This is a genomic window from Enterobacter sp. H2G27, from assembly GCF_054403075.1.
In genome coordinates, this window is record NZ_JBSVSI010000001.1 from 1,549,046 (window position 1) to 1,604,938 (window position 55,893).

Below are 55,893 nucleotides of genomic sequence, written 5' to 3' on the forward strand. Positions count from 1 at the left end.
CTAATGGCCCCCAGACCGGAGAGGAGCCGGGCGTGGTGCGCCTCAATGCTCTCTTTCCCACAGCAGGCACCGGCGCAGCGCTTCAGCGCGGATCGGAAACAGGCGCGTCCGCGGGTGGTTGCCTCCAGACCTAAAAGGCTGTAGCAAAGCTGCAGCTCGTCCGCCAGCGTCTGCAGCGCCCGGAGCGCGGCGCGTTTATTGGCGAACAGCCCATAGAGATTGGGGGCATGTGAAAAATCGACCTCGCGCGCGTAGACGACCTGCGGCTTGCCATCGTTGATCTGCAGGGAGCAGAGCTGACGGTTGCGGCGCAGGCGCTTGTTGAACAGCGGCTGCTGCTCTTTAATCAAACGCGCTTCCAGCAATAGCGCGCCCATTTCTCCGGCCGTCTGGAACCAGGTAATGCGTCGCGACTGGCGCAGCATGGCGGCCTCGTCCGGGGTACGCAGATGGGATAACACCCGACTGCGAATGTTAACGCTCTTGCCAATGTAGAGCGGCAGGGTGTCGCTTTCGCCGTGAAAGATGTACACGCCCGGCTGTTTAGGCAATGCTTCAAGCCAGGGGCGAAGGTGCTCGGGATATTCGTAGATAGCCGCCGCTTCAAACTCAAGACGCGGGGCGGATTGACGCCTGCTCACATACTGCTCCATATACTGTTCAGGTATACAGTGTAGCAGGAGTGTGGTGGTTAAAAAAGAGCCGGGTGGCGGCGACGCCTTACCCGGCCTACAAAACGGGGTTACCGTTTTGCTTTATTTTTTCCAGAAGTCGTCAAACACCGTAATGGGCGTGTGGCGCTTGTGCTCGGTTTTCAGATACCAGCCTTCGATGATTTTCGCGGTACGTTCATCCAGCTTTTTGCCTTCCAGATAATCATCAATGTTGTCATAGGTGACGCCAAGCGCTGCTTCATCCGGCAGGGAAGGGCGATCGTCCTCCAGATCGGCTGTCGGCGCTTTCTTATACAGATGCTCAGGACAGCCCAGCGCGGCAAGCAGCTGCTTGCCCTGACGCTTGTTGAGACGAAAGATAGGGTTAATGTCGGTGCCGCCGTCGCCGTATTTGGTGAAGAAACCGGTGATCGCTTCTGCCGCATGGTCGGTGCCGACCACGACGCCTTTGGTCATCCCGGCGATGCTGTACTGTGCTTTCATACGTTCGCGTGCCTTTTCATTGCCGCGAACGAAATCGCTCAGCTCAATGCCCGCTTCGCGAAGCGCCTGCTCGCTTGCCAGCACCGAGCCCTTAATATTCACGGTGAGCACGCGGTCAGGCTGAATGAAGGCAATGGCATCCTGGCAATCCTGCTCGTCCGCCTGTACGCCGTAAGGAAGGCGCACAGCGATAAACTGCAGCGTCTCATCGCCCGTCTCTTCGCGAAGCTCTGAAATCGCCATCTGGCAGAGTTTACCGGTCAGGGTAGAGTCCTGGCCGCCGCTGATGCCCAGCACCAGGGATTTCAGGAAAGCGTTCTTTTTTAAGTACGATTTTAAAAAATCCACGCTGCGGCGGATCTCTTCATGTGCATCTACCGTAGGCTTCGCGCCCAGTGCCTGAATAATCTCTTGTTGCAGAGCCATCACGCCCTCCATATGCAGTACATAAACAGAATGTGTTAGCTGTTAAAACTAACCCTTTGGGCGAGAAACGACAAGGATCACAGTTTCGAGTGCGCTAATTTGCGCCGATTTAGCAGCTTATCGTTGTTTTATTAGAATTTTCCGAAATTCGTCTGGCGTAACTCACAAAGTTGAACAATAGTACTTTTTATCCCATGCTTAGATAACACGCTGATAAACAAGAGGACGGAATATGAACAAGAACGTAGCAGGAATTCTTAGCGCAGCGGCGGTACTGACTATGCTGGCAGGGTGTACGGCTTACGATCGCACTAAGGATCAGTTTACGCAGCCCGTAGTAAAAGACGTTAAAAAAGGGATGACCCGTTCGCAGGTGGCTGCGATTGCCGGTAAACCTTCTTCTGAAGTGACCATGATTCATGCGAAAGGGACCTGCCAGACCTATATCCTGGGTCAACGTGATGGTAAGGCAGAAACCTACTTTGTCGCCCTGGATGATACCGGCCATGTGATTAACTCCGGCTATCAGACCTGTGCTGAATACGATACCGATCCGCAGGCACCTAAGGCGCAGTAACCCTGCTTGCCTGAGGATGTAAAAAACCGGCCCCCAGGGCCGGTTTTTTTATGCATCAGAAAATCTTATTTCTTTGCGCGAATTATTTGCCCGAAATGTGAAGGGAGTCAACAAGCCAGGTCAATGAGAGACAATTTGAGTCTATCCAGAATTATCCCCTGTCTGTACCATTGCGTATACTCACTCCAACGATAAACAACAGTACGCGAGCTACCTGTCTGCTGGGACAGCGAGTCGAGTGATAGCGCGATGGCAGGTAGTCATACAAGAGGGAAATCACGATGGAAAAGAAACATATCTACCTGTTCTGCTCAGCGGGCATGTCAACCTCGCTTCTGGTTTCAAAGATGCGTGCGCAGGCTGAAAAGTATGAAGTCCCTGTGGTGATTGAAGCGTTCCCCGAGACGCTGGCGGGCGAAAAAGGTCAGACAGCCGATGTCGTTTTACTGGGACCGCAAATTGCCTATATGTTGCCCGAAATTCAACGACTGTTACCGAATAAACCGGTCGAAGTGATCGACTCGGGGCTGTACGGCAAAATTGATGGTTTAGGTGTTCTTAAAGCTGCTGTGGCAGCCATTAAAAAAGCTGCTAATTAATTTTTATTTTTCCCGTCAAAGAGTTATTTCACACACAATACGCCGTAACATGCGTTACGGCATTTAAGGGTATTTTCCTATGAGTAAAGTCATCGCTTCACTTGAAAAGGTACTCCTTCCTTTTGCTGTTAAAATAGGAAAGCAGCCTCACGTTAATGCCATCAAAAACGGCTTTATTAAATTAATGCCGTTGACGCTGGCCGGGGCCATGTTCGTTTTAATTAACAACGTTTTTCTGAGCTTTGGTGAAGGTTCCTTCTTTTATTCATTAGGAATTCGGTTAGACGCTTCTACTATTGAAACCCTTAATGGTTTTAAAGCCATCGGCGGCAACGTCTATAACGGTACGTTGGGGATTATGTCGCTGATGGCGCCTTTCTTTATTGGGATGGCACTGGCAGAAGAGCGTAAGGTGGATCCGCTGGCCGCCGGGTTATTATCTGTCGCCGCCTTTATGACCGTAACGCCATACAGCGTGGGTGAAGCCTATGCCGTCGGTGCCAACTGGCTGGGCGGGGCCAACATCATCTCCGGTATTGTTATCGGTCTGGTGGTGGCAGAGATGTTCACCTTTATTATCCGCCGCAACTGGGTTATCCGCCTGCCGGATAGCGTACCGGCTTCTGTTTCTCGTTCATTTTCCGCGTTGATTCCGGGCTTCATTATTCTCTCCATCATGGGGATTATCGCCTGGGCGCTCTCCCACTGGGGCACAAACTTCCACCAGATCATCATGGACTCTATCTCTACGCCGCTGGCGTCGATGGGTGGCGTAGTCGGTTGGGCGTATGTGATTTTCACCTCTCTGCTGTGGTTCTTTGGCGTGCATGGTTCACTGGCACTGGCCGCGCTGGACAGCGGAATTATGACCCCATGGGCACTGGAAAACGTTGCGCTTTACCAACAGTACGGCTCCGTTGACGCGGCGCTGGCAGCGGGTAAAACCTTCCATGTGTGGGCGAAGCCGATGCTTGACTCCTATATCTTCCTGGGCGGTACCGGGGCGACCTTGGGTCTGATCATCGCGGTCTTTATTGTCTCTCGCCGTGCTGACTACCGTCAGGTCGCGAAGCTGGCGCTGCCATCAGGCATCTTCCAGATTAACGAACCGATTCTGTTCGGTCTGCCAATCATCATGAACCCGGTAATGTTCATTCCGTTCATCCTGATTCAGCCGCTGCTGGCCGCTATCACCCTGACGGCGTATTACATGGGCATCATACCACCGGTCACCAACATTGCGCCGTGGACCATGCCGGCGGGTCTGGGCGCCTTCTTCAACACCAACGGCAGCGTCGCGGCCTTCCTGCTGGCGATATTCAACCTCGGGGTTGCCACCCTGCTGTACATGCCGTTCGTGGCGATTGCGAACAAAGCCGCCACCATCATTGATGAAGAAGAGAGCGAAGAGGATATTGCCCTCTCACTGAAATTTTAAGATTGACCGGCGCGGGGAAACCCGCGCCAGCCACAAGGAGCTTAAACATGTTAGATTTGGATAGTATTGTCGCAGACGAAGCCGCCGAGAACGATCTGGAAGAAGTGGTGATGGGGCTTATCATCAACTCCGGGCAGGCCCGCAGCCTGGCCTATGGCGCACTGAAGCAGGCCAAGCAGGGGGATTTCGCCGCGGCAAAAACCATGATGGAACAGTCCCGCACGGCGCTTAACGAAGCGCATCTGGTGCAAACAAAGCTGATTGAAAGCGATCAGGGCGAAGGAAAGATGAAGGTCAGCCTGGTGCTGGTCCACGCGCAGGATCACCTGATGACCTCGATGCTGGCGCGCGAGCTGGTGGCGGAGCTCATTGAGCTTCACGAGAAGATGCAGTAAGTCAGACTGAGTAGCAGGAGGTCAGCACGATGGAAATCAAAACCGCGCTTGAACAGCAGCTGTTTAACGGCAAAAATTTTCACGTGGTTATCTACAACAAAACGGAGAGCGCCAGCGGTCTGCACCAGCATGACTACTACGAGTTCACGATTGTTCTGACCGGTCGCTACTATCAGGAGATCAACGGTAAGCGCGTCCTGCTTGAACGAGGGGATTTCGTCTTCCTGCCGATGGGGTCTTACCACCAGAGCTTTTACGAATTTGGTGCCACCCGCATTCTGAACGTGGGCGTCAGCAGACGTTTCTTCGAGAAGCACTATCTGCCGCTGGTGCCGTTCTGCTTTGTGGCCTCTCAGGTCTATCGGGTCAAAAACGAGTTCATGACGTGGATTGAAACGGTTATCGCCTCGCTTAACTTCCGCGACAATGAATTTGATGAGTTTATTGAAACGGTGACCTTCTACGTGATGAACCGGCTGCGCCACCATCGGGAAGAGCAGCAGGTAACGGATGATATTCCACAGTGGCTGCGCAGCACCGTTGAGCTGATGCACGATAAAGGCCAGTTCAGCGAAAATGCGCTGGAAAATATGGTCTCCCTGTCGGGGAAATCCCAGGAATATCTGACCCGCGCGACGCAGCGTTATTATCGTAAAACGCCCGTGCAAATTATTAATGAAATCCGCATTAATTTTGCTAAAAAACAGCTGGAAATCACCAACTATTCTGTCACCGATATTGCATACGAGTCAGGATACAGCAGTCCCAGCCTGTTTATTAAAACCTTTAAGAAATTGACGTCATTTACCCCGAACAGTTACCGGAAAAATTTAACGGTAATTAATTAACTGTCGGCGGATTATCCGCCACGAATATTGCTTTAATGGCTTGCCCAAATAGCGGGAAGAGCACGCTATACCTTGCAGGCGATTAACCTGATACGCTAAGGGAGATATTATGCAGAAGAAATTAAAAGTCGTAACCATTGGTGGCGGCAGCAGCTATACCCCGGAATTACTGGAAGGCTTTCTGAAACGTTATCATGAATTACCAGTCAGCGAATTATGGCTGGTGGACGTTGAGGAAGGTCAGGAAAAGCTGAATATTATTTTCGACCTGTGCAAGCGCATGGTGGAAAAAGCCGGCGTGCCTTTGACCGTGCATAAAACCCTGGACCGTCGTCTGGCGCTGAAAGATGCGGATTTCGTGACCACCCAGCTGCGCGTCGGCCAGCTGAAAGCGCGTGAGCTGGACGAACGTATTCCCCTGAGCCATGGCTATCTGGGGCAGGAGACCAACGGCGCGGGCGGCCTTTTTAAAGGCCTGCGTACCATCCCGGTCATTTTCGACATCGTCAAAGACGTGCAGGAGATCTGCCCGAACGCGTGGGTGATTAACTTCACCAACCCGGCCGGGATGGTGACCGAGGCGGTCTATCGGCATACGAACTTCAAACGTTTTATCGGCGTCTGTAATATTCCGATCGGCATGAAGATGTTCATCCGCGACGTGCTGGAGCTGACCGACAGCGACGACCTCTCAATCGACCTGTTCGGCCTGAACCACATGGTGTTCATTAAAGACGTTATCGTGAACGGTAAATCACGGTTTGCCGAACTGCTGGACGGCGTTGCTTCCGGTCGCCTGACGGCGGCATCGGTGAAAAACATCTTTGACCTGCCGTTTAGCGAAGGGTTGATCCGCTCGCTGAATCTGCTGCCTTGCTCGTATTTGCTTTACTACTTCAAGCAGAAAGAGATGCTGGCCATCGAAATGGGCGAGTACTATAAGGGCGGCGCGCGTGCGCAGATCGTTCAGAAGGTCGAGAAGCAGCTGTTCGATTTGTATAAAGATCCGAACCTGAACGTCAAACCGAAAGAGCTGGAGCAGCGCGGCGGGGCCTACTACTCCGATGCGGCGTGCGAAGTGATCAACGCCATCTACAACGACAAGCAGGCGGAGCACTATGTGAATGTGCCGCATCATGGACATATCGACAATATTCCGGCTGACTGGGCGGTTGAGATGACCTGCATCCTGGGGCGCGAGGGGGCTAAACCGCATCCTCGTATCACCCACTTCGATGACAAGGTCATGGGCCTGATTCATACCATCAAAGGCTTTGAAGTGGCGGCAAGCAATGCGGCGCTAAGCGGCGAACTCAATGACGTGCTGCTGGCGTTGAACCTTAGCCCGCTGGTGCATTCCGACCGCGACGCGGAGCAGCTGGCCAGCGAGATGATCCTGGCGCATGAGAAATGGTTGCCAAACTTTGCCGCTACGATCGAGAAGCTGAAGTTCAAACAGCAATAAGAGGACGCACAATGGAAAACCTGCTGATCGTTAATGCTGATGATTTTGGCCTCTCGAAAGGCCAGAACTACGGCATTATTGAAGCCTGTCGCCGGGGTGTGGTGACCTCTACCACGGCGCTGGTTAATGGTGAGGCGGTTGAACACGCGGCGCAGCTGAGCCGCGAGGTGCCTGAGCTGGGCGTCGGCATGCATTTTGTACTGACGCTCGGGATGCCGCTTTCTCCAATGCCGGGCCTGACGCGCGACGGCCAGCTGGGCAAATGGATTTGGGAACTGGCGGAGCAGGGTGCTCTGCCGCTCGAAGAGATTGCCCGCGAGCTGGAGAGTCAGTTCAACCGCTTTGTTGATGTGTTTGGTAGGGCGCCGACGCACATCGATAGCCATCACCACGTGCATATGATCCCGGCGATTTTCCCAATTGTCGCTGATTTCGCAAAGCGCAACGGCGTCGCGATGCGCGTGGATCGGGAGGTGCGCGGATTGCCGGACTGCGCTGTCACCACCACTGAGGGATTCAGCTGCGCATTTTACGGAGAAGAGATCAGCGACGCGCTGTTCCTGACGGTGCTGGATGATTCCGCCGCGCGAGGGGAACGGTCGCTGGAGGTCATGGCGCATCCTGCCTTTGTCGATAACACCGTGCATAAAAGCGCCTACTGCTGGCCGCGCCTGGCGGAGCTGGATGTCCTGACGTCGCCGTCGTTGAAATACGCGATTGCCGAGCGAGGGTATCGTTTGGGGACGTTCGGGGATCTTTGAAATAAAGCCCGGTGGCGGCTTTGCCTTATCGGGCCTACAAAACCAATCGAATGTAGGCCGGGTAAGCGCAAGCGCCACCCGGCTTTTTTTACGCCGGTATCTGGTCAATCTTGCTGCTTCGCGACCAGACGCGGTGCGCGGCGAGCAAATCAAACAGCTTCGTCATAAAGGCATCGTCAACGTTATCGCCCTCGACAATCCCGTCCTCACCCTGATCGGCTACCTTCAGCTGCGCCTTAAACTGTCGCGCGTCGCCGGACAGCGCGATCGGCTTCAGGTGCTTATAGGCTTCCAGCAGATAATAGACGGCGTCGCCGTTGGTCAGCAGGCTGGCAAGATCTCCGCCCGGAACAATTACCGCATCGACTGTGAGCGATGGCGCACCGGCAAAGGTCGCCGCGACCGGCAGCACAGAACCATCGTCGGCCGTCACTTCACCCATGCGGGAATAGAGCAGTTTGGCATGCACGCCCTGGGTTTTAAGCGCCTGCATAATTCCCAGCACGTCGCTGGCGCGGGTTCTGTCGTTCAGCAGAATGGCGACCACGCGGCCTTTTATCGAGCCGCTCGGCACCGCATACAGGCTCAGAGACGGATCTTTCTTCACCCCGTTAACCTCTTTCGGCGGGGCAAGATTGCGCTGCTCGTCGGTCAGCGTAATGCCCAGGTTGTCCGCAACGCTCTGGGCTAGCTGAATATCAATATGCGCCAGCTGATCGACTACCCGCTCGCGGATGTAGGTGCGCACCACTTTGCTCAGCTCAAAGCTGAAGCCGCCGATGATGTGCTGTTGCTCAATCGGCGTCTGGCTGTTCCAGAACAGGCGAGGGTGGGCGTAATATTCGCCGAACGAGGGGCTACGCTCGCGAATTTTGTTGCCATCGATACGCTCCTGGTACGATTCGAAGCCACCGCGTTTCGGCCCGGGAGGGGTTTCACGCGGCCAGTTATCGTTGATGGAGTTCGGCTCATAGTTAGCCGGGTTGGTATCAATATCCTGACGGTGCATCCCGTCGCGCTGGAAGTTATGGTACGGGCAGGTTGGGCGGTTAATCGGAATTTCGTGGAAGTTCGGCCCGCCGAGTCGGCTGATCTGCGTATCGGTATAGGAGAACAGGCGTCCCTGCAGGAGCGGATCGTTGGTGAAGTCCAGCCCCGGCACGATATGCCCCGGGTGGAACGCGGCCTGCTCGTTTTCGGCAAAGAAATTATCCGGGTTGCGGTTGAGCACCATTTTACCTACCAGCTGCACCGGTACCAGCTCTTCCGGGATCAGCTTCGTCGGGTCAAGCAGGTCGAAATCGAACCTAAATTCGTCCTCTTCCGGAATGAGCTGCAGACCCAGCTCGTACTCCGGGAAGTCGCCCGCTTCAATGGACTCCCACAGCTCGCGGCGATGGAAGTCCGGATCGCGCCCGGTTAGCTTCTGCGCCTCGTCCCACACCAGCGAGGCTTTACCCGCAACCGGCTTCCAGTGGAAACGGACCAACGTGGCTTTCCCCTCGGCGTTGATCATCCGGAAGGTGTGGATGCCAAACCCTTCCATAGTGCGGTAGCTGCGGGGGATGCCGCGATCTGACATCGCCCACATCACGTTGTGTAAGGTTTCAGGCTGCAGGGAGACATAGTCCCAGAAGGTGTCGTGCGCGCTTTGTCCCTGCGGTATGGCCCAGTGGGGCTCCGGTTTTACCGCATGGACAAAGTCAGGAAATTTATGCGCGTCCTGAATGAAAAACACCGGCGTATTATTGCCGACCAGATCGAAAATCCCCTCTTCGGTATAAAACTTGGTGGCAAAGCCGCGGATATCCCGGACGGTATCTGCCGACCCCGCACCGCCCTGCACGGTGGAGAAACGCACAAACACCGGGGTGATTTTATCCGGGTCGGAGAGGAAATCCGCTTTGGTGATCGCTTTCAGGCTCTTGTAGGGCTGGAAGTAGCCGTGCGCAGCGGAACCGCGCGCGTGGACGATACGTTCCGGTATCCGCTCGTGGTCGAAGTGGGTAATTTTTTCCCGCAGGATAAAGTCTTCCAGCAGGGTAGGCCCGCGCGCGCCTGCGCGAAGGGAGTTCTGATCGTCAGTAATGCGTACGCCCTGATTGGTGGTGAGCGCAAAACCTTCGCCGCCTTTACGGTGTGGCTCAAGAGATTTCAGCTTCTCGTTTCCCGTATCCGGCGATTTCATGCTTCCCGGTGCGGTAGGCTCTTCTCCCGGCGCGGAAGGGCCAGGGGAGGGGCGGTGAGAGCCGTCAGCAGGGGCGAGAGAGTCCATACCCGGTTGAGATTCTTCAGTGCCATGAATCGGTGATTGATGTGTTTTATCTTTGTTCGACATTGCACGCTTCTCCTTTATCCATTGCTAAAAACCCTATTAAGGATAGAACAATGTCGCGACATGGTTCGCGAACTAAGAGTTTTCACATGACGTGATTAACGAAAGGAGCCCTCTCACCCACTCGGGGCGCGACGGAAGGCAGCAGGATCGGCTATCATAGAGTTTTCCTGCTTCAAGAATTTGCTTTAGTGAACCAGTCGCTTATGAAACCTCTTCGTCAACAAAACCGCCAGGTTATTAGCTATGTGCCCCGCGTTGAGCCCGCGCCGCCTGACCATGCCCTGAAAGTGGAGGGTTTTCGCGATGTCTGGCTGCTGCGGGGGAAATACGTGGCCTTTGTGCTGATCGGCGAACATTTCCGTCGCTCACCCACCTTTACGGTGCCGGAGTCAGCGCAGCGGTGGGCGATGCAGATCCGCCAGGATGAAGAGGTTGAGGAATAACAGCCATAAAAAAACCGCCATCAGGCGGTTTTTTTATTTCAGACGGTGATTAACGGTGCGCCAGCTCGGCGTCGTCTTCACTTTCCAGAATCGTTTTGTCGGTCTGCTTCAGCCACTGGCTGGTCAGCGTGCCGGCGGTCATGGAGCCGCTCACGTTCAGCGCGGTACGACCCATGTCGATCAGCGGTTCAACGGAGATCAGCAGGGCGACCAGCGTCACGGGCAGACCCAGCGCAGGCAGCACAATCAGCGCGGCGAAGGTTGCGCCACCGCCAACACCCGCAACGCCTGCGGAGCTTACGGTAACAATCCCGACCAGCGTGGCGATCCAGACCGGATCAAGTGGGTTGATGCCGACTGTAGGAGCAACCATCACCGCCAGCATCGCCGGGTAAAGACCCGCACAGCCGTTCTGACCAATGGTAGCACCAAAGGAGGCAGAGAAGCTGGCGATGGATTCAGGCACGCCCAGACGACGGGTCTGCGCTTCCACGTTCAGCGGGATAGACGCGGCGCTGGAGCGGCTGGTGAAGGCAAAGGTCAGTACCGGCCAGACTTTACGGAAGTACTTCAGCGGGCTGACGCCGTTCACGCCCAGCAGGATGCCGTGCACCACGAACATAATGCCCAGGCCCAGATAAGAGGCGACAACGAAGCTGCCCAGCTTGATGATGTCCTGCAGGTTAGAGCCTGCAACCACTTTGGTCATCAGCGCCAGCACGCCGTACGGGGTCAGCTGCATCACCAGACGTACCAGCTTCATCACCCAGCTTTGCAGGGTATCAATCGCGGTCAGCACGCGTTCGCCTTTAGGCGCGTCGTCTTTCAGCAGCTTCAGCGCCGCTACGCCCAGGAACGCGGCGAAAATAACCACGCTGATGATCGAGGTTGGGCTCGCACCGGTCAGGTCAGCAAACGGGTTCTTCGGAATGAAGGAGAGCACCATCTGCGGCACGGTCAGATCAGCCACTTTACCAACGTAGTTGGTCTGAATCGCGGTCAGACGCGCCGTTTCAGCGGTACCCTGAACCAGGCCTTCTGCGGTCAGGCCAAACAGGTTGGTGACCAGCACACCCACCAGCGCGGCAATCAGCGTGGTGAACAGCAGCGTACCAATGGTCAGGAAGCTGATTTTTCCCAGCTGAGTCGCGTTATGCAGGCGGGCAACGGCGCTCAGAATAGAGGCGAACACCAGCGGCATAACGATCATCTGCAGCAGCTGGACATAGCCGTTACCGACGATGTTGAACCACTGAATGGAATCTTTAAGAACTGGATTATCGGAGCCATAAATTGCCTGTAATGCCAGACCAAATACGACACCCATGGCCAGACCAACCAGCACCTTTTTCGCCAGGCTCCACTGTTTGTGGCGCGCCTGCGCGAGAAGCAATAGCAATACAGCGAACACAACGACGTTCGCGATGAGTGGAAAATTCATCCCCGTTCTCCTGATTTATTATCGGGTCGGTTTTTACCGATCCTGTTGGCGGAAGGTTAGCAGAAGTGTGATGTAGCGCTTATATCCAAATGGAATGGGTTATGACAAATGGGATAATTTTGTTGGTTTATTGTTCAATCTGGTGATGAATAAAGCGATTGAACTGAAATTGCAGCGAATTAATCATCTGGGAAGACCAGCGGACTGCACTGTTTTCGGGCAACGTTTGCGGCATCCAGACGGCGTAAGCAAACAGCGCCATGCACAATACCCGCTCAAGCTGGTTACCTTTTTGCGGCGCAAGGATGGGAAAACGGAAACGCCAGCGGCAGGGCCAAAGTAGCGGCACGCCCGCAGGCGTCAGCATATCGGCAAGGATATGGCTTAAATAGCCCAGCACCATCCCCTGGATAGCGTCAGCGGGGACGATCCAGCTTTCGGGCACTTTTAAATAGAACAGCGTCAGCAGGCCAAACACGGCCAGCAGGCTGTGCGTAAACCCCCGGTGGCCGAACGCGCGGGCGATGGGTTTAGACACCCACTTCAGGCGCTGTCCGAGGAAGGACTTGGGGTGGTCGATGTCGGGCAGCAGACAGGTCAATACGGCGGAAGGAACAATATGCCACCAGTCCCCCTGTGCCAGCACGGGGGTAAGTTCAGCGTTTTTGGCAAATACTGCGCACGCGATTGAAAAAAGCAGGTGGCCTTCCGCCGTCATGATAAAACCCACAAAACTGTCAATTCATACAGTATAGGGTTTTTATACAGTAGGCGGAAGAGGTGACGGTGTAACTGTTTGTCACAAACCGGAGGAGAGAGTTAACCGCCCTGCAGATGATGCGCCGTGAGTTCTGCCAGTGAATTTAGCTTCACATCGGCGAGGGCAAACCGGGGATCGTGGCGGCCTTCTTCCGCAGGCACCACAATGGAGCGCATCCGCGCGGCTTTAGAGGCGACCATGCCGTTAACGGAGTCTTCCAGCGCAACGCAGTTGAGGGGATCCAGGCCGAGCTTAGCGGCGCAGTCCAGATAGACCTGCGGGTGCGGCTTGCTGTAAGGCAATTTTTCAGCGGACGCCAGCGCGTCGAAACTGTCGCGCAGTTCAAACATGACGAGCACTTTTTCCAGCATATGCAGCGGTGAAGCCGAGGCCAGTCCGACCTTCAGCCCCTGGGCTTTACACAGCGTGACGGCCTCACGTACGCCGGGCAGCAGCGGCTTGTTCTCTTCCACCAGCGAAATGGCACGGCTGATAATGCGCGCGGTTACCTCGTCTCGACCCGGTCCAGTCCACGGCTGTTGGGCAAACCATAGGTCAACCACCATATCGATGCGCAGGCCCAGCGTATCGGGTAGTTCATTACGGCGGCTGATATCCACGCCCAGGCTGGCCATAACGTCCAGTTCGGCGCGATCCCACAGCGGTTCGGAATCGATCAGTAATCCATCCATGTCAAAAATTGCGGCAAGTATTTGGCGCGGTGTCGACATCACAACGTCTCCTTATCCAGGGTGTACGACAGACGATAAGTGCTAAGCACAATCTGCAATTTAGCATATTGCTTTTAAAGAGCGGGCGAAATTGATGACCAGCAGGTAGACTTAGGCACAAATAACGCGTCTTTATGAAGAGGAACTGATGACGTATCAACAAGCTGGACGCATTGCGGTCTTAAAACGTATTGCAGGCTGGGTGATTTTTATTCCTGCCGTCATTTCTACGCTGATTTCTGTACTCAAATTTATGTACGACCACAGCGAAAAACAGCCGGGTATCAATGCGGTAATGCTTGATTTTGCGCATGTCATGATTGAGATGATGCGTTTTAATACGCCATTTTTGAATGTTTTCTGGTTTAACTCACCCACCCCGGATTTTCATCAACAGCTGAATATCGGCTTTTGGGTGATATACGCCCTGATCTTTGTCGCGCTGGCACTGCAGGCCTCTGGGGCGCGAATGAGCCGTCAGACGCGCTTTTTACGCGAAGGCGTTGAGGATCAGTTGATTCTGGAGCAGGCCAAAGGCCCGGAAGGCATGAGTCGGGAGCAGATTGAATCCCGCATTGTTGTGCCGCGTCACACCATTTTCCTGCAAATTTTCCCGCTCTATATTCTTCCCGTGATTATCATTGTGGCGGGATATTTCTTCTTCTCACTGCTCGGTTTTCTGTAAGCGACACGGGTGGCTGCATAGCCACCCGTTCGCGTCTCAGGCGGCAAGCATACGCTCAAGTGCCCGCTGCGCGTTAACAAGGTGTTCTCCGCCAAAAAGAATGGCTCGGTTCATCAGGGTATAAAGCTGATACACCGGCTGGCGGTCGAGGAAACCGGGCGGCAGGGGAGAAACCGACTGATAACCATCATATATTTGCGGCGGCTGTTCAGGATGCAGCGGCAGCATGGCAAGATCGCACTCTCTGTCACCCCAGTAGCAGGCCGGGTCGAAGATGTAGGGGCCGTTTGGACCCAGCGCGCAGTTATCGGACCATAAGTCGCCGTGAAGCAGAGACGCCTGAGGCTGGTGGGAGGCCAGACGCTGCTGAACATGCTCGACGATGGCATCAATATTGCCAAATTCCAGCCCTTTCTCGGCGGCAAGTTCAAGCTGCCAGCCAATGCGCTGCTCGGCAAAAAAAGTCGACCAGCGACGCTGCCAGGCATTGGGTTGTGGCGTGGTGGAGAGGTCGTTGTCAAAATCGAGCCCAAACTGCGGCTGGTCGCTCCACTGATGGAGGCGCGCTAGCTGCTGGCCAAGAATGAATGCATTATGCGCGTCCAGCGGACGGGCGGGGAGGTACTCCATCACCAGGAAACTGTAATCGCGGTCGCTACCTACGGCCAGAACCTGTGGGACCGTCACCGTTTTACTGCGCGACAACAGCTCCAGCTGATCGGCTTCGGCGGTAAATATCGGAAGCAGCTCTCGTTCATCGCATTTAACGAAAAGATCGCGCCCTGCGTAGCGTAAATGCCACGCGGCGTGGATCTCACCGCCTGGCAGTTCGTTACGCAGTTCAATTTCACCTTCACCCAGCTGCTCACGTAAAAGATGACTGATAGCCTGCCACATGTTCACTCTCCCATGTTGTCTGCCAGATCATAAAGTTAGCGCATAATTGCGGTAAAAAAATACGAACTAACGCACACCTGAGCGGTTTAAATTCATGCAGCGCACTTATTGTTCTTTTTTTCGCCAGCTTTCCCAGGTTTCCACGTTAATTTCGCCAGGCTTGTCGGTCACGCTCTCCACCAGACTGGCGGCCAGCGCTTGAACCTCTTCCTGGCTCAGGGCGCCGATCAGACCAAATGTCAGGGTGCCTAAATCATGAATATTGCCTTCGTCATCCGTCAGCGTGAGGAGAAAATTAGCCCGGGTAAACGCATTGTTGAGCTCATTCAGCTCGGTCAGCGATGCCTCATGAAGGTTGATGGTCACGACGTAGCGTGTGATGTCACCACTGCTCATAATTCACCTCATTGTTATCATGGAAGTTTTCTTAGCATAGTCGATAGTTTGCGTTTGGCGACTCGGTGATGACATTCCCCTCCGTAAAGACGAAGGGGAACAGGCGTTAATTTCGGGACAGGTAATCGACGATTTTTTGCGTATCGGCAAGTGAACAGAGACGCGTGCCCTGGTTGATGGTGGCGGCGCTACCCGCCGCCACGCCGTAGCGTGTCATTTCGAGCAGAGACGCGCCCTGCGCCAGTTTGAGCGTCATCGCGCCCACCATGCTGTCACCCGCGCCAACCGTGCTCTGACTCTTCATCGGCGGCGGAACAACCTGAACGGATGACGATTCATCAACTGCAAGCGCCCCCTGAGGGCCAAGGGAGACGACTACGCGCCGCGCTTTGCCGCTGCGCACCAGCTCCTGCGCGGCGGTGCGAACATCGTCAGGCTGCGTCAGTTCGCGGTTGACCAGCGCGCTTAACTCTTTCTGGTTGGGTTTGACCAACTCCAGATTGCCCGGCACCAGTGCCGCCTGCAGGGCCTCGCCGCTGCTGTCAACGATGCAGCGGATACCGCGTTGCTGTGCAGCCTGAATCAGCGCCGTCAATTTTTCCGTGCTGACGCCAGGCGGCAGGCTGCCGCTTACCACCAGCAGCGCGCCGCTTTCTATCGTCAGCACTTTTTCTTCAAGCTGACGGAACTCGTCATCGGTAAGTTTCGCGCCCGGCATGACAAACCGGTACTGTTCGCCGCTGGATCCCACGTGGACATGCAGGTTTTGCCGCGTCCAGTCTTTCGCCTCGACGGTGTCTACGGCCACCTGTTCATCGGCCAGCAGAGAGACCAGGTGTTCACCGGTAGCACCACCTGCGGGAAAAATGGCCGTGGCTTTGCCGCCGAGATGGGTAATGGCGCGTGCCACGTTGATCCCGCCGCCGCCAGGCTCAAAGACCGGGGCGCTACAGCGCAATTTACCTTCCGGGTAAATCTGCGGCGTCAGGGTGGCGGAATCAAGGGAAGGGGAGAGCGTCAGGGTGTAGATAGAAACCATCATTACCTCCTTTTAGCATGGGTTCCTTTTAGTCTGGCACCATTTGTCAGGAAGGCAATGTAAATAACAGTATGATTTTAAATATGAATACTGAATAAAAGTCAGGCCGGAGATATATAAAATAAAACGCTTTTTGAGATCGTTCTTATTCAAAAAATGAAATAAGAAAACATTGCTATGTTATTTGCGACTTTTTATAATTTGTTACCTTTCTCTGGACGCCTTGTCATTGATCCTCAAGAAAGATTCCGGGACCGTGTGGTCTCTTTTTTTGTTGTACGGACTCCTTAATAAAATGAAGCTTTTAAAGACAGTGCCCGCTGCACTGATGCTGGCGGGTGGCGTGTTTGCGGCTATGAACGCGACCGCCGATGATTCCGTTTTTACTGTCATGGACGATCCATCCACCGCGAAAAAACCGTTTGAAGGTAACCTGAATGCTGGGTACCTGGCACAATCCGGTAACACGAAAAGCTCTTCTCTGACGGCGGACAGTACGCTCACATGGTACGGTAATACTACCGCCTGGTCTCTGTGGGGTAATGCCAGCAACACTTCCGCTAACGACGAACGTTCTTCCGAGAAATATGCGGTAGGCGGACGTAGCCGTTACAACATGACCGACTATGACTATCTGTTTGGTCAGGGGAGCTGGTTAACCGACCGTTACAACGGTTATCGCCAGCGCGATGTCTTCACCGCCGGTTATGGTCGTCAGTTCCTGAACGGACCGGTACACAGCTTCCGTTTTGAATTCGGTCCGGGTGTGCGTTATGACGAATACACCAATGGCGATACCAAAACTCAACCGCTCGGTTACGCTTCCGGTACCTATGCCTGGCAGATGACTGACAACACCAAATTTACCCAGGGTGTTTCTGTATTTGGTGCCGACGATACGACGTTGAACTCTGAGACGGCGCTTAACGTGGCTATCAACGAACACTTTGGTCTGAAACTCGCCTACAACGTGACCTGGAACTCTTCACCACCAGAATCTGCACCGGATCATACCGACCGCAGAACCACGGTTTCACTGGGTTATAGAATGTAATAAAAGCGGGCCGATGATGATGTCGGCCCGTTTATTGTCTGTGACTTTTTGATGTCCCTTCTGATGACCTGCATTCGCCCCTAGCCCCAAATCATTGCCGCCCAACGGAGTAGCAGCATTGCGCCGCAGATGGCAATCAGCACCAGCACCATTTTCCAGTGTTTTACGGCAAATCGTTTTGTTGGCATAACCTAATCCTTGTTCGTTAATATCCACAGTCTACCAAACAGGGCCGAAATATGCCCCTTTTCAGGATCGATTGGGTTATGCCAGCGAAGGGTCTGGCTCAGAACCAGTGGAATCGTTCGGCGAGAATCAACAATAAACCTGTGGCGGAAAGGATGTTCAATATCACAACCGTTCTACTGGATACGTTCATGGTATGCACCTTTGGGTTTAAGGACCTGTTCAAGAGTAGCCCAGCATCATCGAAATGCGAGCGCAGGGGAGAAGCAACCTGCAAATTCGTGCGAAAGTGCCAGCCCATCAATCTGGCCGCAGAGGGTGCAATCTCCTTTCCGTTAGTGTTAACATTACGTCGCTTGCCGTAAATCCGAATTAATCTGAATTCGGCAGGTGAATGATGACGAACCAATTTGACGATTGTTGGTCAGATGGTGTCGTAATCTATTGTCAAATCACGATTATTTTCTTTGTATATGCTCTTATGTGTGGGGCATCACTGCAAATAAGGATATAAAATGCCTGTAATTACTCTTCCTGATGGCAGCCAACGCCATTTCGACCGTGCTGTTAGCCCAATGGATGTTGCCCTGGACATTGGTCCTGGTCTCGCGAAAGCGACTATTGCTGGCCGTGTTAACGGTGAGCTGGTGGATGCCTCCGATCTGATTGAAAACGATGCGACGCTTGCCATCATCACCGCGAAAGACGAAGAAGGTCTGGAGATCATTCGTCACTCCTGCGCGCACCTGTTAGGTCATGCCATCAAACAGCTGTGGCCAAACACCAAAATGGCGATCGGTCCGGTTATCGACAATGGTTTCTACTACGACGTTGACCTTGACCATACTCTGACTCAGGAAGATATCGACGCGCTCGAAAAACGTATGCACGAGCTCGCCGAAACGAACTATGACGTCATCAAGAAGAAAGTCAGCTGGCACGAAGCGCGTGAAACCTTCGTGAAGCGCGGCGAGAGCTATAAAGTCTCTATTCTTGACGAAAATATTTCCCATGATGACAAGCCTGGCTTGTACCATCACGAAGAATACGTCGACATGTGCCGTGGACCGCACGTGCCGAACATGCGCTTCTGTCATCACTTTAAGCTGATGAAGATCGCCGGCGCCTACTGGCGCGGTGACAGCAACAACAAGATGTTGCAGCGTATCTATGGTACCGCGTGGGCCGATAAAAAAGCCCTGAACGCGTACCTGCTGCGCCTGGAAGAGGCGGCGAAGCGTGACCATCGTAAAATCGGCAAGCAGCTTGACCTGTACCACATGCAGGAAGAAGCGCCGGGTATGGTGTTCTGGCATAACGACGGCTGGACCATCTTCCGTGAGCTCGAAACGTTCGTACGCTCCAAGCTGAAAGAGTACCAGTATCAGGAAGTAAAAGGCCCGTTCATGATGGACCGTGTGCTCTGGGAAAAAACCGGCCACTGGGACAACTACAAAGATGCGATGTTCACCACCTCGTCTGAGAACCGTGAATACTGCATCAAGCCAATGAACTGCCCGGGTCACGTTCAGATCTTTAACCAGGGTCTGAAATCCTACCGCGACCTGCCGCTGCGTATGGCGGAGTTCGGTAGCTGCCACCGTAACGAACCATCAGGTGCGTTGCACGGTCTGATGCGTGTTCGTGGCTTTACTCAGGATGATGCGCATATCTTCTGTACTGAAGATCAGGTCCGTGACGAAGTTAACGCCTGTATTCGTATGGTCTACGATATGTACAGCACCTTTGGCTTCGAGAAGATCGTGGTCAAACTCTCAACGCGTCCGGAAAAACGTATCGGCAGCGATGAGACCTGGGATCGCGCAGAAGCGGATCTCGCCGTGGCGCTGGAAGAGAACGGCATTCCGTTCGAATACCAGCTGGGTGAGGGCGCATTCTACGGTCCGAAAATTGAATTTACCCTGTATGACTGCCTCGATCGCGCATGGCAGTGCGGTACTGTACAGCTGGACTTCTCCCTGCCGCAGCGTTTAAGCGCCTCTTATGTTGGCGAAGACAACGAGCGTCAGGTACCGGTAATGATTCACCGCGCAATTCTTGGTTCACTGGAGCGCTTCATCGGCATCCTGACCGAAGAGTTCGCTGGCTTCTTCCCAACCTGGCTTGCGCCAGTGCAGGTCGTGGTGATGAACATTACCGATTCTCAGGCGGATTACGTTAAAGAATTGACGCAGAAACTACAAAATGCGGGCATTCGCGTAAAAGCAGACTTGAGAAATGAGAAGATTGGCTTTAAAATCCGCGAGCACACTTTACGTCGTGTCCCGTATATGTTGGTCTGTGGTGATAAAGAGGTGGAAGCAGGCAAAGTTGCCGTTCGCACCCGCCGTGGTAAAGACCTGGGCAGCCTGGACGTAAGTGAAGTGATTGAGAAGCTGCAACAAGAGATTCGCAGCCGCAGTCTTCAACAACTGGAGGAATAAGGTATTAAAGGCGGAAAACGAGTTCAAACGGCACGTCCGAATCGTATCAATGGCGAGATTCGCGCCCAGGAAGTTCGCTTAACAGATCTTGAAGGTGAACCACTGGGGATTGTGAGTCTGAGAGAAGCGATCGAAAAAGCTGAAGAAGCTGGAGTAGATTTAGTTGAAATCAGCCCTAACGCCGAACCGCCAGTTTGTCGTATCATGGACTACGGCAAGTTCCTTTATGAAAAGAGTAAGTCTTCTAAGGAACAGAAGAAGAAGCAAAAAGTTATCCAGGTTAAGGAAATCAAATTCCGTCCTGGTACCGACGATGGCGATTATCAGGTAAAACTCCGCAGCCTGATTCGCTTTCTGGAAGATGGCGATAAGGCCAAGATCACACTGCGTTTCCGCGGTCGTGAGATGGCCCACCAACAGATTGGTATGGAAGTGCTTAACCGCGTCCGTGACGATCTGAGTGAACTGGCAGTAGTCGAATCCTTCCCTACGAAGATCGAAGGCCGCCAGATGATCATGGTGCTCGCTCCTAAGAAGAAACAGTAAGGCCTTCAAGCAGCAAAATCTGTGGAGCCTTCGGGTTTCATAGGTTTTGTTCGCCTATGTTTCGTTTATTTAACAATGCGAAGTGGAAGTTATTAAGATGCCAAAAATTAAGACCGTACGCGGTGCTGCTAAGCGCTTCAAAAAAACCGGTGGTGGTGGATTTAAGCGTAAGCACGCAAACCTGCGTCATATTCTGACCAAAAAATCTACTAAGCGTAAACGTCACCTGCGTCCAAAAGGCCTCGTTTCTAAAGGCGATCTGGGTCTGGTTATCGCGTGCCTGCCGTACGCATAAGCCGTTAACGTTTAATTTTTTACTAAGAATATAGATACAGGAGAGCACATATGGCTCGCGTAAAACGTGGTGTAATTGCACGTGCACGTCACAAGAAAATTTTGAAACAAGCTAAAGGCTACTACGGTGCGCGTTCACGCGTTTACCGCGTTGCCTTCCAGGCTGTTATCAAAGCAGGTCAGTACGCTTACCGTGACCGTCGTCAGCGTAAGCGTCAGTTCCGTCAACTGTGGATTGCGCGTATCAACGCAGCAGCACGTCAGAACGGTATTTCTTACAGCAAATTCATCAACGGCCTGAAAAAAGCCTCTGTTGAAATCGACCGTAAGATCCTGGCTGACATCGCAGTATTCGACAAAGTAGCGTTCACCGCTCTGGTCGAAAAAGCGAAAGCAGCACTGGCATAAGCCAGTTGAGAGAGGGGGCCTGGCTCCCTCTTTTCATATAACCTTGTAAGAAGATTGACATTTACCCGTGCAGGCTTTTCAATAAGGTCTTAACGGTTTTTACCAGACAAGGTAACGCAAGCATGAATGCTGCTATTTTCCGCTTCTTCTTTTACTTTAGCACCTGATTTCAGGAGGCTAGCGCGTGAAAGATGAAACGAAAAACAGCGCAGATAAGCCTCCCGATGGAGGCTTTTTTTGTGCCTGAATTTGAGAGAATAACTCCACCAAATCGGTGTCTGCACCGACATAATGAGGAAAATCATGTCACATCTCGCAGAGCTGGTTGCCAGTGCAACAGCCGCCATTAATCAGGCCTCAGATGTTGCCGCGTTAGACAATGTCCGCGTCGAATATCTTGGGAAGAAAGGGCACCTGACCCTTCAGATGACAACCCTGCGTGAGCTGCCGCCAGAAGAACGTCCGGCAGCGGGAGCGGTGATTAACGAAGCCAAGGAGCAGGTACAGCAGGCGCTTAACGCACGTAAAGCCGAGCTGGAAAGCGCTGTGCTGAATGCGCGTCTGGCCGCAGAGACGATCGACGTCTCTCTGCCGGGTCGCCGCATCGAGAACGGCGGTCTGCACCCGGTTACCCGCACTATCGATCGCATTGAAAGTTTCTTCGGTGAGCTCGGCTTTACCGTGGCGACTGGCCCGGAAATCGAAGATGATTACCATAACTTCGACGCCCTGAACATTCCTGGCCATCATCCGGCACGCGCTGACCACGACACTTTCTGGTTCGACGCAACGCGTCTGCTGCGTACTCAGACCTCCGGCGTTCAGATCCGTACCATGAAGGAGCAGGAACCGCCGATCCGTATTATCGCGCCGGGCCGCGTCTATCGTAACGACTACGATCAGACCCATACCCCAATGTTCCACCAGATGGAAGGCCTGATTGTTGATAAAAACATCAGCTTCACCAACCTGAAGGGCACGCTGCACGATTTCCTGAACAACTTCTTTGAGGAAGATCTGCAGGTTCGTTTCCGTCCGTCCTACTTCCCGTTCACCGAACCGTCTGCGGAAGTTGACGTGATGGGTAAAAACGGCAAATGGCTGGAAGTGCTGGGCTGCGGCATGGTGCATCCAAACGTGCTGCGCAACGTAGGTATCGATCCGGAAGTCTACTCCGGCTTTGCCTTCGGTATGGGCATGGAGCGTCTGACCATGCTGCGCTACGGCGTGACCGACTTACGTGCATTCTTCGAAAACGATCTGCGTTTCCTCAAACAGTTTAAATAAGGGCAGGACAGAACAATGAAATTCAGTGAACTGTGGTTACGCGAGTGGGTGAACACCACGCTGGACAGCGACGCGCTTTCTAACCAGATCACCATGGCGGGTCTGGAAGTGGACGGCGTTGAGCCGGTTTCCGGCGCATTCAACGGCGTGGTCGTCGGTGAAGTGGTAGAGTGCGGCCAGCACCCTAACGCTGACAAACTGCGCGTGACAAAAGTGAACGTGGGCGGTGACCGTCTGCTGGATATCGTCTGCGGTGCGCCAAACTGCCGTCAGGGCCTGAAGGTGGCCGTGGCGACCGTCGGGGCGGTACTGCCGGGCGATTTCAAAATTAAAGCGGCTAAGCTGCGCGGCGAGCCGTCTGAAGGCATGCTGTGCTCCTTCTCCGAGCTGGGTATTTCCGACGATCACAACGGCATCATTGAGCTGCCGTTGGATGCGCCAATCGGCACCGATATCCGTGAATACCTGAAGCTTGACGACAACACTATTGAAATCAGCGTCACGCCAAACCGTGCCGACTGCTTAGGTATTATCGGCGTGGCGCGCGACGTGGCCGTGCTGAACCAGACCGAACTGAACGCGCCGGAGATCGCGCCGGTTGAAGCGACCATCAGTGACGAGCTGCCTATTCAGGTTGACGCTGCGGATGCCTGCCCGCGCTACCTCGGTCGCGTGGTGAAAGGCATCAACGTGAAAGCGCCAACTCCGCTGTGGATGAAAGAGAAGCTGCGCCGCTGCGGTATTCGCTCTATCGACGCCGTGGTCGACGTGACCAACTACGTCCTGCTGGAGCTGGGCCAGCCAATGCACGCGTTTGATAAAGATCGTATCGACGGCGGCATCGTTGTGCGCATGGCGAAAGAGGGCGAAACCCTGGTTCTGCTGGACGGCAGCGAAGCGAAACTGAACGCCGACACTTTGGTGATTGCTGACCACAGCAAGGCGCTGGCAATGGGCGGTATTTTCGGAGGCGAGCATTCAGGCGTCAACGACGAGACGCAAAACGTGCTGCTGGAATGTGCGTTCTTCAGCCCGCTCTCCATCACCGGTCGCGCACGCCGTCACGGCCTGCATACCGATGCCTCTCACCGCTACGAGCGCGGCGTTGACCCGGCGCTGCAGTATAAAGCGATGGAACGTGCGACCCGCCTGCTGATCGACATCTGCGGCGGTGAAGCGGGCCCGGTTATCGACGTCACCAACGAAGCGACGCTGCCGAAGCGTGCGACCATCACCCTGCGCCGCAGCAAGCTGGATCGTCTTATTGGTCACCACGTTGCCGATGCGCAGGTGACCGATATCCTGAAGCGTCTGGGCTGTGAAGTAACCGAAGGCCAGGACGAATGGAAAGCCGTTGCGCCGTCATGGCGTTTCGACATGGAAATTGAAGAAGATCTGGTGGAAGAAGTGGCCCGTGTTTATGGCTACAACAACATCCCTGACGAGCCTGTGCAGGCAGGTCTGGTGATGGGCACCCACCGTGAAGCCGACCTGTCCCTGAAGCGTGTGAAAACCATGCTGAACGACAAAGGCTACCAGGAAGTGATCACCTACAGCTTTGTTGATCCAAAACTGCAGCAGCTGATCCATCCGGGCCAGGAAGCGCTGATCCTGCCAAGCCCAATCTCCAGCGAAATGTCCGCGATGCGTCTGTCCCTGTGGACGGGCCTGCTGGGTACTATCGTTTATAACCAGAATCGTCAGCAAAACCGCGTGCGCATTTTCGAAAGCGGTTTGCGCTTTGTACCGGATAATCAGGCAAATTTAGGCATCCGTCAGGATCTCATGCTGGCTGGCGCTATCAGCGGTAACCGCTATGAAGAGCACTGGGACCTGGCAAAAGGGACGGTTGATTTCTACGATATGAAGGGCGATCTGGAAGCGATTCTGGATCTGACCGGTAAATTATCTGAAATTGAATTCCGCGCAGAAGCCATCCCGGCCCTGCATCCGGGCCAGAGCGCTGCCATCTATTTAGACGGCAAACGCGTTGGTTTTATTGGGGTTGTTCACCCTGAGCTGGAGCGTAAACTGGACCTGAACGGCCGTACCATCGTGTTCGAGCTGGAATGGAACCCGGTGGCTGACCGCGTGATTCCTCAGGCTCAGGACGTCTCCCGCTTCCCGGCAAACCGCCGTGATATCGCGGTTGTGGTCGCGGAAAATGTGCCCGCAGCAGATATTTTGGCCGAATGTAAGAAAGTTGGCGTAAATCAGGTAGTTGGCGTAAACTTATTTGACGTGTACCGCGGCAAGGGCGTAGCAGAAGGTTTCAAGAGCCTCGCTATTAGCCTTATCCTTCAGGATACCAGCCGTACACTCGAAGAAGAGGAGATTGCCGCTACCGTCGCCAAATGTGTAGAGGCATTAAAAGAGCGATTCCAGGCATCATTGAGGGATTGAACCTATGGCGCTTACAAAAGCTGAAATGTCAGAATATCTGTTTGATAAGCTTGGGCTTAGCAAACGGGATGCCAAAGAGCTGGTAGAGCTGTTTTTCGAAGAGATCCGTCGTGCTCTGGAAAATGGTGAGCAGGTAAAACTCTCCGGTTTTGGCAATTTTGATTTGCGAGACAAAAACCAACGTCCGGGCCGCAACCCGAAGACGGGGGAAGATATTCCCATTACAGCCCGCCGCGTGGTGACCTTCAGACCCGGCCAGAAGTTAAAAAGCCGTGTCGAAAACGCAACGCCTAAAGCAGAGTAATATGAACTAACTAAAAAGGCCGCCCATGCGGCCTTTTTTCTTTGCGCTCTTCGGCAAACCCGCCGTAAAATCAATTACATCTCACGCTACTAAAACCGTACACATGCTTGATTATGCCCATCACCAGCACCGTTCCGATCGGCGTCACCTGCTTTTGCTGGTGCTGTTGCTCATTGCCTCCGCGGGCGTGAGCCTCTGCGCGGGCGACAGATGGATTGGGCCTGAAAGCTGGTGGGGGCCTGACGGGCAGCTCTTCGTCTGGCAAATTCGCCTGCCGCGGACCGTTGCGGTGGTTCTGGTCGGCGCCGCGCTGGCGCTATGCGGCACCATAATGCAGGCGTTGTTTGATAACCCTCTGGCGGAGCCGGGGCTGCTCGGGGTGTCGAACGGAGCGGGCGTAGGCCTGATAGCGGCGGTAATGCTGGGAGGAGGAGAACTCTCGGGATGGCGTATTAGCCTGAGCGCTATTCTCGGCGCACTGCTGATCACAGCGATCCTTCTTCGTTTCGCCAGACGGCACTTATCGACCAGCCGTCTGCTGCTTGCCGGCGTGGCGCTGGGGATCATCTGTAGCGCGTTGATGACCTGGGCGGTCTACTTCTCAACATCCTTTGACCTGCGACAGCTCATGTACTGGATGATGGGCGGTTTTGGCGGCGTTGACTGGCACCAGGGCTGGCTGATGGCGCTGCTGGTACCGGTCATCGTGTGGGCTGCCCTGCAGGCGCAGCCGCTGAATATGCTCGCGCTGGGTGAAACCTCTGCCCGCCAGCTCGGTATGCCGATTGGATTCTGGCGCAATGTGCTGGTAATAGCTATTGGCTGGCTGGTCGGCGTCAGCGTGGCTCTGGCGGGCGCGATCGGTTTTATCGGGCTGGTGATCCCACACATGCTGCGTCTGTGTGGCCTCACGGACCACAGAACCCTGCTTCCAGCCTCGGCGGTTGCCGGGGCCGTCACGCTGCTGGTGGCCGACGTCATCGCCCGGCTTGCCCTGACGGCCGCAGAGCTGCCCATTGGCGTGGTGACCGCCACGCTGGGCGCGCCGGTATTTATCTGGCTACTATTAAAAGCTGGACGTTAAATCGACAACCTGAGGAAATGCTATGCAGTCAGATATCCTGAATACTGAAGTGACCACCATTGATGGCGATAAAACCACGCTGGAACGCTACAAAGGCAACGTGCTGCTTATCGTCAACGTGGCATCCAAATGTGGCCTGACGCCGCAGTACGAGCAGCTGGAAAATATTCAGAAGGCCTGGGAGAAAGACGGTTTTACCGTGCTGGGCTTCCCGTGCAACCAGTTCCTGGGCCAGGAGCCGGGCAGCGAAGAAGAGATTAAAACCTTCTGCAGCACCACCTATGGCGTGACGTTCCCGATGTTCAGCAAAATCGATGTCAATGGCGAAGACCGCCATCCGCTGTATGCGAAGCTGATCGCTGCCGCGCCGAAGGCCGTTGCGCCTGAAGGGAGCGGTTTTTATGAACGCATGGCCAGCAAAGGCCGCGCGCCGCTTTACCCGGACGATATCCTGTGGAATTTTGAAAAATTCCTGATTGGTCGCGATGGCCAGGTCGTTCAGCGTTTTTCGCCCGATATGACCCCAGAAGATCCGATCGTCAAGGAATCGATCAAGCTGGCGCTGGCGAAATAATGTCTTTGCTGATGCAGCTCATGGACGTTGCCGAGAGGGGACGTCTTGAGCCGATGACCGGCGCCGTCAATGCGGGAGAAATCCTGCATCTTGTCGGGCCGAACGGCGCAGGAAAGAGCACGCTGCTGGCACGGATGGCAGGCATGACTGACGGAGAAGGGCAGATAACGCTGCTTGACCATACGCTCGCCGACTGGTCACCGGTCTCGCTGGCGCATCGGCGCAGTTACCTCGTGCAGCAGCAGGTGCCGCCATTTGCGATGCCGGTCTGGCATTATCTGATGCTGCATTTGCATGACAAACAACATACGGCACTGCTGACTGACGTGGCCGCGGCTCTCGGGCTGGAAGATAAACTGTCCCGGCACGCCAGCCAGCTTTCCGGCGGAGAGTGGCAGCGGGTGCGACTGGCGGCCGTCATCCTTCAGATCCACCCGGCAGGCAATCCTCACGGGCGGATGCTGCTTCTCGATGAACCCATGAGCGGTCTGGATGTGGCGCAGCAGGCTGCACTGGATACGCTTTTAAGCGCCCTGAGCCGACAAGGCATCGCCGTGGTGATGAGCAGTCATGACCTCAACCACACGCTGCGTCATGCCCACCGGGTGTGGCTACTGTCGCAGGGAAAGATGGTCGCCAGCGGTACGCGGGATCGGGTGCTTACGCCGTCCCATCTTGCCCGCGCATACAACATGTCGTTCCGCAGGCTGGATATAGAGGGACATAAGATGCTGATTTCTACCGGGCAAACGTAACCGTTTCTTGCCTCTTAGCACAATTGCACGCTAAATTACGAAAAGAACAAAAAAAGCAGAGGATTCGTCTGAAAATGCGATTCTGGTTTATCCTGATGGCCGCACTCTTTCTTGCGGGATGCAGTAGCCATCGTGCGCCGCCGCCTAATCCACGGCTTTCAGATTCGATCACCGTCATTGCCAGCCTCAACGACCAGCTGAGCAGCTGGCGCGGCACGCCTTATCGCTACGGTGGCATGAGCCGCGGCGGTGTAGATTGCTCCGGCTTCGTTCTGATGACGTTTCGCGACAAGTTTGATTTACAGCTTCCTCGCGAAACGCGCAGGCAGGCCGAAATAGGTACTGAAATTGATAAAGACGATCTACTGCCCGGGGACCTGGTTTTCTTCAAAACCGGCTCGGGTGAAAGTGGTCTGCACGTGGGCATTTATGATACAGACAATCAGTTCATTCACGCCTCGACCAGCCGCGGCGTGATGCGTTCTTCTCTTGATAATGTTTACTGGCGTAAAAATTTCTGGCAGGCACGACGTATATAGTCTTTGTCAGAAACTTCTCTTATGACGGCATGGTAACTAATAAATCATGCCGTTTTTTCTCAAATAAGATGCTTAAAGTTAAATTTATCTAAAATTATCGAATCCTGCATGTGTCTGTTTTATCTAAAACTGGCTATTATTTTGCAACCAGGATAAAATTATTTTAGATTCAGGGATAAATCTGAAAATAAATACGGAACTAATGAAATTAATCTTATTAAAATCAAGACAGTGGAATTGTGTCGGCAATTGCTCCAGGATGTCCTCTCTCATCTGTAATGCGGAGCGAGTGCAATGATTATTACGCTAGATAATGCTTACCAGTCTGAACTGCTGCTTCTGCCCGCCCGTAATAGCGCAGGGGAGCTTAAAGGTTTAGAGGTTCTGGTTAACTTTACTGGCGTCGGCAGCGATGTGAGGATCCCCACTGAACTCGTTATCCCTCGGCTTTCAGCAGCTGAAGAGTTAGTGCTTTTTAACGAAAAACTGCAATTGCTTGATACTTGTAAACTGTTTTTTATTCAGCATCAGTTAATTGCATGGATCAATATTACACCTGCAATAGTTGAATTTTTATTAAGTAATGGAAACGCTGTTTCAATTTTTGAGCGTTATCCGTTTCTTGAGTTTACTGTTAATGAGAATTATCCAGGTTTAAATAACGGCAAGGACGATCTGCAGCTGGCGAGAATGGCAATCCATTTCCCGTTGGTGCTGGCAAACTTTGGCGCAGGCGCCGCCTCGCTCAAAGCTGTCTATGATGGATTATTTAAACGGGTTATCCTCGATAAAGGATTCATTCAGCAGCGCGCACCGGAGCTCTCTTTTGAGCCTTTTATGCGCGCCATCCTCTGGCAAATCACACCGCATTGCCAGTCAGTGATCGTCTCGGGCATTGACGATCACAGCCTGTTGCAACGCGTGTTGTCCTTCAATTTTGGCGCCATGCAGGGCGCACTTTGGCCAGCCGTCTCTGCCGAGCACGTTACAACGCTGGTTCAGCAGCGATAACCCTTGCTTTCGCCCGTGTTTAACTCCGGGTAAACCCTCTACACTAAAAGCAGGAGGACCTATGACCCTGTCTTTTACTGCTCAATGGCATGACGAGTTGCCCGGCTTTTACACCGCACTCAAACCAACACCGTTACAAAATTCACGCCTTATCTGGCATAACGATTTGCTGGCAGAAGAACTGGCCATTCCGCCTGAGCTGTTTCAGCGTTCAGAGGGCGCTGGCGTCTGGGGAGGCGAAACGTTACTCGCCGGAATGCAACCACTGGCCCAGGTTTATAGCGGACATCAGTTTGGCGTCTGGGCGGGTCAACTGGGCGACGGCAGGGGGATCCTGCTCGGTGAACAACGGCTTCCCAACGGGGAGACGGTTGACTGGCACCTGAAAGGCGCGGGCCTGACGCCCTATTCGCGAATGGGCGACGGGCGTGCGGTTCTGCGTTCAACGATCCGCGAATGCCTGGGCTCCGAAGCGATGCATGCCCTGGGGATCCCCACCACCCGCGCGCTGTCGATCGTTACCAGCGATACGCCGGTTGTGCGCGAAACCGTGGAAAAGGGCGCAATGCTGATGCGTATCGCGCAAAGCCATCTGCGCTTCGGTCATTTTGAGCACTTTTACTATCGTCGCGAGCCGGAAAAGGTGCGCCAGCTGGCAGACTTTGCCATTCGCCACCACTGGGCGCATCTGATGGACGAGGCGGATAAATACGTTCTCTGGTTCAGGGATGTGGTGGCCCGTACCGCAACCCTGATTGCCCGCTGGCAAACGGTAGGCTTTGCCCATGGCGTTATGAATACGGACAACATGTCGCTTCTCGGGTTGACCTTCGACTACGGCCCGTTTGGTTTCCTGGACGATTATCAGCCGGGGTATATCTGCAACCACTCCGACTATCAGGGGCGCTACAGTTTTGACAATCAGCCCGCGGTGGGCCTGTGGAACCTGCAGCGGCTTGCGCAAACCCTGTCGCCGTTTATCGACGTTGATGCCCTGAATGATGCGCTCGACAGCTATCAGGACATATTACTGCGGGAATATGGCACGCTGATGCGCAACAAGCTGGGGCTGGTGACGCAGGAGAGGGGCGATAACGACATCCTCAATGGCCTGTTTGCCCTGATGGCGCGCGAGGGCAGCGATTATACGCGTACCTTCCGGATGCTGGGGCAGACGGAGCAGCACAGCGCCACCTCGCCGCTGCGCGATGAGTTTATTGACAGACAGGCGTTTGACGACTGGTTTGCATCGTACCGCGCGCGGCTGCAGCAGGAAGAGGTAGATGATGCGACTCGCCAGACGCAGATGAACGCCACGAACCCCGCAATGGTGTTGCGCAACTGGCTGGCGCAGCGGGCGATTGAGCAGGCGGAGCAGGGCGACTACGACGAGTTACACCGTCTGCACGTGGCGCTGCGCACGCCGTTTGCCGACCGGGATGATGATTACGTCAGCCGCCCGCCTGACTGGGGCAAGCAGCTGGAGGTCAGTTGCTCAAGCTAGAGATTTTTTGCCGGGAGGCGGCTTCGTCTTACCCGGCCTGAAAATCACTGCGCGACCCAGCCGCCATCCATATTCCACGCTGCGCCGCGAACGTTAACGGCGCTGTCGCTGCACAAAAACAGCGCCAGTTCGCCCAGCTGCTCCGGGGTAACAAACTCGCCCGAAGGCTGTTTCTCCGCCAGAAGTTGTTCCCGAGCCTGCTCCGGCGGAATGCCGTCGGCGATACGCTTGTCGATTTGCTGTTGCACCAGCGGCGTCAGTACCCAGCCGGGACAGATCGTATTGGCGGTAATGCCGGTGCGCGCGGTTTCCAGCGCCAGCGATTTCGTAAAGCCCACCACGCCGTGCTTGGCGGCCACGTAGGCCGACTTCTCTTTTGACGCGACCAGCCCGTGAACGGAGGCGATATTAATGATGCGCCCCCAGTTTTTCTCGCGCATGGCAGGGAGCGCCAGCCGGCTGGTGTGAAACACCGACGAGAGGTTAATGGCGATAATGTCGTTCCATTTCTCTACCGGAAACGCGTCAACCGGCGCCACGTGCTGTATGCCCGCGTTGTTAACAAGAATGTCCACGCCGCCAAACTGCGATTCGGCGTAGCGCATCATGGCTTCAATTTGCAGCACGTCACGCAGGTCCGCATCGTGATAGCCCGGCTTTTTGCCCAGGTGCGCAATAGCTTCTCTTGCTGATTCGCTATCGCCGAAACCGTTGAGGATAAGCTGCGCCCCGGCCTTCGCCAGTACGCGGGCGATCCCAAGTCCAATGCCGCTGGTCGAGCCTGTCACCAGTGCGGTCTTACCGTTCAGATTCATCTTTCTCTCCTTACACAACGCCGGTCAGATAGAACACGGCAATGACAAAAAACACTGCCAGACTTTTAATGATGGTGATAGCAAAAATGCCGCCGTAGGCCTGGCGATGGCTCAGGCCAGTAATCGCCAGCAGGGTAATCACCGCGCCGTTATGGGGCAGCGTATCCATACCGCCGCTCGCCATTGAAGCCACGCGGTGCAGCACCTCAAGCGGGATATTGGCGGCGTGGGCGGCGGCAATAAACGTGTCGGACATGGCGGCGAGCGCAATACTCATCCCCCCGGACGCCGAGCCGGTGATCCCCGCAAGCACCGTCACGCTGATGGCCTCATTCAGCAGCGGATTCGGAATAGCCGCCAGCGCGTGGGATAACACCAGAAAACCGGGCAGGGCGGCGATAACCGCGCCGAAACCATACTCCGAGGCGGTATTCATCGCCGCAAGAATGGCGCCGCTTACCGCGGTTCGGCTGCCTTCCGCCAGACGCCCCCGGATGTTGCGAAAGCCAAAAATCAGCACCAGCACGATACCTGAGATCAGCGCCGCTTCAACGGCCCAGATGGCGGTGATCTTGCCCACCTCGGTCACGATCGGTTTCGCCAGACCGGGCAGGGTCAGCTCGTGGGTCGTGCCGTACCAGCCGGGGATCCAGCGGGTAAAAAGCAGGTTCAGTATGCCCACCACCAGCAGCGGGGAGATAGCAATCAGCGGGTGAGGGAGGTTAATATTGTCCGGCGTTTCCGGTTCATTTTTCAGATCCGTGCCGTAACCTTCTTTGTTATTGAACGCCTTACGGCGCTGGCGCTCCAGCCAGAGCAGGCCAAAGACGATAATAAACAGAGATCCGATAAGCCCCAGCCACGGTGCGGCCCAGGCGTTGGTACCAAAGAAGCTGGTGGGGATGATGTTCTGGATCTGCGGCGTACCGGGCAGGGCATCCATGGTAAACGAGAAGGCCCCGAGCGCCACGGTGGCCGGGATCAGCCGTTTAGGGATGCCGCTCTGGCGGAACAGTTCGGCGGCAAACGGATAAACCGCAAACGCCACCACGAACAGCGACACGCCGCCGTAGGTTAACAGCGCGCACACCAGAACAATCACCGGGATGGCGTGGCGACGGCCCAGGATCTGAATCGCGGCGGCGACGATGGAGCGCGAGAAGCCGGAAAGCTCAATCAGTTTGCCAAACACCGCCCCCAGCAGGAACACAGGGAAGTAGAGCTTGACGAAGCCCACCATCTTTTCCATGAACAGGCCGGTAAAGGTCGGGCCGACGGCGCCCGGATCGGTCAGCAGTACGGCACCGAGCGCCGCAATTGGCGCAAACAAAATCACGCTATATCCGCGATAGGCCGCCAGCATCAGCAGCCCCAGCGCCGCCAGGGCAATTAACACGCTCATTACGACTCCTCACTTTAATTATTATTCGGGTACCAACGAGATGCTTAACGTTCAACGGTGAGGGCAATGCCTTGCCCGCCGCCTACGCACAGGGTGACGAGTCCTTTTTTAACGTCACGGCGCTGCATTTCGTGCAGCAGCGTCACGAGGATGCGGCAGCCGGAGGCGCCAATCGGATGGCCCAGGGCGATAGCGCCTCCGTTAACGTTCACCTTTCGCTCATCCCAGCCGAGCTGCTTACCCACCGCCAGCGCCTGCGCGGCAAAGGCTTCATTGGCTTCAATGAGGTCCACGTCATCGAGCGTCCAGCCCGCTCGCGCCAGCGCGGTCTGGCAGGCGCTGACCGGACCGATGCCCATCACCGACGGATCAACGCCCGTCACGGCGTAACTCACGATGCGGCCCAGGATCGGCAGTCCGCTCGCCCGTGCGTTTTCGCCGCTCATCAGCAGCACCGCAGCGGCACCGTCGTTGAGCGTGGAGGCATTTCCGGCCGTGACCGTGCCTTCCTCCTGCAAAAAGGCGGGGCGCAGCTGCGCAAGCTGCTCGGCGGTGGTGCCTGGCCGGGGCTGCTCGTCACGGCTGACAATAAGCGGAGGCTTTTTACCCTGTTTCACCGTCACCGGCGCAATCTCCGGGTCAAAACGACCCGCTTCGGCGGCGGAAGCCGCTTTCTGCTGCGACCGGGCAGCGAAGGCGTCCTGCTCTTCGCGGGAAACGCCAAACTGCCGGGCGACGTTTTCAGCGGTGATCCCCATGTGGTAATCGTTGAACGCGTCCCACAGGCCGTCCGTAATCATGCTGTCCTGCAGGCCCGTATGGCCAAAACGCAGCCCTGAACGCGCGCCGTCCAGTAGATAGGGGGCGTTGCTCATGCTCTCCTGACCGCCTGCGATAATCGCGTCCGCGTCGCCGCAGCGGATCGCCTGCGCGGCGAGCTGAACCGCTTTCAAGCCCGCGCCGCAGACCAGGTTGACCGTTGTCGCCGGCGTGCTGACGGGCAATCCGGCGGCGATGGCCGTCTGGCGCGCAGGGTTTTGTCCGCATCCCGCCGTCAGCACCTGGCCGAAAATCACCTCGTCTATCGTCTCTGCTGGAAGACCGTTGCTTTCAAGCAGACGATGAACCGCGACGGCTCCCAGCTCGGCCGCAGAGAGGGGCGCGAGCGATCCGCGAAAACTGCCAATGGGGGTTCGCGTGGCCCCGACAATCATGACCTCTTTCATGGTGAGTCCTCAGCTAAAGCGCATCTCGCGAACGTCGTCCGCCACAATCATTTTTCCGGCCGTCTTAGCCGCTATTTCGTCGATACTGACGCCGGGGGCGTATTCCCGCAGGATGAACGCGCCGTCCGCGATCTCGAGCAGCGCGAGGTCGGTTAAGACCCGGCGGATACAGCCCGCCCCCGTGAGCGGCAGCGTGCAGCGCGACAGTAGCTTTGACTCACCGCTTTTCGACGCGTGGGTCATCACCACAATGATGTTCTGCGCTCCGGCGACGAGATCCATCGCGCCGCCCATACCCTTCACCATCTTTCCGGGGATCATCCACGAGGCGATATTGCCTTCGACATCCACCTCAAACGCGCCCAGCACAGTCAGGTCAACATGGCCGCCACGGATCATGGCAAACGACTGGGCCGAGTCGAAAATGGCCGCGCCCGTCCGTGCGGTCACGGTCTGTTTACCGGCGTTGATCATGTCCGCATCAAGTCTCTGTTCGTCAGGAAACGCGCCCATCCCCAGCAGTCCGTTTTCCGACTGAAGCATCACGTCCATTCCTTCCGGAATGTAGTTCGCCACCAGGGTAGGAATACCGATCCCCAGGTTGACGTAATATCCGTCCCGCAGCTCGCGGGCGACGCGCATGGCCATCTGTTCACGGGTTAACATCGTCACACTCCTTCCGCGCGCAGGGTGCGCTGTTCAATACGTTTTTCAAACTGGCCGACAATCAGCCTGTCGACGTAAATGCCCGGGGTATGAATGGCCGACGGGGGCAGCTCGCCCGGGGGAACAATCTCTTCCACCTCGACGACCGTTATCCGGCCCGCCGTTGCCATCAGCGGATTAAAATTTTGCGCAGTATGCCGGTAGACGACGTTGCCGTACCAGTCCGCTTTCCAGCCCTTGATCAGCGCGAAATCACCGGTAATGGCCTCTTCGAGGATGTAGTGCTTACCGGCAAACTGGCGCACGTCTTTGCCGGTAGCCACGGGCGTGCCGTAGCCGGTGGCCGTGTAAAATGCCGGGATACCCGCACCGCCCGCTCGCACCTTTTCCGCCAGCGTGCCCTGAGGCGTGAGTTCAATCTCCAGTTCGCCGCTCAATACCTGCTGCTCGAACAGTGCGTTCTCGCCGACGTAAGAGGCCACCACTTTGCGAACCTGCCGCGTCTCAAGCAGAATCCCGAGACCGAAGCCGTCCACGCCGCAGTTGTTTGATACCACCGTCAGATCTTTCACCTGACGGCGTCTGACCTCTGCTATCAGGTTCTCCGGAATACCGCACAGGCCGAAGCCGCCCGCCAGCAAAGTCATTCCGTCCGTCAGCCCATCCAGCGCCTGCGCATAGCTGTCGACGCGCTTATCCAGTCCCGCCATCGTCATTCCTCCTCTTAACCGTGGCGGTATCATTAGGGGCGGCGACTCATTTGTTAATTTTGAATTTGTGACCCACTCATTTGGTTTTTTTATTAATTTCCTGTTAACTAAATTTTTTCAATTAGTTAACAAGGTGAAAAATGAGAATGAGTGTCAAACAGTTACGCGCGTTTTTAGCGGTAGCTCACACTCTCAATTTCGCGCACGCCAGCGAACGGCTGAATCTTTCCCAGCCGGCCCTGAGCCTGACGATTAAAGCGCTGGAGGACGCGCTCGGCGGACCGCTGCTGCAGCGGAGCACGCGCAAGGTCGCGCTGACGCAGGAGGGCGAGACGTTTTTGCCGATGGCGCGCCAGCTTCTTGCCGACTGGGATAACGTCGAAGAGGCGATGCACCAGTGCTTTACCCTGCAGCGCGGTAAAATTTCGGTTGCGGCCATGCCGTCGTTTGCCGCGAATGTCCTGCCCGAGGTGCTGAAAGCGTTTCGCGATCGCCATGCCGGGATTAACGTCACCGTGCATGACGTTATCAACGAGCAGGTGATAGAGATGGTGCGGGAAGGGCGCGTGGAGATGGGCATCGCCTTTGAGCCCGCGCCCACGCACAACCTGCTGTTTACGCCGCTGGGCCTCGACAGGTTTGTAGCCATTGTGCCGAAAGATTCCCCGCTGGCAGGCAAAAAGCGCCTGACATGGGAAGCGCTGCTGACGCTGGATTTCATCACCCTGCAGCGCCCTTCGGCGGTACGTCTGATGATGGAGGAGGAGCTGGCGCGAAGCGGCAGAAAGCTGGACGTGGCGCTGGAGAGTCATCAGCTGGTTACGGTCGGACGAATGGTCGCGAGCGGGCTGGGCGGCAGCGCCGTCCCGGCGCTCTGCGAGGCGCAGATGACGGCGCTGGGCGCGGTCTGTATCCCGCTGGATAACCCGCCCATTGAAAAGTGCATCGGGGCGATCCATCCCGGGCACACGCAGCTCTCTAAAGCGGCGCATGCCCTGCTGGAAACGCTGAAGGATTTTTATCAGCCGGGTCAGGCGGTGTGACCCGGCTGACCCGCATGCTTCAGAAGCGGGTATCTACTGCTGCGGCCAGCTTCTCCAGCAGCAGCTCGCTGTCTTCCCAGCTCAGGCACGGGTCGGTGATCGACTGGCCGTAAACCATCTGCTGTCCGGCAACGATTTTCTGCGTGCCTTCCTTGATGAAGCTTTCCGCCATAATCCCGGCAACGGCGGTCGAGCCGCTGCGGATCTGCTGGCAGATCTCATCGCATACGTCCAGCTGGCGGCGATGCTGCTTCTGGCAGTTGCCGTGGCTGAAATCCACTACCAGATGTTCCGGCAGGTCGAATTCGGCCAGGGTTTCACAGGCCGCCGCAATATCTTGTGCATGGTAATTGGGTTTCTTCCCGCCGCGCATAATGATGTGCCCGTAAGGGTTACCGCTGGTCTGGTAGATGGTCATATGACCGCTTTTATCCGGCGACAGGAACATGTGGCTGGCACGGGCCGCGCGGATGGCATCAACCGCAATACGGGTGTTGCCATCGGTCCCGTTTTTAAAGCCTACCGGGCAGGAGAGGGCGGAGGCCATCTCGCGGTGGATTTGGCTTTCGGTGGTGCGTGCGCCAATTGCGCCCCAGCTGATCAGATCGGCGATAAACTGCCCGGTCACCATATCAAGAAACTCGGTCGCCGTCGGCACGCCCAGCTCGTTGACCTGCAAAAGCAGCTTCCGCGCCAGCTCGATGCCGTGGTTCACGCGATAGCTGCCGTTGAGGTCAGGATCGGAGATCAGCCCTTTCCAGCCCACCACGGTCCGCGGTTTTTCAAAGTAGGTGCGCATAACAATCTCAAGGCGGTGCTGATACTTATCCCGCAGGCCCTGAAGCCGTTTTGCATAATCCATCGCGGCATCCAGGTCGTGGATGGAGCAGGGACCAATCACCACCAGAAGACGCTTGTCTTCACCATTGAGGATTTTTTCAATGCGGCGGCGGGAGGCCGTCACGTGTTCCGCAACGGCAGCGGAAACAGGATGCCGCTGGGCCAGTTCAGCCGGCGTAACCAGGCTGTCAATGCGCGCAGTGCGGAGTTCATCGGTTTTATTCATGGAATGTCTCAGAAAATTTTTGCTTCATCGGCAGACTACCGGGAAGTGATGGGCATCACCTTAAACCAATCCCTGCTGATTTCAAGTTCGGGGCGACACCGCCCCGTGGTTGCCGATGATGATACCTGAATCTGAGTTAATGTACTAGCATATTAGTACATGCGGCGGTTAAGGCCCATGATGTCGAGAATTTTGGTGGCAATTTCTTCCACCGAATAGTTGGTGCTGTTCAGCCATGGGATCTGATTTTTGCGGTACAGGGCTTCCACTTCGGAGACCTCCATCCGGCACTGGCGCATGGAGGCGTAGCGGCTGTTCTCACGGCGCTCTTCGCGGATAGCGGCAAGGCGCTCCGGATTAATGGTCAGCCCGAACAGCTTGTGCTGCAGCGGCTTGAGGGCAGCGGGCAGCACCAGGTTATCCATATCGTCAGCGATAAACGGGTAGTTGGCGGCGCGAATGCCGAACTGCATCGCCAGGTAGAGACTCGTCGGGGTTTTGCCGCAGCGCGACACGCCAAGCAGGATCACCTGCGCCTGGTCGAGATTGCGCAGCGAGATACCGTCGTCGTGCGCGAGGGTGTAATCGATGGCGGCAATACGCGCGTCGTACTTGGTCAGGTTGCCGGGGTTCAGCCCGTGGGTACGGTGGGCGATAGGGGTCGGGTCGAGCTTCAGCTCGCTTTGCAGCGGAGCCACCAGCGCCTGCACGATATCCTGGCAGAAGCCTTCACTCTGCAGAATGATGGCGCGAATCTCGGGGATAACGATGGAGTAGAACACCAGCGGGCGGACGCCGGTCTGCTGGTAAATGGCGTCGATCTGGTCCTTCACTGCTTTGGCGCGGCTCTCATTTTCGACAAACGGCAGCGTAATGCTGTTGATCGATACGGGAAACTGCGACATCACCGCGTGGCCCAGCACCTCGGCGGTGATCGCCGTACCATCAGAAATATAAAAAACGTGACGATCGACAGCACTATCCATTTTACCCACCCTGAATATCAGACGTAATTGTCTGAAAGCATAAATTAAAAAAGTAATTTACACAGCAAAGAACTTATCCTAATTATGAGTGAAACACTGTTTTTGATTTTCCTGAAAAGTGGATTTCATTTTTCAAATAGCGACTTTATTTTTGGGGTTTCTGGCTGAATATAGATGAATCATCGGGTTAATCGTTGATGGGAAAGTATCCGAAAAGTTGAAATTTTAAATTGCTTACACGATTCACCGTTTTTTTAGCGGAAATAAATATGCCAGTATAAAAACGTAGTCAGGTGTTACTTACTCCGATCAAATATCACAAAAGGATTGTTTCGATGTCCAACAATGGCTCGTCACCGCTGGTGCTTTGGTATAACCAACTCGGCATGAATGATGTAGACAGAGTTGGGGGCAAAAATGCCTCCCTGGGTGAAATGATTACAAACCTCTCGGGTATGGGTGTCTCCGTACCGAACGGGTTTGCCACCACCGCCGATGCCTTTAACCTGTTTTTAGACCAGAGCGGTGTTAACCAGCGCATTTACGACCTGCTGGATAAAACGGATATTGATGACGTCACCGAGCTTGCCAAAGCCGGGGCGCAGATCCGCCAGTGGATCATCGACACACCTTTCCAGCCGGAACTGGAAAAAGCCATTCACGACGCGTACAACCAGCTCTCCGCTGACGATGCGCAGGCCTCCTTTGCCGTACGTTCCTCTGCGACCGCGGAAGATATGCCGGACGCCTCGTTTGCCGGACAGCAGGAAACCTTCCTGAACGTCCAGGGTTACGATGCGGTGCTGGTGGCGGTGAAGCACGTGTTTGCTTCCCTGTTCAACGACCGTGCCATCTCCTATCGCGTGCACCAGGGCTACGACCATCGCGGCGTGGCGCTTTCCGCTGGCGTGCAGCGCATGGTGCGCTCGGACGTGGGCTCATCCGGCGTGATGTTCTCCATTGATACCGAATCCGGCTTCGACCAGGTGGTGTTTATCACCTCCGCGTGGGGTCTGGGTGAGATGGTCGTGCAGGGTGCGGTAAACCCTGACGAATTCTACGTTCACAAGCCTACGCTGGCCGCTGGCCGTCCGGCGGTGGTGCGCCGCACCATGGGCTCGAAAAAAATCCGCATGATCTATGCCCCGACCCAGGAGCATGGCAAGCAGGTTAAAATTGAAGACGTACCGCAGGAGCAGCGCGACCGCTTCTCCCTGACCGACGCTGAAGTGCAGGAGCTGGCGAAGCAGGCGGTGCAGATTGAAAAACACTACGGCCGTCCGATGGATATCGAATGGGCGAAAGACGGGAACACCGGCAAGCTGTTTATCGTGCAGGCGCGTCCGGAAACCGTCCGCTCTCGCGGTCAGGTGATGGAGCGTTATACGCTGCACGCCCAGGGCAAAATCGTGGCGGAAGGCCGTGCTATCGGTCACCGCATCGGTGCTGGTCCGGTGAAAGTGATCCACGACATCAGCGAGATGAACCGCATTGAGCCCGGCGACGTGCTGGTGACCGACATGACCGACCCGGACTGGGAACCGATCATGAAGAAAGCGGCGGCTATCGTTACCAACCGCGGCGGTCGTACCTGCCACGCGGCGATCATTGCCCGCGAGCTGGGTATTCCTGCGGTTGTCGGCTGCGGTGATGCCACCGAGCGCATGAAGGACGGCCAGAACGTGACCGTATCCTGTGCCGAAGGCGATACCGGCTACGTGTATGCCGATATCCTCGACTTCAGCGTGAAGAGCTCCAGCGTGGATACCATGCCTGACCTGCCGCTGAAGATCATGATGAACGTCGGCAACCCGGACCGCGCGTTCGACTTCGCCTGCCTGCCGAACGAAGGCGTAGGCCTGGCGCGCCTGGAATTTATCATCAACCGTATGATCGGCGTTCACCCGCGTGCGCTGCTGGAGTTTGACGACCAGGATCCGAAGCTGCAGAACGAAATCCGCGAGATGATGAAAGGCTACGATTCCCCGAAAGAGTTCTACGTCGGTCGTCTGACCGAAGGGATCGCGACGCTCGGCGCCGCTTTCTATCCGAAACGCGTGATTGTGCGTCTGTCTGACTTTAAGTCTAACGAATACGCCAACCTGGTCGGCGGCGAGCGCTACGAGCCGGAAGAAGAGAACCCGATGCTGGGCTTCCGCGGGGCCGGACGCTACGTGTCCGACAGCTTCCGCGACTGCTTCGCGCTGGAGTGCGAGGCGGTGAAGCGCGTGCGCAACGACATGGGGCTGACCAACGTCGAAATCATGATCCCGTTTGTGCGTACCGTCGATCAGGCGAAAGCCGTTGTTGACGAGCTGGCGCGTCAGGGGCTGAAGCGCGGCGAGAACGGGCTGAAGATCATCATGATGTGCGAAATCCCGTCCAACGCCCTGCTGGCCGAGCAGTTCCTGGAACATTTCGACGGCTTCTCTATCGGCTCGAACGACATGACGCAGCTGACCCTGGGGCTGGACCGTGACTCCGGCGTGGTCTCCGAGCTGTTCGACGAGCGCAACGAGGCGGTGAAAGCGCTGCTTTCTATGTCCATCCGCGCGGCGAAGAAGCAGGGTAAATACGTCGGGATTTGCGGTCAGGGTCCATCCGACCATGAAGACTTTGCCGCCTGGCTGATGGAAGAGGGGATCGATAGCCTGTCCCTGAACCCGGATACCGTGGTGCAAACCTGGCTGAGCCTGGCGGAACTGAACAAGTAACGCCACGCTGACCCGAAAAGGCGAGGATATTATTCCTCGCCTTTTTTATTTCCGCCCGAATATGCTCCCCATCACAAATAAAGTAAAAAACTAAATATCATAATTTGCCTGTTAATTTAGACAATTGTTAGCGCGCAACGCGTTGCTAATACTTGAGCCTTACTGCGCATTTCCCTTCAGGTGATGCGCAACTGGTTGAAATACGTTTTAACCTGATAAAAAGGCAAATAACAATGACACTTTCCTCTGTATTGCGTACCAAAGATAAAATAGGTTATGGCTTAGGTGATATGGCCAGCGCGCTGGTCTGGCAAACGGCAACGTTATTTCTCGCTTATTTCTATACGGACGTTTTTGGGCTTCCCGCCGCGATTATGGGCACCATGTTTTTAGTGGTGCGCGTGGTCGATGCGTTTGTCGACCCGTGCATTGGCGCGCTGGTTGACCGCACACAGACGCGTCACGGACGTTTCCGTCCCTGGCTGCTGTGGTTTGCGATCCCGTTTGGCGTGAGCTGCCTGATCACCTTCTATGTGCCGGACGTTGGTCCAACGGCAAAAATCGTCTATGCCTGCGTGACCTACGCAATTTTAAGCCTGATTTACTCCGCGATTAACGTGCCTTACTGCGCCATGCCCGGCGCGCTGACGCTGGACCCGCGCGAGCGTCATTCTCTGCAGTCGTGGCGTTTTGGCCTGTCGTTTATCGGCGGGTTGATTGTGACGGTTATTGCCCTGCCGCTGGTCTCATTGTTAGGCCAGGGCAACGTGCAGAAAGGCTATTTCTATGCCATGAGTCTGATGGGCCTGCTGGGAATCGTTCTGTTTTTCTGCTGTTTCCTGATGACCCGAGAGCGTTATTCTCCGCGCAATGATACCTCCGGCTCCATGCTCACCGATTTAAAACTGCTGGCCGGGAACAGCCAGTGGCGTATTGTGTTCCTGTTTAATATTTTGCTGTTAACGGCGGTGGTGACGCGCGGTTCCGCCACCATGTATTACGTGAACTATGTGCTGCTGCGTCCGGATCTGGTTTTTGCCTTTATTGTTTCCGGCATGGTGGCCTCCTTAAGCGGCGCATTATTATCTGAACGACTGCTGGGGAAATTTGACCGCGTGCGCGCCTACCAGTGGACGATTATCTCCTTCGTTATCTTCGGCGCGCTGATTTTCTTCCTGCCTCCTTCACAGGTGTGGCTAATCTTTGGCCTTAACATCGTCTTTAGCTTTATTCAAAACCTTACCACGCCGCTGCAGTGGACCATGTTCTCCGATGTGGTCGACTACGAAGAGCACCGGAGCGGCCGTCGTCTGGACGGGCTGGTTTTCTCCACCGCGCTGTTTGCCATCAAGTTTGGCCTGGCGCTGGGCGGGGCGGTCGTCGGCTGGGTGCTTGGCATGGTGGATTACGCCCCGGGCCAGGCAACCCAGGCGCCAGGCGTTCTCTCGACCATCAACGCGCTGTTCACCCTTATCCCTTGCGCGCTGTTCCTCTGCATGGTCGCGCTGCTTGCCATCTACAAGCTCAACAGCCGGCTGGTTGATTCCATCGCCCGTGAGCTGGCCAGCAAACGTGAGGTCAGACCCGAAGCGGGGCAGCTCAGCCCGGCAACCCCTTCCGCACTACAGGAGTAAAACATGACAGCTATCTATAAGGACGCGGGACGTCCCGTGCACGAGCGCGTCGCCGATTTACTGGCGCGTATGACCCCGGAAGAGAAGTTCGCCCAGATGCATGCGTACTGGCTGATCCTCGATGAAAACGGCAACCACCGCGAGCGCAGCGACCTCAGCGATGAATTCGCGGGCGTGAGCGAGCAGGCAGCGCTGAGTGAACGGCTAAAGCTGGGCGTCGGGCAGATCACCCGTCCGCTCGGTACCCACATCGTTGACGCGAAAACCGGCGTGCGCGCCGCGAACCGCCTGCAGCGGATGATGATGGAAGAGACGCGTCTCGGCATTCCGGCCTTGTTCCATGAAGAGTGCCTGGTGGGGCTGCTGTGTAAAGACGCCACGCTGTTCCCGTCGTCGCTGAACTACGGTTCGACCTGGGATCCTGAACTGGTACAGCGCGCGGCGGAGCAGATCGGGAAAGAGGCGCGATCCGTCGGCTGTCAGCAGGGGCTGGCGCCGGTGCTGGACGTTTCCCGCGACGTGCGCTGGGGGCGAACCGAAGAGACCTTCGGGGAAGATCCCTGGCTGGTGGGGGTGATGGCGACCGCCTGGGTGAAAGGATTGCAGGGCGATAATCGCGACCTGCTGGCGACGCTCAAGCACTACGTGGGCCACTCGTTCAGCGAAGGGGCGCGCAACCACGCGCCGGTACACCTGGGGTTCAGCGAGCTGAATGACACCTTCCTGCTGCCGTTTGAAATGGCGGTGAAGCTGGCCAATGCCGGGTCGGTGATGCCCGCCTATCACGATATCGACAATCAGCCGGGGCACAGCGACAGCTTCCTGCTGACTACCGTCCTGCGCGAACAGTGGGGATTCGACGGGATTATTGTCGCGGACTACGGCGGCATCAGCCTGCTGCACCAGCATCACGGGATTTCCCACGATGCGGCGGAATCCGCCGCGCTGGCGTTCAACGCGGGGCTGGACGTTGAGCTGCCGAAAGACGACTGTGCGCGGCATCTGGCAGACGCCGTTGAGCGCGGGCTGATCTCTATGGCGAAAGTGGATGAGATCGTGGCGCGCGTGCTGACGGAAAAATTCCGCCTGGGCCTGTTTGAAAAGCCGTACGCGGATGAGAACGGTATCGATCTGCAAAACGACATGACCCGCCAGGTCGCGCGGGAGGTGGCGACGAAATCGCTCACGCTGCTGGAAAATAACGGTATTTTACCGCTCGGCGGTAAGCCCCGCGTGGCGGTGGTGGGGCCGACGGCAGACGATCCGCTGGCGTTACTCAGCGGCTACAGCTTCCCGGTGCATCTGATCATCAGCGATATGGTTGAAGAGACCTCGCAGGTGACGACCCCGCGCGCGGCCCTGGAACACTACCTCGGCGCGTCGCAGGTCCGCTATGCCAAAGGGTGTCACATTATCGAGAAACGGATGGCGGGTGCGCCGGTCTTCCCGGGCGACAGCGGCGGCAAACCGATGCAGCAGTCGCCGGTCTCGCAAAGTACCGCCCTGATCCCCGAGGCCGTGAACGCCGCCCAGGAGAGTGACGTGGTGGTGGCCTGCGTGGGCGATCTTGCCGGGCTGTTCCAGAGCGGCACCGTGGGGGAAGGTTCCGATACCGATTCCCTGAACCTCCCTGGCGTGCAGCAACAGCTGCTGGAAGCGCTGGTGGCGACGGGCAAACCGGTGATCGTCGTGATGACCGGCGGGCGCCCGTACAACCTTCAGGGGCTGGAGGATAAGGTCGCGGCGCTGCTGGTGGCGTGGGCGCCGGGGCAGGAAGGGGGCTGGGCGATTGCGGACGTGCTAACGGGACGCGCAGAGCCGCAGGGGCGTCTGGTGGTGAGCGTGCCGAAAAGCGCCGGGGCCATGCCGTATTACTACAATCACAAGCTCAAAAGCGGCGGCACGCCGTTTGCGTTCCACTTCGGTTCACGTTATCCGTTTGGCTTCGGCCTCGGCTGGACGACTTTTAGATGGGGCGCAGCCCGCCTCGCCGAAAGCAGCGTGCCGATCGACGGCGAGGTGACGCTGAGTGTAGATATCGCCAATACCGGGGAACGCAGCGGCAGCGAGGTGGTGCAGGTTTACGTCAGGGATAAGGTCGCCACCCAGGTACGGCCGCTTCAGGAGCTGAAGGCCTTCCAGCGCGTCACGCTCTCGCCGGGCGAATCCGCCACGCTCAGCTTTACGCTACCGGTTGAGATGTTCAACTTTACCCGCCGGGACGGGAAGCGCATCGTTGAGCCGGGCGAGTTTGAACTGCAGGTTGGCGCATCGTCGGCGGATATCCGCGAGGCGGTGACGGTCAATGTGTCCGGGGAAACGCGGGTGCTGCCAGCGGAGTGGCGGATGCTCAGTGCCTGTGAGATTAAGCGCGCGTAGTCAGGATAAAAAAAAGCCCATCGTGGGAGATGGGCAAAGACTACACACAGCAATTCGTTGTTTCACTCAGGGGATTTCCATGCTTATAAATCAAGGTGTTGATTTATAACCGTGTGCTAATAGTAGGCATGTCATCTTTGAGCGTCGATCGGATTCGTCTCAATAGTTAAAGAGACGTAAAGATTTCTTGAGGTTAAGAGCAGAATGAGTGCATGAATAGCGGGTCTGACCAGTGTGCAACGAATAAATACTTTAGCAGCGTTAAAGTATTGTGAGGGGGAATGTAGGCCGGGTGCGCGTTAGCGCCACCTGGCATAAAACTTAATGCGTGTTTTTCTCTTCCAGCTCTTCCAGTTCGCTCAGGATCACGTCCGGGTCGGTTCCCGGCGGCGGAATTTCATGCACCCAGGCGGAGAACAGACGCCATGTGACGGCGAGCAGCACCGGGCCAATAAACAGGCCGATCATGCCAAAGGCAATCAGTCCGCCAATGACTCCGGAGAGGATCAGGATCAGCGGCAGGTCTGCACCCATGCGGATGAGGATCGGACGAATGACGTTATCCATGGTGCCGACCACGCAGCTCCAGACCAGCAGCACCGTTCCCAACGTGGTATCACCCGTCCAGTAGAGCCAGATAATACTAGGGACCAGCACCAGCAGCGGTCCCAGTTGCGCAAGACAGGTCATCAGCATGACAACGGTGAATACGGTGGCGTACGGTACGCCGGAAATCGCAAGACCGATCCCGCCCAGCACCGCCTGCACCAGCGCGGTGACCACCACCCCCAGCGCAACCGCGCGCACGGCCTGTGCGGCCAGCAGTACCGCGGCGTCACCGCGTTTGCCCGCCAGGCGGGTGGCAAAGTGACGAACGCCTAAAGCCACCTGCTCGCCGCGCCAGTAGAGCAGGGCGCTGAAGAGCAGCATCAGGGTACAGTGCATCATAAAGCGGCCGATATGCGCCGCCTGACCCACAAACCAGGTGGTAGTGGTGCCAATATACGGGCGGACTTTTGCCATTAGCGCGCTGCCGCCCATCTCCAGCAGGCTATGCCAGCCGCTGTAGAGCTTGGCGCCCACCACCGGAATGCTGTTCAGCCAGGCGAGATCCGGCAGCGTCAGGTCACCGCTGCTAATGGCGCGAATAACCGGGCCACTGGAATCCACCAGGCTATTCACCAGTAGGGCGATCGGAATAATAAACAGCAAGAACAGCAGGAGCGTCATGACCAGCACGGCGAGCCCGCGGCGGCCAAACAGCAGCTTCTGCAAGCGCAGCAGCAAAGGCCACGTGGCAACGACAACGGTCGCAGCCCACGCAAAGCCGAGAATAAAGGGTTGAACAATCCACAGACACGCAATAATCATGAGGGCCAGAAACAGCACCGACAGCAAAATTTGCGCAACATCCCTGGGCTGGCGAAGATTGACCATAAATGAAACTTTCCTTAAAAGAACGCCAGTACGACTGGCGGGAACGGAAAACCGCGTCTCTTTAATCATTAATGATCTCAGCGGTTTTTAACAGGCGAATTCTGCCTGTAATTCAGCAGAGATTATAAGAAAAAAATGTGATAAAACTTTTAAGATACACGCAAACGATTTCATACAACTCTAATTAGGGTCGACAGTCATGATCCCACAGATTTCTCAGGCACCTGGCGTCGTTCAGCTGGTGCTTAATTTTTTGCAAGCACTGGAGCAACAGGGTTTTACAGGTGATACCGCCACGAACTATGCCGACAGGCTGACGATGGCGACCGATAACAGTATTTACCAGCTTCTTCCCGATGCCGTGGTTTTCCCTCGTTCCACGGCCGACGTGGCGCTTATCGCCCGGCTGGCAACGCAGGAGCGCTTTGCCTCTCTGGTCTTTACGCCGCGCGGCGGCGGCACCGGGACCAACGGTCAGGCGCTGAACCAGGGCATCATTGTTGATATGTCGCGCTATATGAACCGCATCATTGAGATCAACCCGGAAGAGGGGTGGGTGCGGGTCGAAGCGGGCGTTATCAAAGATCAGCTTAACCAGTACCTCAAGCCTTACGGCTACTTTTTTGCCCCGGAGCTTTCCACCAGTAACCGCGCGACCCTCGGCGGGATGATCAACACGGATGCCTCCGGTCAGGGCTCGCTGGTCTACGGCAAAACCTCCGATCACGTGCTGGGCGTGCGTGCCGTTCTTCTGGGCGGCGATATTCTCGATACGCAGCCGATGCCGGTCGAACTGGCGGAAACGCTGGGCAAAGATAACACCGCCAGCGGACGCATCTATCGTACCGTGCTGGAGCGCTGCCGCGACAACCGCCAGCTTATTCTCGATAAGTTCCCCAAACTGAACCGCTTCCTGACCGGGTACGACCTGCGTCACGTCTTTAACGACGACCTGACCCAGTTCGATTTAACCCGCGTGTTGACCGGTTCCGAAGGGACGCTGGCGTTTATCACCGAGGCGCGGCTGGATATCACCCGCTTGCCGAAGGTGCGTCGGCTGGTGAACGTCAAATATGACTCCTTCGACTCTGCGCTGCGCAATGCGCCGTTTATGGTGCAAGCTAAAGCGCTCTCGGTGGAAACGGTCGACTCCAAAGTGCTCAACCTGGCCCGGGAGGATATTGTCTGGCACTCCGTCAGCGATCTCATTACCGACGTGCCGGATAAAGAGATGCTCGGCCTCAATATCGTGGAGTTCGCCGGCGACGACGCGGCGCTGATTGAGAGCCAGGTCACCACGCTCTGCCAGCGGCTGGATGAGCTGATTGCGCAGGGCGAAGGCGGCGTGATCGGCTGGCAGCTCTGTAACGATCTGGCCGGGATTGAGCGTATCTATGCGATGCGTAAAAAAGCCGTGGGGCTGCTCGGCAATGCGAAAGGGGCGGCGAAGCCGATTCCTTTTGCCGAAGATACCTGCGTGCCGCCTGAGCATCTGGCGGATTATATCGTCGAGTTTCGCGCCCTGCTGGACAGCCACGGCCTAAGCTACGGCATGTTCGGCCACGTCGATGCCGGGGTACTGCACGTGCGTCCGGCGCTGGATATGTGCGATCCGCAGCAGGAGATCCTGATGAAGCAGATCTCCGACGATGTGGTGGCCTTAACCGCCAAATACGGCGGCCTGCTCTGGGGGGAGCACGGGAAAGGGTTCCGCGCGGAATACAGCCCGGCATTCTTCGGCGAACAGCTCTACGCGGAGCTGCGCAAGGTGAAAGCGGCGTTTGACCCGCATAACCGCCTCAACCCGGGCAAAATCTGCCCTCCTGAAGGCGTGGACGCGCCAATGCTGCAGGTGGATGCCGTCAAGCGCGGCACGTACGACAGACAGATCCCGATTGCGGTGCGCTCGTCCTGGCGCGGCGCGATGGAGTGCAACGGCAACGGCCTGTGCTTTAACTTTGATGTGAAAAGCCCGATGTGCCCGTCGATGAAAATCACCAGCAACCGTATCCACTCGCCGAAAGGGCGGGCGACGCTGGTGCGCGAGTGGCTGCGTCTGCTGGCCGATCGCGGGGTTGATCCGCTCAGGCTGGAGCAGCAGCTCCCGGAAAAACGGGCCAGCCTGCGCTCGCTGATTGAGCGCACCCGCAACAGCTGGCATGCCAACAAGGGCGAGTATGATTTCTCCCATGAGGTGAAAGAGGCGATGTCCGGCTGTCTGGCCTGTAAAGCCTGCTCCACCCAGTGCCCGATTAAAATCGACGTGCCGGAATTCCGCTCGCGTTTCCTGCAGCTTTACCACACCCGATACCTCCGCCCGGTGCGCGACCATCTGGTGGCGACGGTGGAAAGCTACGCGCCGCTGATGGCGCGTGCGCCAAAGACCTTTAACTTCTTTATCAACCAGCCGCTGGTGCGCAAGCTCTCCGAAAAACATATCGGTATGATCGATCTGCCGCTGCTGTCGGTGCCGTCTCTGCAGCGCCAGCTTGTCGGCCACCGTTCGGCGAACATGACCCTCGAACAGCTGGAGGCGCTCGCTCCGGAGCAAAAAGCGAAGGTGGTGCTGGTGGTGCAGGATCCGTTTACCAGCTACTACGATGCGCAGGTGGTCGCGGATTTCATCCGCCTGTCGGAAAAGCTAGGGTATCAGCCGGTGGTTCTGCCGTTCTCACCCAACGGCAAGGCGCAGCACATCAAGGGCTTCCTGACGCGCTTTGCAAAGACCGCGCAGAAAACGGCTGACTTCTTAAACCGCGTTGCGCAACTCGGGATACCAATGGTCGGCGTCGATCCGGCGCTGGTGCTTTGCTATCGCGATGAATACAGGCAGACGCTCGGCGACAAGCGCGGTGATTTCAACGTAATGCTGGTGCACGAGTGGCTGCCGGTGGCGCTGGAAGATAAGGCGGTACAGGATGTCAGCGGGGAACCATGGTATCTGTTCGGACACTGCACGGAAGTCACCGCGCTGCCGGGTGCCCCCGCGCAGTGGGCGTCCGTTTTTGCCCGCTTCGGTGCGAAGCTGGAGAGCGTCAACGTAGGCTGCTGCGGGATGGCCGGAACCTACGGACACGAAGTGAAAAACCACGCCAACTCGCTCGGCATCTATGAGCTGTCCTGGCATCAGGCGATGCAGCGTTTGCCGAGAAACCGCTGTCTGGCGACGGGCTACTCCTGCCGCAGCCAGGTAAAACGGGTAGAAGGTAACGGTGTGCGTCACCCATTGCAGGCTTTACTGGAGATAATTGGATGATCTGGAAACGTGCCGTCACGCTGCAGGCGCTGAACGCCATGGGCGAGGGGAATATGGTGGGGCTGCTGGATATCCAGTTCATCCGCATTGGCGACGATGAGATTGAGGCCACCATGCCGGTCGATAGTCGCACCCACCAACCGTTTGGTTTATTGCACGGCGGGGCCTCCGTCGTGCTGGCCGAAACGCTGGGCTCGGTGGCGGGGTATCTCTGTACCGAAGGGGAGCAGAAGGTTGTCGGACTCGAGGTGAATGCTAACCACATTCGCTCGGTGCGCAGCGGGCGCGTGCGCGGTGTATGCCGCGCGCTGCACGCCGGAAGCCGCCATCAGGTGTGGCAGATCGATATTCTCGATGAGCAGGATCGCCTGTGCTGCTCATCGCGGCTGACCACGGCGGTTGTGTAAAGTTTTCAGATGTTTTGCCTTTGGTCAAAAACTAGCCAGCCCGTTGTGATATACTGGTCAGGTTTTGTACATAAGCGAGGACATCATGGATACTGAAATAACCCCAACACAGCTGGCAATTGAATATTTACGTCGCGATAAGAGCAACCTGTCTCCGGCGCAGTACCTGAAAAAGCTGAAACAGCTTGAGCTGGAATTTACAGATTTGCTGGCGCTCTCTTCGAATGAACTGAAAGAAGAGATCTACTTTGCCTGGCGGTTGGGCGTTCACGTCCATTGAGCACATGAGAATAAAAGGGCCGCGAGTGCGGCCTTTTTTGTGTCTGAAATTCAGTATCGGGCGGCGGTGACGCCACCCGATATTTTCCTCAGACATTGACGGCGTTGATCAGCCGCGACTTCATGGACTGATATGCAGACGCTGCATAGTCCTCCGCCCAACGCTGATCCTCTATCGCCTCCAGCTGCACCGCGCAGTACTTCGTTTCCGGCGTTTTGGAGATGGGATCGAGGTTATCCTGGGTCAGCTCGTTGCAGGCGCCAATCCACCACTGATAGGTCATGTAAACGGCCCCGGCGTTGATACGCTCGCTGATGCTGGCGCGGGTAATCACTTTGCCGCGGCGTGAACGTACCCAGACCAGCTGCCCGTCAGTAATGCCCAGCTTTTCTGCATCGGCAGGGTTCATTTGCACCCGGCCCGGCTCGTCGGCCAGGCTTTGCAGCGCGGCGCAGTTCCCGGTCATGGAGCGACAGGAATAATGTCCCACCTCGCGTACCGTACACAGCACCAGCGGGAAATCTGCATCCGGGGTTTCAGCCGGCGCGCGCCACGGTGCGGCAAAGAGTTGCCCTTTACCGCTCGGGGTGTCGAACTGATTGTCTTTGTACAGGTACGGCGTGCCGGGGTGATCCAGCGTCGGGCACGGCCACTGCACGTGGCCCATCTCGCCCATTTTTTCATACGTCACGCCGTAGAAAAGCGGGCACAGCTCGCGCATCTCATCCCAGATCTGCTGGTTGGAGTCATAATGCATCGGGTAGCCCATCTCGGTGGCGAGCAGGCTGATGATTTCCCAGTCGCGCTTCACGTTGCCGCTGGCCTCGATGGCTTTGCCAAAACGCTGGAAGCCGCGATCGGCACAGGTAAAGACGCCGCCGTGCTCACCCCAGGATGTGGCCGGGAGCAGAACGTCCGCCACCTCTGCCGTTTTGGTCATAAAGATGTCCTGAACCACAACAAAGTCGAGCGCCTCAAAACCGCTGCGCACCAGGCCGAGATCGGCTTCGGTCTGAAGCGGATCCTCCCCCATGATGTAGTAGGCCTTAACCTTGCCTTCCAGCGCCAGATGGGGCACCTCGGTAATGCGCGTCCCGACCCGATCGTCCATTTTGTTGACGTCAATCCCCCAGGCATCGGCGAACTTCTGCCTGACCGCCGGATCGGTCACATCCTGATAGCCCGGGAACATATTCGGCAGAACGCCCATATCGCAGGCGCCCTGAACGTTGTTTTGTCCGCGCACCGGCCCGACGCCGACGGCGGGTCGACCCAGGTTGCCGGTCAGCAGCGCCAGGCTGGAAAGCCCTTTGACCACATCCACGGCCTGACCAAACTGGGTCACGCCCATCCCCCACATCACGGTGGCGGAAGGGGCCGCCGCGAAGGTGCGCATCGCCTGGCGAACGTCGCGGGCGGGAATGCCGGTAAGATGCTCAACCGTCTCTGGCGCATAGTCTTTCACCGTCTGGCGATAGGCCTCAAGCCCCTCGGTAAAGCGCGCCACGTAGCTTTTGTCGTAGAGCTCCTCTTCCAGCAGCACGTAGCCAAAGGCGTTTACCAGCGCCATGTTGCTGCCGTTTTTCAGCTGCAGATGCTGGTCGGCAATGCGCGCCGTTTCAATGCGCCGCGGATCGCAGACGATAATTTTTGCGCCGTTTTCACGCGCTTTCAGCACGCGCCGGGCGACGATGGGGTGGGAGTCCGCGCAGTTATAGCCAAACACCAGCAGGCATTTTGAGTTTTCAATATCGTTGATTGAGTTGCTCATCGCGCCGTTGCCGAGCGTCTCCTGTAAACCGGCCACGGAAGGGCCGTGACAGACGCGCGCACAGCAGTCCACGTTGTTGGTGTTCAGCACCGCGCGGGCAAATTTTTGCATCACATAGTTTGTTTCATTGCCGGTTCCGCGAGAGGATCCGGTGGTCATGATCGACCGCGGCCCGTGCTGCGCTTTAATGCTGCTGAGTTTGTGCGCGGTGTAGCGGATAGCCTCTTGCCAGGTAACGGGAGTGAATGCCTCGCCTTTATGGTAGCGGATCATCGGCTGGGTCAGGCGCGGGGTGAGCAGACGGGTATCGTTGAGGAAGTCCCAGCCGTAAAAGCCTTTCAGACACAGGGTACCCTGGTTTGTGATGCCTTCTGCGGCTTCGGCACGGATGATACGGTTATTTTCAACGACAAGGTTTAATTTACAGCCTGCACCGCAGTAGGGGCAGACGCTGGCGATCTTTTTCATCAATAACAGACCTGTTAAGAAATGAAGCAAAGTTGACTGGAAAACCCAGTCCCGTATGCGGAGGTAAGCAGGAAGCGTGCCAGGTTGTCTTTGCGTGTATTACAGGGAGTTATGCGGGGAGGGCACGTGTCATCGTCAAGCTGTTCGTCAGTTTTGACGATGACACGTCAGGAGGCGCAGCGAGCTGGAACTTAGAGATCGTCCATCGTGTAACCCACCACGATTTCCAGCGTCTTGCGAATCACATCCGCCTGAACCACGTCGTGAGTGGCTTCCAGCGTCTGAATGAGCCAGAGGATGATCGCCTTATTAGACAGATGCCCCTCGGAGGCCAGAACACAGCGTACTGCAGTAGAAAAAACAGCGGACTCTTCAGCAAAACGATCGCCTGCGTGACGGAAGTATTCCGACAGCGCACTGTCTAAAAACGCAGAATGATATTCGGGTTGAAGCTGAATATTTTGTCTCATTTGTTCTCACCGTAGCTGTTAATTGCAGTCAATGTATTTTCTTTGGATCGGACGGTTTTCCACTTCCAAACAACGGCACAACATTGTCCCGGTTATCGTTGAGAGGTCCCTCTCTTTTCGTTCGTCCTTGCGCGGTTCTGCGACGTGTAAAGGCGATGCTGTTTGAGCCGATCTCGGCAATCACCACCGCAAGTGTCTCCCGCCGCCGGGGATCCTTTTCATGTTCTTTCATGATCCGCAGACGCTGAAGCAATCCTTCGGTTGTTACCGGTCCCCGCTCTTTCAAAAGAGAGAGAACGGCTTCACCGATAAGCGTGTCGATCAGTTTGTCTGCGTTACTGCTCTTCATATCCTTACCGTTCGAAGAGCAGACCAAGCAGCTTGTGGTAATGCTCTTCCTCTTCCGGGCCATCGGCCTTTTCGAGGCGGCTGAGCAATTTTGTACAAAGCGATTTGCGATTCAGATTTCGCCCGTCGCTGAGAATTTCAACAACCACCTGGCCCAGCGTCTCCTGCTGGGTAGGAAGCACGGCTTTTTCGAAGTACTGTGCGATTGCTGCTGCGGAATCTGCGACGTAACCTTTCTGCTGCATGTTTCGCTCCTGTAAAATTTTGTAATCAGTAACGTTACATTTAAGGTATACATAATTTCCAAATCTGTACATTAAAAATGTACAGATTTTTAATATTTCTTCGATATATTTTATAAAGTTCTTTATATTCAGTTAGTTGTATTTGTGTGGTGGAGAGGTAATATTACAGGATATATTGTACAAAATGGTCGAGGGCTGTTAAGTTGTACAGCCAGGAAAAACGTTTCTTAAATTGCCGTAAACGGTTGAGATGTAAATTATTTGTCAGGCAATTAATGTGCTATAAATGAACCTTATCCACCTCTTTTGTGGCCAAACCCCTAACCCCAGGAATCGCATGCTCACCACCATCATTTACCGCAGTCATATCTGCGAGGACGTACCAGTGAAAGCCCTGGAAGTCATGGTTGCTGCTGCAAATAGTAAAAACCAGCAATCCAATATCACGGGGATCCTGCTGTTTAATGGCACACATTTTTTTCAGCTGCTTGAAGGGCCAGTGGAACACGTTTCTGCCATCTATGAGCAGATTTGCAACGACCCTCGCCACCACAACGTAGTGGAGCTGATGCGCGATCACGGACCTGTCCGTCGTTTTGGCAACGTGGGCATGGAGCTTTTTGATTTGCGCCACTTCGACAGGGACGAGGTGCTGCAAGAGGTGCTCAACAGGGGGACGACGCGCTATCAGCTGACGTACAACGACCGCCCGCTGCAGTTTTTCCGCACCTTTGTCGAGGCCACGGAAAAAGCGAACTATTTTGAACTGCCCCCTGCGGATTCCTGGGAATTTGTGCGCGAAGAGACGCGTCTGTCAGCGCAGCCCGAGGTGGTTGCGAAAGGGGCGGATTGCAGCTTCGCGTTCCAGCCGATAGTCGATCCGTTTATGCAGCAGGTCGTCTCCTGGGAGGCGCTTCTCCGCACGCCTGACGGCGGCGCGCCGGGAGTTTACTTCGCCAGTCTGCCGCGTGACGACGTGTATGCCTCGGATTTACAAAGCAAGCAGGTTGCGCTCTCCATGGCCAGCGCGCTGGGGCTACAGGACCAGACGTTATCCCTTAACCTGCTGCCGATGACGCTGGTCAATATTCCCAACGCCGTTGATTTCCTGCTCACCGCCATTGAAGCAAATGGGTTTGTACCCGAGCAAATTGTGGTGGAGTTTACCGAGAGCGAAGCCATTTCCCGATTTGATGAATTCACGGATTCGGTCAGGCAGTTAAAAAGCGCGGGCATCAGCGTGACGATCGATCATTTTGGTGCCGGATTTGCCGGGTTGCAGCTGCTGGCTCAGTTTCAGCCGGACAGAATTAAGATTAATCGCGATCTGGTCGCAAACGTGCACAAAAGTGGTCCCCGACAGGCCATTATCCAGGCGATTATCAAATGCTGTGCCTCGCTTGAGATCCAGTTCTGCGCGGTGGGGGTAGAGAAGGCTGAAGAGTGGATGTGGCTGGAGTCAGCGGGAATATCCCAGTTCCAGGGGCATCTTTTTGCCAGCCCGCGACACGGCGGTATTCCCGCGATTGCGTGGCCGGAGAAAAAGTTCGAATTCTGATAAAGCTGTACACAATCCGGCAGAGTTAACTGTACGAACGGCAAATTTTATACAACAATGTATTAACAGGTGGATGGAAAAGAACCCCGTTCACCGGTTCAAAATGCGGTCTTAGTTATACAAATAGTGTGTACAATCTGATAAGGTTGGTGCAGTTAGGTATGGAAGTTCTGAGCGTGAGGGAGTTAATGGCCTATTACAGTATCGGCGAAGTGGCCGAACG

Annotated in this window: 56 protein-coding genes, 1 other RNA gene and 1 other annotated feature (2 of these 58 only partly in view); of the genes, 33 read left to right on the forward strand and 24 right to left on the reverse strand. The window is 55.8% G+C overall.

What is annotated here, in order from left to right; genetic code table 11:
• Together cho and nadE are read right to left on the reverse strand one after the other, a co-directional pair.
• Positions 1 to 641 carry the 5' portion of an excinuclease Cho gene (gene cho / locus ACW9E7_RS07325; protein WP_458727491.1) on the reverse strand. The gene continues 238 nt to the left of window position 1, outside the view, so only the first 641 of its 879 coding nucleotides appear in the window; it begins with the start codon at positions 639 to 641; the stop codon falls past the left edge of the window.
• A gap of 114 nt (positions 642 to 755) precedes the next feature.
• Positions 756 to 1,583 (reverse strand): ammonia-dependent NAD(+) synthetase, encoded by an 828-nt coding sequence (gene nadE / locus ACW9E7_RS07330; RefSeq protein ID WP_111965602.1) that lies wholly within the window; start codon positions 1,581 to 1,583, stop codon positions 756 to 758.
• Positions 1,584 to 1,815: 232 nt separating this feature from the next.
• Between nadE and osmE the strand changes: the two genes are divergently transcribed.
• The 7 genes from osmE to chbG all read left to right on the forward strand — a co-directional run bounded on the left by osmE (position 1,816) and on the right by chbG (position 7,666).
• Complete coding sequence (gene osmE, locus ACW9E7_RS07335) at positions 1,816 to 2,160, forward strand: osmotically-inducible lipoprotein OsmE (protein WP_010430142.1); 345 nt, start codon at positions 1,816 to 1,818, stop codon at positions 2,158 to 2,160.
• 281 nt (positions 2,161 to 2,441) lie between these two features.
• A complete protein-coding gene (gene chbB / locus ACW9E7_RS07340; protein WP_008500676.1) occupies positions 2,442 to 2,759 on the forward strand; it encodes a PTS N,N'-diacetylchitobiose transporter subunit IIB in 318 nt (105 codons plus the stop codon).
• A gap of 79 nt (positions 2,760 to 2,838) precedes the next feature.
• A complete protein-coding gene (chbC, locus tag ACW9E7_RS07345) occupies positions 2,839 to 4,197 on the forward strand; it encodes a PTS N,N'-diacetylchitobiose transporter subunit IIC (protein WP_032657878.1) in 1,359 nt (452 codons plus the stop codon).
• A 47-nt stretch (positions 4,198 to 4,244) separates the two neighbouring features.
• The gene (gene chbA, locus ACW9E7_RS07350) at positions 4,245 to 4,592 is read left to right on the forward strand and encodes a PTS N,N'-diacetylchitobiose transporter subunit IIA (RefSeq protein WP_115874818.1); all 348 of its coding nucleotides are present in this window, start codon (positions 4,245 to 4,247) and stop codon (positions 4,590 to 4,592) included.
• Positions 4,593 to 4,621: 29 nt separating this feature from the next.
• Entirely contained in the window at positions 4,622 to 5,440 is an 819-nt protein-coding gene (gene chbR / locus ACW9E7_RS07355; RefSeq protein WP_029740446.1) for a transcriptional regulator ChbR, read from the forward strand.
• 109 nt (positions 5,441 to 5,549) lie between these two features.
• A complete protein-coding gene (locus ACW9E7_RS07360) occupies positions 5,550 to 6,905 on the forward strand; it encodes a 6-phospho-beta-glucosidase (protein ID WP_115874820.1) in 1,356 nt (451 codons plus the stop codon).
• A gap of 11 nt (positions 6,906 to 6,916) precedes the next feature.
• Positions 6,917 to 7,666 (forward strand): chitin disaccharide deacetylase, encoded by a 750-nt coding sequence (chbG, locus tag ACW9E7_RS07365; protein WP_458727492.1) that lies wholly within the window; start codon positions 6,917 to 6,919, stop codon positions 7,664 to 7,666.
• 88 nt (positions 7,667 to 7,754) lie between these two features.
• Here the strand turns inward: chbG and katE are convergent, their stop codons facing one another.
• Positions 7,755 to 10,004, reverse strand: coding sequence for a catalase HPII (gene katE / locus ACW9E7_RS07370; protein ID WP_458727493.1), 2,250 nt, complete (start codon positions 10,002 to 10,004; stop codon positions 7,755 to 7,757).
• 188 nt (positions 10,005 to 10,192) lie between these two features.
• On the opposite strand from katE, the gene cedA reads away from it, so the two are divergent.
• Positions 10,193 to 10,447 (forward strand): cell division activator CedA, encoded by a 255-nt coding sequence (gene cedA / locus ACW9E7_RS07375; RefSeq protein WP_072032690.1) that lies wholly within the window; start codon positions 10,193 to 10,195, stop codon positions 10,445 to 10,447.
• Between the two features lie 49 nt (positions 10,448 to 10,496).
• On the opposite strand, the gene ACW9E7_RS07380 is transcribed toward cedA, so the two are convergent.
• The 3 genes from ACW9E7_RS07380 to hxpB all read right to left on the reverse strand — a co-directional run bounded on the left by ACW9E7_RS07380 (position 10,497) and on the right by hxpB (position 13,379).
• The gene (locus ACW9E7_RS07380) at positions 10,497 to 11,888 is read right to left on the reverse strand and encodes an L-cystine transporter (RefSeq protein WP_111965608.1); all 1,392 of its coding nucleotides are present in this window, start codon (positions 11,886 to 11,888) and stop codon (positions 10,497 to 10,499) included.
• 127 nt (positions 11,889 to 12,015) lie between these two features.
• Entirely contained in the window at positions 12,016 to 12,606 is a 591-nt protein-coding gene (locus ACW9E7_RS07385; protein ID WP_014883483.1) for a metal-dependent hydrolase, read from the reverse strand.
• Between the two features lie 101 nt (positions 12,607 to 12,707).
• Complete coding sequence (hxpB, locus tag ACW9E7_RS07390) at positions 12,708 to 13,379, reverse strand: hexitol phosphatase HxpB (RefSeq protein ID WP_458727494.1); 672 nt, start codon at positions 13,377 to 13,379, stop codon at positions 12,708 to 12,710.
• Between the two features lie 148 nt (positions 13,380 to 13,527).
• Here hxpB and ACW9E7_RS07395 point away from each other — a divergent pair, with 148 nt between their 5' ends.
• Positions 13,528 to 14,064, forward strand: a complete 537-nt coding sequence (locus ACW9E7_RS07395) for a YniB family protein (protein ID WP_023311291.1) — start codon at positions 13,528 to 13,530, stop codon at positions 14,062 to 14,064.
• Between the two features lie 36 nt (positions 14,065 to 14,100).
• Here ACW9E7_RS07395 and ACW9E7_RS07400 read toward each other — a convergent pair whose 3' ends face one another.
• The 3 genes from ACW9E7_RS07400 to pfkB form a co-directional block, all read right to left on the reverse strand.
• The gene (locus tag ACW9E7_RS07400; protein ID WP_024909435.1) at positions 14,101 to 14,961 is read right to left on the reverse strand and encodes a fructosamine kinase family protein; all 861 of its coding nucleotides are present in this window, start codon (positions 14,959 to 14,961) and stop codon (positions 14,101 to 14,103) included.
• Between the two features lie 105 nt (positions 14,962 to 15,066).
• The gene (gene ghoS, locus ACW9E7_RS07405; protein WP_136194712.1) at positions 15,067 to 15,357 is read right to left on the reverse strand and encodes a type V toxin-antitoxin system endoribonuclease antitoxin GhoS; all 291 of its coding nucleotides are present in this window, start codon (positions 15,355 to 15,357) and stop codon (positions 15,067 to 15,069) included.
• A 106-nt stretch (positions 15,358 to 15,463) separates the two neighbouring features.
• The gene (pfkB, locus tag ACW9E7_RS07410; RefSeq protein WP_127732767.1) at positions 15,464 to 16,396 is read right to left on the reverse strand and encodes a 6-phosphofructokinase II; all 933 of its coding nucleotides are present in this window, start codon (positions 16,394 to 16,396) and stop codon (positions 15,464 to 15,466) included.
• A 295-nt stretch (positions 16,397 to 16,691) separates the two neighbouring features.
• Between pfkB and ACW9E7_RS07415 the strand changes: the two genes are divergently transcribed.
• Complete coding sequence (locus tag ACW9E7_RS07415; protein WP_111965612.1) at positions 16,692 to 17,450, forward strand: DUF481 domain-containing protein; 759 nt, start codon at positions 16,692 to 16,694, stop codon at positions 17,448 to 17,450.
• Between the two features lie 80 nt (positions 17,451 to 17,530).
• Here the strand turns inward: ACW9E7_RS07415 and yniD are convergent, their stop codons facing one another.
• Positions 17,531 to 17,638 carry a small membrane protein YniD gene (gene yniD, locus ACW9E7_RS07420; RefSeq protein WP_008500658.1) on the reverse strand — a complete coding sequence of 36 codons (108 nt, stop codon included), beginning with the start codon at positions 17,636 to 17,638 and terminating at the stop codon, positions 17,531 to 17,533.
• Positions 17,639 to 17,736: 98 nt separating this feature from the next.
• A complete protein-coding gene (gene yncL, locus ACW9E7_RS07425) occupies positions 17,737 to 17,937 on the reverse strand; it encodes a stress response membrane protein YncL (RefSeq protein WP_320717749.1) in 201 nt (66 codons plus the stop codon).
• Between the two features lie 214 nt (positions 17,938 to 18,151).
• Between yncL and thrS the strand changes: the two genes are divergently transcribed.
• The 14 genes from thrS (at position 18,152) to selO (ending at position 30,789) form a co-directional block, all read left to right on the forward strand.
• Positions 18,152 to 20,080 (forward strand): threonine--tRNA ligase, encoded by a 1,929-nt coding sequence (gene thrS / locus ACW9E7_RS07430; protein ID WP_008500657.1) that lies wholly within the window; start codon positions 18,152 to 18,154, stop codon positions 20,078 to 20,080.
• A gap of 3 nt (positions 20,081 to 20,083) precedes the next feature.
• On the forward strand, positions 20,084 to 20,626 hold the full coding sequence (infC, locus tag ACW9E7_RS07435; protein ID WP_014069901.1) for a translation initiation factor IF-3: 543 nt from the start codon (positions 20,084 to 20,086) through the stop codon (positions 20,624 to 20,626).
• 97 nt (positions 20,627 to 20,723) lie between these two features.
• Complete coding sequence (gene rpmI, locus ACW9E7_RS07440) at positions 20,724 to 20,921, forward strand: 50S ribosomal protein L35 (RefSeq protein ID WP_003030583.1); 198 nt, start codon at positions 20,724 to 20,726, stop codon at positions 20,919 to 20,921.
• A gap of 50 nt (positions 20,922 to 20,971) precedes the next feature.
• Positions 20,972 to 21,328 carry a 50S ribosomal protein L20 gene (gene rplT, locus ACW9E7_RS07445; protein ID WP_000124850.1) on the forward strand — a complete coding sequence of 119 codons (357 nt, stop codon included), beginning with the start codon at positions 20,972 to 20,974 and terminating at the stop codon, positions 21,326 to 21,328.
• Positions 21,329 to 21,445: 117 nt separating this feature from the next.
• Positions 21,446 to 21,569 (forward strand) — a sequence feature (Phe leader region).
• Positions 21,451 to 21,495, forward strand: coding sequence for a pheST operon leader peptide PheM (gene pheM / locus ACW9E7_RS07450; RefSeq protein ID WP_001386830.1), 45 nt, complete (start codon positions 21,451 to 21,453; stop codon positions 21,493 to 21,495). (Overlaps the previous feature by 45 nt.)
• A gap of 62 nt (positions 21,570 to 21,631) precedes the next feature.
• A complete protein-coding gene (gene pheS, locus ACW9E7_RS07455; protein ID WP_020884406.1) occupies positions 21,632 to 22,615 on the forward strand; it encodes a phenylalanine--tRNA ligase subunit alpha in 984 nt (327 codons plus the stop codon).
• Positions 22,616 to 22,630: 15 nt separating this feature from the next.
• Entirely contained in the window at positions 22,631 to 25,018 is a 2,388-nt protein-coding gene (gene pheT / locus ACW9E7_RS07460; RefSeq protein ID WP_458727495.1) for a phenylalanine--tRNA ligase subunit beta, read from the forward strand.
• 4 nt (positions 25,019 to 25,022) lie between these two features.
• Entirely contained in the window at positions 25,023 to 25,322 is a 300-nt protein-coding gene (gene ihfA / locus ACW9E7_RS07465) for an integration host factor subunit alpha (protein WP_003857805.1), read from the forward strand.
• A 103-nt stretch (positions 25,323 to 25,425) separates the two neighbouring features.
• Complete coding sequence (btuC, locus tag ACW9E7_RS07470) at positions 25,426 to 26,406, forward strand: vitamin B12 ABC transporter permease BtuC (protein WP_111965766.1); 981 nt, start codon at positions 25,426 to 25,428, stop codon at positions 26,404 to 26,406.
• A 22-nt stretch (positions 26,407 to 26,428) separates the two neighbouring features.
• Entirely contained in the window at positions 26,429 to 26,980 is a 552-nt protein-coding gene (locus tag ACW9E7_RS07475) for a glutathione peroxidase (RefSeq protein ID WP_136194714.1), read from the forward strand.
• On the forward strand, positions 26,980 to 27,735 hold the full coding sequence (gene btuD / locus ACW9E7_RS07480) for a vitamin B12 ABC transporter ATP-binding protein BtuD (protein ID WP_458727496.1): 756 nt from the start codon (positions 26,980 to 26,982) through the stop codon (positions 27,733 to 27,735). The genes ACW9E7_RS07475 and btuD overlap by 1 nt, the downstream gene beginning before the upstream one ends.
• Before the next feature lie 74 nt (positions 27,736 to 27,809).
• Positions 27,810 to 28,274 (forward strand): C40 family peptidase, encoded by a 465-nt coding sequence (locus ACW9E7_RS07485; protein ID WP_458727497.1) that lies wholly within the window; start codon positions 27,810 to 27,812, stop codon positions 28,272 to 28,274.
• A gap of 294 nt (positions 28,275 to 28,568) precedes the next feature.
• Entirely contained in the window at positions 28,569 to 29,285 is a 717-nt protein-coding gene (locus ACW9E7_RS07490) for an EAL domain-containing protein (RefSeq protein WP_136194716.1), read from the forward strand.
• A 61-nt stretch (positions 29,286 to 29,346) separates the two neighbouring features.
• Positions 29,347 to 30,789, forward strand: coding sequence for a protein adenylyltransferase SelO (gene selO / locus ACW9E7_RS07495; protein WP_458727498.1), 1,443 nt, complete (start codon positions 29,347 to 29,349; stop codon positions 30,787 to 30,789).
• Positions 30,790 to 30,833: 44 nt separating this feature from the next.
• Here the strand turns inward: selO and ACW9E7_RS07500 are convergent, their stop codons facing one another.
• The 5 genes from ACW9E7_RS07500 to ACW9E7_RS07520 are packed head-to-tail and all read right to left on the reverse strand — an operon-like array spanning position 30,834 to position 35,608.
• Positions 30,834 to 31,604 carry a 3-hydroxybutyrate dehydrogenase gene (locus ACW9E7_RS07500; protein WP_458727499.1) on the reverse strand — a complete coding sequence of 257 codons (771 nt, stop codon included), beginning with the start codon at positions 31,602 to 31,604 and terminating at the stop codon, positions 30,834 to 30,836.
• Between the two features lie 10 nt (positions 31,605 to 31,614).
• Complete coding sequence (locus ACW9E7_RS07505) at positions 31,615 to 33,006, reverse strand: GntP family permease (RefSeq protein ID WP_458727500.1); 1,392 nt, start codon at positions 33,004 to 33,006, stop codon at positions 31,615 to 31,617.
• A 44-nt stretch (positions 33,007 to 33,050) separates the two neighbouring features.
• The gene (locus ACW9E7_RS07510) at positions 33,051 to 34,232 is read right to left on the reverse strand and encodes an acetyl-CoA C-acetyltransferase (RefSeq protein WP_458727501.1); all 1,182 of its coding nucleotides are present in this window, start codon (positions 34,230 to 34,232) and stop codon (positions 33,051 to 33,053) included.
• A gap of 9 nt (positions 34,233 to 34,241) precedes the next feature.
• Positions 34,242 to 34,898 carry a CoA transferase subunit B gene (locus tag ACW9E7_RS07515; protein WP_458727502.1) on the reverse strand — a complete coding sequence of 219 codons (657 nt, stop codon included), beginning with the start codon at positions 34,896 to 34,898 and terminating at the stop codon, positions 34,242 to 34,244.
• A gap of 2 nt (positions 34,899 to 34,900) precedes the next feature.
• A complete protein-coding gene (locus ACW9E7_RS07520; RefSeq protein WP_458727503.1) occupies positions 34,901 to 35,608 on the reverse strand; it encodes a CoA transferase subunit A in 708 nt (235 codons plus the stop codon).
• A gap of 140 nt (positions 35,609 to 35,748) precedes the next feature.
• Here ACW9E7_RS07520 and ACW9E7_RS07525 point away from each other — a divergent pair, with 140 nt between their 5' ends.
• On the forward strand, positions 35,749 to 36,651 hold the full coding sequence (locus ACW9E7_RS07525; protein ID WP_164850621.1) for a LysR family transcriptional regulator: 903 nt from the start codon (positions 35,749 to 35,751) through the stop codon (positions 36,649 to 36,651).
• 19 nt (positions 36,652 to 36,670) lie between these two features.
• Here ACW9E7_RS07525 and aroH read toward each other — a convergent pair whose 3' ends face one another.
• Together aroH and ppsR are read right to left on the reverse strand one after the other, a co-directional pair.
• Positions 36,671 to 37,717 (reverse strand): 3-deoxy-7-phosphoheptulonate synthase AroH, encoded by a 1,047-nt coding sequence (aroH, locus tag ACW9E7_RS07530; protein ID WP_008500645.1) that lies wholly within the window; start codon positions 37,715 to 37,717, stop codon positions 36,671 to 36,673.
• A gap of 152 nt (positions 37,718 to 37,869) precedes the next feature.
• A complete protein-coding gene (gene ppsR / locus ACW9E7_RS07535; RefSeq protein WP_008500644.1) occupies positions 37,870 to 38,703 on the reverse strand; it encodes a posphoenolpyruvate synthetase regulatory kinase/phosphorylase PpsR in 834 nt (277 codons plus the stop codon).
• 335 nt (positions 38,704 to 39,038) lie between these two features.
• Here ppsR and ppsA point away from each other — a divergent pair, with 335 nt between their 5' ends.
• From ppsA to ACW9E7_RS07550, 3 genes are all read left to right on the forward strand, one after another.
• Complete coding sequence (gene ppsA / locus ACW9E7_RS07540; protein ID WP_023311316.1) at positions 39,039 to 41,417, forward strand: phosphoenolpyruvate synthase; 2,379 nt, start codon at positions 39,039 to 39,041, stop codon at positions 41,415 to 41,417.
• A gap of 233 nt (positions 41,418 to 41,650) precedes the next feature.
• Positions 41,651 to 43,051, forward strand: a complete 1,401-nt coding sequence (locus ACW9E7_RS07545; protein WP_048977420.1) for an MFS transporter — start codon at positions 41,651 to 41,653, stop codon at positions 43,049 to 43,051.
• A 3-nt stretch (positions 43,052 to 43,054) separates the two neighbouring features.
• Positions 43,055 to 45,430, forward strand: a complete 2,376-nt coding sequence (locus tag ACW9E7_RS07550) for a glycoside hydrolase family 3 N-terminal domain-containing protein (RefSeq protein ID WP_458727504.1) — start codon at positions 43,055 to 43,057, stop codon at positions 45,428 to 45,430.
• Between the two features lie 5 nt (positions 45,431 to 45,435).
• On the opposite strand, the gene rprA is transcribed toward ACW9E7_RS07550, so the two are convergent.
• Together rprA and ydiK are read right to left on the reverse strand one after the other, a co-directional pair.
• An RNA gene (gene rprA / locus ACW9E7_RS07555) (antisense sRNA RprA) lies at positions 45,436 to 45,543 on the reverse strand.
• Positions 45,544 to 45,751: 208 nt separating this feature from the next.
• Positions 45,752 to 46,867, reverse strand: a complete 1,116-nt coding sequence (gene ydiK / locus ACW9E7_RS07560; RefSeq protein ID WP_458727505.1) for an AI-2E family transporter YdiK — start codon at positions 46,865 to 46,867, stop codon at positions 45,752 to 45,754.
• A 199-nt stretch (positions 46,868 to 47,066) separates the two neighbouring features.
• Between ydiK and ydiJ the strand changes: the two genes are divergently transcribed.
• From ydiJ to ACW9E7_RS07575, 3 genes are all read left to right on the forward strand, one after another.
• Positions 47,067 to 50,123 (forward strand): D-2-hydroxyglutarate dehydrogenase YdiJ, encoded by a 3,057-nt coding sequence (gene ydiJ, locus ACW9E7_RS07565; RefSeq protein WP_458727506.1) that lies wholly within the window; start codon positions 47,067 to 47,069, stop codon positions 50,121 to 50,123.
• Positions 50,120 to 50,530, forward strand: coding sequence for a 1,4-dihydroxy-2-naphthoyl-CoA hydrolase (menI, locus tag ACW9E7_RS07570; protein ID WP_023311321.1), 411 nt, complete (start codon positions 50,120 to 50,122; stop codon positions 50,528 to 50,530). The genes ydiJ and menI overlap by 4 nt, the downstream gene beginning before the upstream one ends.
• Before the next feature lie 85 nt (positions 50,531 to 50,615).
• Positions 50,616 to 50,810, forward strand: a complete 195-nt coding sequence (locus tag ACW9E7_RS07575) for a YdiH family protein (protein ID WP_003857766.1) — start codon at positions 50,616 to 50,618, stop codon at positions 50,808 to 50,810.
• An 88-nt stretch (positions 50,811 to 50,898) separates the two neighbouring features.
• On the opposite strand, the gene fdhF is transcribed toward ACW9E7_RS07575, so the two are convergent.
• From fdhF to ycgZ, 4 genes are all read right to left on the reverse strand, one after another.
• A complete protein-coding gene (gene fdhF, locus ACW9E7_RS07580; protein ID WP_458727507.1) occupies positions 50,899 to 53,049 on the reverse strand; it encodes a formate dehydrogenase subunit alpha in 2,151 nt (716 codons plus the stop codon).
• 191 nt (positions 53,050 to 53,240) lie between these two features.
• Positions 53,241 to 53,519: a biofilm/acid-resistance regulator YmgB/AriR gene (locus ACW9E7_RS07585; RefSeq protein WP_023311323.1), complete on the reverse strand. Its 279-nt coding sequence runs from the start codon at positions 53,517 to 53,519 to the stop codon at positions 53,241 to 53,243.
• Between the two features lie 28 nt (positions 53,520 to 53,547).
• On the reverse strand, positions 53,548 to 53,868 hold the full coding sequence (locus ACW9E7_RS07590) for a hypothetical protein (protein ID WP_045401446.1): 321 nt from the start codon (positions 53,866 to 53,868) through the stop codon (positions 53,548 to 53,550).
• Positions 53,869 to 53,872: 4 nt separating this feature from the next.
• A complete protein-coding gene (gene ycgZ / locus ACW9E7_RS07595) occupies positions 53,873 to 54,112 on the reverse strand; it encodes a regulatory protein YcgZ (protein ID WP_023311324.1) in 240 nt (79 codons plus the stop codon).
• A 337-nt stretch (positions 54,113 to 54,449) separates the two neighbouring features.
• Between ycgZ and ACW9E7_RS07600 the strand changes: the two genes are divergently transcribed.
• Both ACW9E7_RS07600 and ACW9E7_RS07605 read left to right on the forward strand, forming a co-directional pair.
• The gene (locus tag ACW9E7_RS07600) at positions 54,450 to 55,670 is read left to right on the forward strand and encodes a diguanylate phosphodiesterase (protein WP_023311325.1); all 1,221 of its coding nucleotides are present in this window, start codon (positions 54,450 to 54,452) and stop codon (positions 55,668 to 55,670) included.
• A gap of 188 nt (positions 55,671 to 55,858) precedes the next feature.
• Positions 55,859 to 55,893: the beginning of a MerR family transcriptional regulator gene (locus ACW9E7_RS07605; protein ID WP_023311326.1), read on the forward strand. It continues 694 nt past the right edge of the window; the window shows 35 of its 729 coding nt (coding positions 1-35); the start codon lies at positions 55,859 to 55,861; its stop codon lies beyond the right edge, outside the window.

Excerpts from the sequence above, each read along its gene's own strand:
- nadE (WP_111965602.1), bottom strand. The coding sequence starts at position 1,583 with ATGGCTCTGCAACAAGAGATTATTCAGGCACTGGGCGCGAAGCCTACG.
- osmE (WP_010430142.1), top strand. The coding sequence starts at position 1,816 with ATGAACAAGAACGTAGCAGGAATTCTTAGCGCAGCGGCGGTACTGACT.
- chbB (WP_008500676.1), top strand. The coding sequence starts at position 2,442 with ATGGAAAAGAAACATATCTACCTGTTCTGCTCAGCGGGCATGTCAACC.
- chbC (WP_032657878.1), top strand. The coding sequence starts at position 2,839 with ATGAGTAAAGTCATCGCTTCACTTGAAAAGGTACTCCTTCCTTTTGCT.
- chbA (WP_115874818.1), top strand. The coding sequence starts at position 4,245 with ATGTTAGATTTGGATAGTATTGTCGCAGACGAAGCCGCCGAGAACGAT.
- chbR (WP_029740446.1), top strand. The coding sequence starts at position 4,622 with ATGGAAATCAAAACCGCGCTTGAACAGCAGCTGTTTAACGGCAAAAAT.
- ACW9E7_RS07360 (WP_115874820.1), top strand. The coding sequence starts at position 5,550 with ATGCAGAAGAAATTAAAAGTCGTAACCATTGGTGGCGGCAGCAGCTAT.
- chbG (WP_458727492.1), top strand. The coding sequence starts at position 6,917 with ATGGAAAACCTGCTGATCGTTAATGCTGATGATTTTGGCCTCTCGAAA.
- katE (WP_458727493.1), bottom strand. The coding sequence starts at position 10,004 with ATGTCGAACAAAGATAAAACACATCAATCACCGATTCATGGCACTGAA.
- ACW9E7_RS07380 (WP_111965608.1), bottom strand. The coding sequence starts at position 11,888 with ATGAATTTTCCACTCATCGCGAACGTCGTTGTGTTCGCTGTATTGCTA.
- ACW9E7_RS07385 (WP_014883483.1), bottom strand. The coding sequence starts at position 12,606 with ATGACGGCGGAAGGCCACCTGCTTTTTTCAATCGCGTGCGCAGTATTT.
- hxpB (WP_458727494.1), bottom strand. The coding sequence starts at position 13,379 with ATGTCGACACCGCGCCAAATACTTGCCGCAATTTTTGACATGGATGGA.
- ACW9E7_RS07395 (WP_023311291.1), top strand. The coding sequence starts at position 13,528 with ATGACGTATCAACAAGCTGGACGCATTGCGGTCTTAAAACGTATTGCA.
- ACW9E7_RS07400 (WP_024909435.1), bottom strand. The coding sequence starts at position 14,961 with ATGTGGCAGGCTATCAGTCATCTTTTACGTGAGCAGCTGGGTGAAGGT.
- ghoS (WP_136194712.1), bottom strand. The coding sequence starts at position 15,357 with ATGAGCAGTGGTGACATCACACGCTACGTCGTGACCATCAACCTTCAT.
- pfkB (WP_127732767.1), bottom strand. The coding sequence starts at position 16,396 with ATGGTTTCTATCTACACCCTGACGCTCTCCCCTTCCCTTGATTCCGCC.
- ACW9E7_RS07415 (WP_111965612.1), top strand. The coding sequence starts at position 16,692 with ATGAAGCTTTTAAAGACAGTGCCCGCTGCACTGATGCTGGCGGGTGGC.
- yniD (WP_008500658.1), bottom strand. The coding sequence starts at position 17,638 with ATGCCAACAAAACGATTTGCCGTAAAACACTGGAAAATGGTGCTGGTG.
- yncL (WP_320717749.1), bottom strand. The coding sequence starts at position 17,937 with ATGGGCTGGCACTTTCGCACGAATTTGCAGGTTGCTTCTCCCCTGCGC.
- thrS (WP_008500657.1), top strand. The coding sequence starts at position 18,152 with ATGCCTGTAATTACTCTTCCTGATGGCAGCCAACGCCATTTCGACCGT.
- rpmI (WP_003030583.1), top strand. The coding sequence starts at position 20,724 with ATGCCAAAAATTAAGACCGTACGCGGTGCTGCTAAGCGCTTCAAAAAA.
- rplT (WP_000124850.1), top strand. The coding sequence starts at position 20,972 with ATGGCTCGCGTAAAACGTGGTGTAATTGCACGTGCACGTCACAAGAAA.
- pheS (WP_020884406.1), top strand. The coding sequence starts at position 21,632 with ATGTCACATCTCGCAGAGCTGGTTGCCAGTGCAACAGCCGCCATTAAT.
- pheT (WP_458727495.1), top strand. The coding sequence starts at position 22,631 with ATGAAATTCAGTGAACTGTGGTTACGCGAGTGGGTGAACACCACGCTG.
- ihfA (WP_003857805.1), top strand. The coding sequence starts at position 25,023 with ATGGCGCTTACAAAAGCTGAAATGTCAGAATATCTGTTTGATAAGCTT.
- btuC (WP_111965766.1), top strand. The coding sequence starts at position 25,426 with ATGCTTGATTATGCCCATCACCAGCACCGTTCCGATCGGCGTCACCTG.
- ACW9E7_RS07475 (WP_136194714.1), top strand. The coding sequence starts at position 26,429 with ATGCAGTCAGATATCCTGAATACTGAAGTGACCACCATTGATGGCGAT.
- btuD (WP_458727496.1), top strand. The coding sequence starts at position 26,980 with ATGTCTTTGCTGATGCAGCTCATGGACGTTGCCGAGAGGGGACGTCTT.
- ACW9E7_RS07485 (WP_458727497.1), top strand. The coding sequence starts at position 27,810 with ATGCGATTCTGGTTTATCCTGATGGCCGCACTCTTTCTTGCGGGATGC.
- ACW9E7_RS07490 (WP_136194716.1), top strand. The coding sequence starts at position 28,569 with ATGATTATTACGCTAGATAATGCTTACCAGTCTGAACTGCTGCTTCTG.
- selO (WP_458727498.1), top strand. The coding sequence starts at position 29,347 with ATGACCCTGTCTTTTACTGCTCAATGGCATGACGAGTTGCCCGGCTTT.
- ACW9E7_RS07500 (WP_458727499.1), bottom strand. The coding sequence starts at position 31,604 with ATGAATCTGAACGGTAAGACCGCACTGGTGACAGGCTCGACCAGCGGC.
- ACW9E7_RS07505 (WP_458727500.1), bottom strand. The coding sequence starts at position 33,006 with ATGAGCGTGTTAATTGCCCTGGCGGCGCTGGGGCTGCTGATGCTGGCG.
- ACW9E7_RS07510 (WP_458727501.1), bottom strand. The coding sequence starts at position 34,232 with ATGAAAGAGGTCATGATTGTCGGGGCCACGCGAACCCCCATTGGCAGT.
- ACW9E7_RS07515 (WP_458727502.1), bottom strand. The coding sequence starts at position 34,898 with ATGTTAACCCGTGAACAGATGGCCATGCGCGTCGCCCGCGAGCTGCGG.
- ACW9E7_RS07520 (WP_458727503.1), bottom strand. The coding sequence starts at position 35,608 with ATGGCGGGACTGGATAAGCGCGTCGACAGCTATGCGCAGGCGCTGGAT.
- ACW9E7_RS07525 (WP_164850621.1), top strand. The coding sequence starts at position 35,749 with ATGAGAATGAGTGTCAAACAGTTACGCGCGTTTTTAGCGGTAGCTCAC.
- aroH (WP_008500645.1), bottom strand. The coding sequence starts at position 37,717 with ATGAATAAAACCGATGAACTCCGCACTGCGCGCATTGACAGCCTGGTT.
- ppsR (WP_008500644.1), bottom strand. The coding sequence starts at position 38,703 with ATGGATAGTGCTGTCGATCGTCACGTTTTTTATATTTCTGATGGTACG.
- ppsA (WP_023311316.1), top strand. The coding sequence starts at position 39,039 with ATGTCCAACAATGGCTCGTCACCGCTGGTGCTTTGGTATAACCAACTC.
- ACW9E7_RS07545 (WP_048977420.1), top strand. The coding sequence starts at position 41,651 with ATGACACTTTCCTCTGTATTGCGTACCAAAGATAAAATAGGTTATGGC.
- ACW9E7_RS07550 (WP_458727504.1), top strand. The coding sequence starts at position 43,055 with ATGACAGCTATCTATAAGGACGCGGGACGTCCCGTGCACGAGCGCGTC.
- ydiK (WP_458727505.1), bottom strand. The coding sequence starts at position 46,867 with ATGGTCAATCTTCGCCAGCCCAGGGATGTTGCGCAAATTTTGCTGTCG.
- ydiJ (WP_458727506.1), top strand. The coding sequence starts at position 47,067 with ATGATCCCACAGATTTCTCAGGCACCTGGCGTCGTTCAGCTGGTGCTT.
- menI (WP_023311321.1), top strand. The coding sequence starts at position 50,120 with ATGATCTGGAAACGTGCCGTCACGCTGCAGGCGCTGAACGCCATGGGC.
- ACW9E7_RS07575 (WP_003857766.1), top strand. The coding sequence starts at position 50,616 with ATGGATACTGAAATAACCCCAACACAGCTGGCAATTGAATATTTACGT.
- fdhF (WP_458727507.1), bottom strand. The coding sequence starts at position 53,049 with ATGAAAAAGATCGCCAGCGTCTGCCCCTACTGCGGTGCAGGCTGTAAA.
- ACW9E7_RS07585 (WP_023311323.1), bottom strand. The coding sequence starts at position 53,519 with ATGAGACAAAATATTCAGCTTCAACCCGAATATCATTCTGCGTTTTTA.
- ACW9E7_RS07590 (WP_045401446.1), bottom strand. The coding sequence starts at position 53,868 with ATGAAGAGCAGTAACGCAGACAAACTGATCGACACGCTTATCGGTGAA.
- ycgZ (WP_023311324.1), bottom strand. The coding sequence starts at position 54,112 with ATGCAGCAGAAAGGTTACGTCGCAGATTCCGCAGCAGCAATCGCACAG.
- ACW9E7_RS07600 (WP_023311325.1), top strand. The coding sequence starts at position 54,450 with ATGCTCACCACCATCATTTACCGCAGTCATATCTGCGAGGACGTACCA.